52 protein-coding genes, 1 tRNA gene and 1 pseudogene (1 of these 54 only partly in view) are annotated in these 57,201 nt (G+C 67.5%); 26 read left to right on the forward strand and 28 right to left on the reverse strand.

The genetic code is table 11. The features are described 5' to 3' along the window. Positions 1 to 188: 188 nt before the first annotated feature. The 5 genes from ASF06_RS18685 (at position 189) to ASF06_RS18705 (ending at position 6,503) form a co-directional block, all read left to right on the forward strand. Entirely contained in the window at positions 189 to 1,118 is a 930-nt protein-coding gene (locus ASF06_RS18685; protein ID WP_055950703.1) for an ABC transporter permease, read from the forward strand. Beyond that, entirely contained in the window at positions 1,108 to 2,067 is a 960-nt protein-coding gene (locus ASF06_RS18690; protein WP_055950706.1) for an ABC transporter permease, read from the forward strand. Before ASF06_RS18685 ends, ASF06_RS18690 begins: the two co-directional genes overlap by 11 nt. Next, on the forward strand, positions 2,064 to 3,827 hold the full coding sequence (locus ASF06_RS18695; RefSeq protein ID WP_055950707.1) for a dipeptide ABC transporter ATP-binding protein: 1,764 nt from the start codon (positions 2,064 to 2,066) through the stop codon (positions 3,825 to 3,827). Before ASF06_RS18690 ends, ASF06_RS18695 begins: the two co-directional genes overlap by 4 nt. An 86-nt stretch (positions 3,828 to 3,913) precedes the next feature. Beyond that, positions 3,914 to 5,842 (forward strand): translational GTPase TypA, encoded by a 1,929-nt coding sequence (gene typA / locus ASF06_RS18700; RefSeq protein WP_055929940.1) that lies wholly within the window; start codon positions 3,914 to 3,916, stop codon positions 5,840 to 5,842. Positions 5,843 to 6,041: 199 nt separating this feature from the next. Next, on the forward strand, positions 6,042 to 6,503 hold the full coding sequence (locus tag ASF06_RS18705) for a hypothetical protein (protein ID WP_157439262.1): 462 nt from the start codon (positions 6,042 to 6,044) through the stop codon (positions 6,501 to 6,503). Positions 6,504 to 6,511: 8 nt separating this feature from the next. Here ASF06_RS18705 and efeB read toward each other — a convergent pair whose 3' ends face one another. The 4 genes from efeB to ASF06_RS18725 all read right to left on the reverse strand — a co-directional run bounded on the left by efeB (position 6,512) and on the right by ASF06_RS18725 (position 11,331). Beyond that, a complete protein-coding gene (efeB, locus tag ASF06_RS18710) occupies positions 6,512 to 7,819 on the reverse strand; it encodes an iron uptake transporter deferrochelatase/peroxidase subunit (protein ID WP_055950712.1) in 1,308 nt (435 codons plus the stop codon). Between the two features lie 5 nt (positions 7,820 to 7,824). Further along, complete coding sequence (gene efeO, locus ASF06_RS18715; protein ID WP_055950715.1) at positions 7,825 to 9,003, reverse strand: iron uptake system protein EfeO; 1,179 nt, start codon at positions 9,001 to 9,003, stop codon at positions 7,825 to 7,827. Beyond that, a complete protein-coding gene (gene efeU, locus ASF06_RS18720) occupies positions 9,000 to 9,872 on the reverse strand; it encodes an iron uptake transporter permease EfeU (RefSeq protein WP_055950718.1) in 873 nt (290 codons plus the stop codon). Before efeU ends, efeO begins: the two co-directional genes overlap by 4 nt. A gap of 133 nt (positions 9,873 to 10,005) precedes the next feature. Continuing rightward, positions 10,006 to 11,331, reverse strand: a complete 1,326-nt coding sequence (locus ASF06_RS18725) for an acyltransferase family protein (protein WP_055950721.1) — start codon at positions 11,329 to 11,331, stop codon at positions 10,006 to 10,008. An 86-nt stretch (positions 11,332 to 11,417) separates the two neighbouring features. Between ASF06_RS18725 and ASF06_RS18730 the strand changes: the two genes are divergently transcribed. From ASF06_RS18730 to ASF06_RS18745, 4 genes are all read left to right on the forward strand, one after another. Next, complete coding sequence (locus ASF06_RS18730; protein WP_157439263.1) at positions 11,418 to 11,828, forward strand: hypothetical protein; 411 nt, start codon at positions 11,418 to 11,420, stop codon at positions 11,826 to 11,828. 51 nt (positions 11,829 to 11,879) lie between these two features. Next, positions 11,880 to 12,209, forward strand: a complete 330-nt coding sequence (fdxA, locus tag ASF06_RS18735) for a ferredoxin (RefSeq protein WP_055929922.1) — start codon at positions 11,880 to 11,882, stop codon at positions 12,207 to 12,209. Continuing rightward, positions 12,210 to 13,310 (forward strand): succinyldiaminopimelate transaminase, encoded by a 1,101-nt coding sequence (dapC, locus tag ASF06_RS18740; RefSeq protein WP_055950731.1) that lies wholly within the window; start codon positions 12,210 to 12,212, stop codon positions 13,308 to 13,310. A 171-nt stretch (positions 13,311 to 13,481) separates the two neighbouring features. Beyond that, on the forward strand, positions 13,482 to 14,810 hold the full coding sequence (locus ASF06_RS18745) for a citrate synthase (RefSeq protein WP_082501096.1): 1,329 nt from the start codon (positions 13,482 to 13,484) through the stop codon (positions 14,808 to 14,810). A 283-nt stretch (positions 14,811 to 15,093) separates the two neighbouring features. On the opposite strand, the gene deoC is transcribed toward ASF06_RS18745, so the two are convergent. Together deoC and dapD are read right to left on the reverse strand one after the other, a co-directional pair. Beyond that, on the reverse strand, positions 15,094 to 15,798 hold the full coding sequence (gene deoC, locus ASF06_RS18755; protein ID WP_442853940.1) for a deoxyribose-phosphate aldolase: 705 nt from the start codon (positions 15,796 to 15,798) through the stop codon (positions 15,094 to 15,096). A gap of 33 nt (positions 15,799 to 15,831) precedes the next feature. Beyond that, positions 15,832 to 16,812 carry a 2,3,4,5-tetrahydropyridine-2,6-dicarboxylate N-succinyltransferase gene (gene dapD, locus ASF06_RS18760; protein ID WP_055950741.1) on the reverse strand — a complete coding sequence of 327 codons (981 nt, stop codon included), beginning with the start codon at positions 16,810 to 16,812 and terminating at the stop codon, positions 15,832 to 15,834. 66 nt (positions 16,813 to 16,878) lie between these two features. Here dapD and dapE point away from each other — a divergent pair, with 66 nt between their 5' ends. The 3 genes from dapE (at position 16,879) to ASF06_RS19300 (ending at position 19,442) form a co-directional block, all read left to right on the forward strand. Continuing rightward, positions 16,879 to 17,982 (forward strand): succinyl-diaminopimelate desuccinylase, encoded by a 1,104-nt coding sequence (gene dapE, locus ASF06_RS18765; protein ID WP_055950743.1) that lies wholly within the window; start codon positions 16,879 to 16,881, stop codon positions 17,980 to 17,982. Continuing rightward, positions 17,979 to 19,190 (forward strand): mannosyltransferase family protein, encoded by a 1,212-nt coding sequence (locus ASF06_RS18770; protein WP_055950746.1) that lies wholly within the window; start codon positions 17,979 to 17,981, stop codon positions 19,188 to 19,190. Before dapE ends, ASF06_RS18770 begins: the two co-directional genes overlap by 4 nt. A gap of 78 nt (positions 19,191 to 19,268) precedes the next feature. Continuing rightward, entirely contained in the window at positions 19,269 to 19,442 is a 174-nt protein-coding gene (locus ASF06_RS19300) for a DUF3117 domain-containing protein (protein WP_078714890.1), read from the forward strand. Between the two features lie 91 nt (positions 19,443 to 19,533). On the opposite strand, the gene ASF06_RS18775 is transcribed toward ASF06_RS19300, so the two are convergent. Then, positions 19,534 to 20,166 (reverse strand): O-methyltransferase, encoded by a 633-nt coding sequence (locus ASF06_RS18775; protein WP_055950751.1) that lies wholly within the window; start codon positions 20,164 to 20,166, stop codon positions 19,534 to 19,536. A gap of 77 nt (positions 20,167 to 20,243) precedes the next feature. Between ASF06_RS18775 and ASF06_RS18780 the strand changes: the two genes are divergently transcribed. Together ASF06_RS18780 and ASF06_RS18785 are read left to right on the forward strand one after the other, a co-directional pair. Continuing rightward, on the forward strand, positions 20,244 to 20,633 hold the full coding sequence (locus tag ASF06_RS18780) for a twin-arginine translocase TatA/TatE family subunit (RefSeq protein ID WP_055929901.1): 390 nt from the start codon (positions 20,244 to 20,246) through the stop codon (positions 20,631 to 20,633). Between the two features lie 30 nt (positions 20,634 to 20,663). Then, a complete protein-coding gene (locus ASF06_RS18785) occupies positions 20,664 to 20,891 on the forward strand; it encodes a hypothetical protein (RefSeq protein ID WP_055929898.1) in 228 nt (75 codons plus the stop codon). A 25-nt stretch (positions 20,892 to 20,916) separates the two neighbouring features. On the opposite strand, the gene ASF06_RS18790 is transcribed toward ASF06_RS18785, so the two are convergent. The 5 genes from ASF06_RS18790 to ASF06_RS18810 all read right to left on the reverse strand — a co-directional run bounded on the left by ASF06_RS18790 (position 20,917) and on the right by ASF06_RS18810 (position 25,153). Continuing rightward, entirely contained in the window at positions 20,917 to 21,651 is a 735-nt protein-coding gene (locus ASF06_RS18790) for a hypothetical protein (protein ID WP_157439264.1), read from the reverse strand. Positions 21,652 to 21,721: 70 nt separating this feature from the next. Further along, on the reverse strand, positions 21,722 to 21,997 hold the full coding sequence (locus ASF06_RS18795; RefSeq protein WP_055929892.1) for a hypothetical protein: 276 nt from the start codon (positions 21,995 to 21,997) through the stop codon (positions 21,722 to 21,724). Between the two features lie 106 nt (positions 21,998 to 22,103). After that, the gene (locus tag ASF06_RS18800) at positions 22,104 to 23,309 is read right to left on the reverse strand and encodes a P-loop NTPase (protein WP_055950758.1); all 1,206 of its coding nucleotides are present in this window, start codon (positions 23,307 to 23,309) and stop codon (positions 22,104 to 22,106) included. Beyond that, the gene (locus ASF06_RS18805; protein WP_055929885.1) at positions 23,275 to 23,817 is read right to left on the reverse strand and encodes a DUF1003 domain-containing protein; all 543 of its coding nucleotides are present in this window, start codon (positions 23,815 to 23,817) and stop codon (positions 23,275 to 23,277) included. The genes ASF06_RS18800 and ASF06_RS18805 overlap by 35 nt, the downstream gene beginning before the upstream one ends. Then, a complete protein-coding gene (locus tag ASF06_RS18810; protein ID WP_055929882.1) occupies positions 23,804 to 25,153 on the reverse strand; it encodes a magnesium transporter MgtE N-terminal domain-containing protein in 1,350 nt (449 codons plus the stop codon). Before ASF06_RS18810 ends, ASF06_RS18805 begins: the two co-directional genes overlap by 14 nt. Positions 25,154 to 25,200: 47 nt before the next feature. Between ASF06_RS18810 and ASF06_RS18815 the strand changes: the two genes are divergently transcribed. Continuing rightward, the gene (locus ASF06_RS18815; protein ID WP_235497230.1) at positions 25,201 to 25,686 is read left to right on the forward strand and encodes a general stress protein; all 486 of its coding nucleotides are present in this window, start codon (positions 25,201 to 25,203) and stop codon (positions 25,684 to 25,686) included. A gap of 14 nt (positions 25,687 to 25,700) precedes the next feature. Here the strand turns inward: ASF06_RS18815 and ASF06_RS18820 are convergent, their stop codons facing one another. After that, a complete protein-coding gene (locus tag ASF06_RS18820) occupies positions 25,701 to 27,164 on the reverse strand; it encodes an aminopeptidase P family protein (protein WP_055950761.1) in 1,464 nt (487 codons plus the stop codon). A gap of 56 nt (positions 27,165 to 27,220) precedes the next feature. Here ASF06_RS18820 and ASF06_RS18825 point away from each other — a divergent pair, with 56 nt between their 5' ends. Next, positions 27,221 to 27,859 carry a hypothetical protein gene (locus tag ASF06_RS18825; RefSeq protein ID WP_055950764.1) on the forward strand — a complete coding sequence of 213 codons (639 nt, stop codon included), beginning with the start codon at positions 27,221 to 27,223 and terminating at the stop codon, positions 27,857 to 27,859. Further along, positions 27,856 to 28,455, forward strand: coding sequence for a hypothetical protein (locus tag ASF06_RS18830; protein ID WP_055950767.1), 600 nt, complete (start codon positions 27,856 to 27,858; stop codon positions 28,453 to 28,455). The genes ASF06_RS18825 and ASF06_RS18830 overlap by 4 nt, the downstream gene beginning before the upstream one ends. A 553-nt stretch (positions 28,456 to 29,008) precedes the next feature. On the opposite strand, the gene ASF06_RS18840 is transcribed toward ASF06_RS18830, so the two are convergent. Continuing rightward, entirely contained in the window at positions 29,009 to 30,289 is a 1,281-nt protein-coding gene (locus ASF06_RS18840) for a hypothetical protein (protein ID WP_055950772.1), read from the reverse strand. Between the two features lie 51 nt (positions 30,290 to 30,340). Between ASF06_RS18840 and ASF06_RS18845 the strand changes: the two genes are divergently transcribed. Next, positions 30,341 to 31,210, forward strand: a complete 870-nt coding sequence (locus tag ASF06_RS18845; RefSeq protein WP_055950775.1) for a PHP domain-containing protein — start codon at positions 30,341 to 30,343, stop codon at positions 31,208 to 31,210. Between the two features lie 12 nt (positions 31,211 to 31,222). On the opposite strand, the gene ASF06_RS18850 is transcribed toward ASF06_RS18845, so the two are convergent. Further along, positions 31,223 to 32,617 carry a DEAD/DEAH box helicase gene (locus ASF06_RS18850; protein WP_235501078.1) on the reverse strand — a complete coding sequence of 465 codons (1,395 nt, stop codon included), beginning with the start codon at positions 32,615 to 32,617 and terminating at the stop codon, positions 31,223 to 31,225. 267 nt (positions 32,618 to 32,884) lie between these two features. Here ASF06_RS18850 and ASF06_RS18855 point away from each other — a divergent pair, with 267 nt between their 5' ends. Continuing rightward, entirely contained in the window at positions 32,885 to 33,598 is a 714-nt protein-coding gene (locus ASF06_RS18855) for a ferritin-like fold-containing protein (RefSeq protein WP_055950781.1), read from the forward strand. Here the strand turns inward: ASF06_RS18855 and kynU are convergent. The 3 genes from kynU to ASF06_RS18870 are packed head-to-tail and all read right to left on the reverse strand — an operon-like array spanning position 33,588 to position 35,345. Further along, on the reverse strand, positions 33,588 to 34,808 hold the full coding sequence (gene kynU, locus ASF06_RS18860; protein WP_055950784.1) for a kynureninase: 1,221 nt from the start codon (positions 34,806 to 34,808) through the stop codon (positions 33,588 to 33,590). The genes ASF06_RS18855 and kynU overlap by 11 nt on opposite strands. 6 nt (positions 34,809 to 34,814) lie before the next feature. Next, a complete protein-coding gene (locus tag ASF06_RS18865) occupies positions 34,815 to 35,117 on the reverse strand; it encodes a hypothetical protein (protein ID WP_055950787.1) in 303 nt (100 codons plus the stop codon). Between the two features lie 3 nt (positions 35,118 to 35,120). Continuing rightward, positions 35,121 to 35,345: a DUF3107 domain-containing protein gene (locus tag ASF06_RS18870; RefSeq protein ID WP_055929849.1), complete on the reverse strand. Its 225-nt coding sequence runs from the start codon at positions 35,343 to 35,345 to the stop codon at positions 35,121 to 35,123. Between the two features lie 168 nt (positions 35,346 to 35,513). Here ASF06_RS18870 and ASF06_RS18875 point away from each other — a divergent pair, with 168 nt between their 5' ends. Continuing rightward, positions 35,514 to 38,633: an ATP-dependent helicase gene (locus ASF06_RS18875; protein WP_235501079.1), complete on the forward strand. Its 3,120-nt coding sequence runs from the start codon at positions 35,514 to 35,516 to the stop codon at positions 38,631 to 38,633. Next, a complete protein-coding gene (locus tag ASF06_RS18880; protein ID WP_055950792.1) occupies positions 38,630 to 41,869 on the forward strand; it encodes an ATP-dependent DNA helicase in 3,240 nt (1,079 codons plus the stop codon). The genes ASF06_RS18875 and ASF06_RS18880 overlap by 4 nt, the downstream gene beginning before the upstream one ends. Here the strand turns inward: ASF06_RS18880 and ASF06_RS18885 are convergent. Further along, positions 41,866 to 42,915: a phosphotransferase gene (locus tag ASF06_RS18885; RefSeq protein WP_055950795.1), complete on the reverse strand. Its 1,050-nt coding sequence runs from the start codon at positions 42,913 to 42,915 to the stop codon at positions 41,866 to 41,868. The two genes, ASF06_RS18880 and ASF06_RS18885, sit on opposite strands and share 4 nt — an antisense overlap. Positions 42,916 to 42,975: 60 nt before the next feature. Between ASF06_RS18885 and nudC the strand changes: the two genes are divergently transcribed. Both nudC and ASF06_RS18895 read left to right on the forward strand, forming a co-directional pair. Continuing rightward, positions 42,976 to 43,938, forward strand: a complete 963-nt coding sequence (gene nudC, locus ASF06_RS18890) for an NAD(+) diphosphatase (RefSeq protein ID WP_055950798.1) — start codon at positions 42,976 to 42,978, stop codon at positions 43,936 to 43,938. Next, positions 43,935 to 45,662 carry an ATP-dependent helicase gene (locus ASF06_RS18895; protein WP_235501080.1) on the forward strand — a complete coding sequence of 576 codons (1,728 nt, stop codon included), beginning with the start codon at positions 43,935 to 43,937 and terminating at the stop codon, positions 45,660 to 45,662. The genes nudC and ASF06_RS18895 overlap by 4 nt, the downstream gene beginning before the upstream one ends. Here the strand turns inward: ASF06_RS18895 and ASF06_RS20085 are convergent. Both ASF06_RS20085 and ASF06_RS18910 read right to left on the reverse strand, forming a co-directional pair. After that, positions 45,655 to 46,419 (reverse strand): annotated as a pseudogene (locus ASF06_RS20085) (TOMM precursor leader peptide-binding protein); the annotation flags it as partial. The gene ASF06_RS18895 and the pseudogene ASF06_RS20085 overlap by 8 nt on opposite strands. A 60-nt stretch (positions 46,420 to 46,479) precedes the next feature. Continuing rightward, positions 46,480 to 47,796, reverse strand: a complete 1,317-nt coding sequence (locus ASF06_RS18910; protein WP_055950808.1) for a zinc-dependent metalloprotease — start codon at positions 47,794 to 47,796, stop codon at positions 46,480 to 46,482. A 248-nt stretch (positions 47,797 to 48,044) separates the two neighbouring features. Between ASF06_RS18910 and ASF06_RS18915 the strand changes: the two genes are divergently transcribed. The 3 genes from ASF06_RS18915 (at position 48,045) to ASF06_RS18925 (ending at position 52,327) form a co-directional block, all read left to right on the forward strand. Further along, positions 48,045 to 49,154, forward strand: coding sequence for a YlbL family protein (locus tag ASF06_RS18915; RefSeq protein WP_055950846.1), 1,110 nt, complete (start codon positions 48,045 to 48,047; stop codon positions 49,152 to 49,154). Between the two features lie 81 nt (positions 49,155 to 49,235). After that, a complete protein-coding gene (locus ASF06_RS18920; protein ID WP_200920419.1) occupies positions 49,236 to 52,199 on the forward strand; it encodes a UPF0182 family protein in 2,964 nt (987 codons plus the stop codon). Between the two features lie 54 nt (positions 52,200 to 52,253). Continuing rightward, positions 52,254 to 52,327 (forward strand) — tRNA-Met (locus ASF06_RS18925). Positions 52,328 to 52,414: 87 nt separating this feature from the next. Here the strand turns inward: ASF06_RS18925 and ASF06_RS18930 are convergent. From ASF06_RS18930 to ASF06_RS18960, 7 genes are all read right to left on the reverse strand, one after another. Next, the gene (locus ASF06_RS18930; protein WP_055950810.1) at positions 52,415 to 52,702 is read right to left on the reverse strand and encodes a hypothetical protein; all 288 of its coding nucleotides are present in this window, start codon (positions 52,700 to 52,702) and stop codon (positions 52,415 to 52,417) included. Positions 52,703 to 52,728: 26 nt separating this feature from the next. Further along, positions 52,729 to 53,595: a TetR/AcrR family transcriptional regulator gene (locus ASF06_RS18935; RefSeq protein WP_162237731.1), complete on the reverse strand. Its 867-nt coding sequence runs from the start codon at positions 53,593 to 53,595 to the stop codon at positions 52,729 to 52,731. Between the two features lie 90 nt (positions 53,596 to 53,685). Further along, a complete protein-coding gene (locus tag ASF06_RS18940; protein ID WP_235501083.1) occupies positions 53,686 to 54,183 on the reverse strand; it encodes a DUF2017 family protein in 498 nt (165 codons plus the stop codon). 8 nt (positions 54,184 to 54,191) lie between these two features. Then, a complete protein-coding gene (clpS, locus tag ASF06_RS18945) occupies positions 54,192 to 54,437 on the reverse strand; it encodes an ATP-dependent Clp protease adapter ClpS (protein WP_235501085.1) in 246 nt (81 codons plus the stop codon). A 103-nt stretch (positions 54,438 to 54,540) separates the two neighbouring features. Beyond that, positions 54,541 to 54,807: a DUF7218 family protein gene (locus ASF06_RS18950; RefSeq protein WP_055950824.1), complete on the reverse strand. Its 267-nt coding sequence runs from the start codon at positions 54,805 to 54,807 to the stop codon at positions 54,541 to 54,543. A gap of 28 nt (positions 54,808 to 54,835) precedes the next feature. Then, on the reverse strand, positions 54,836 to 56,629 hold the full coding sequence (locus tag ASF06_RS18955) for a hypothetical protein (protein WP_055950827.1): 1,794 nt from the start codon (positions 56,627 to 56,629) through the stop codon (positions 54,836 to 54,838). A gap of 90 nt (positions 56,630 to 56,719) precedes the next feature. Then, positions 56,720 to 57,201, reverse strand: partial view of an NAD(P)/FAD-dependent oxidoreductase gene (locus ASF06_RS18960; RefSeq protein WP_055950830.1) — the end only. 946 nt of this gene lie beyond the right edge of the window; 482 of the gene's 1,428 nt are visible here — the last part of the coding sequence; its start codon lies off the right edge, out of view — the gene reads right to left on this strand; its stop codon occupies positions 56,720 to 56,722.

Consider the following 57,201-nt stretch of genomic DNA (forward strand, 5'->3'; position numbering starts at 1 on the left):
CTCCGTTCCGCTGTTCTATGAGATCACCAAGGGCTAGTCTCTAACCCTTCCCCGTGGGGCGGCAGCGACATCGCTGCCGCCCCACGCACGCGCTGACGTAATCTGTACACCAGCGCGTGCGGCTACGTAACAGTTAGGTGTCTCAACTCGAATGTGCAACCAGCTTGAACCGGTGATGTGAGCAGACCATGGCCGGATATATCTTCAGACGCGTACTTCAGGCGATCCCCGTCTTCTTCGGGACGACCTTCCTCATCTATTTCATGGTGTTCGCCATGCCCGGCGATCCGATCGTGGCGCTCTTCGGCGACAAGACGCCGAACCCCGCGGTGATCGAGCAGCTTCGCCAGCAGTACCACCTCGACCAGCCCTTCATCGTGCAGTACTTCCTGTACATCGGCGGCATCTTCCGTGGCGACTTCGGCACCTCCTTCTCGGGGGAGCCGGTCACGCAGATCCTCGCTCGCACGTTCCCCGTCACGATCCGTCTCGCCGTGCTCGCCCTCATCTTCCAGTCGGTGGCCGGAATCGCCGTCGGTCTGGTCTCGGGCCTGCGCAAGGGCAAGCTGTTCGACTCGAGCGCTCTCGTCGTCAGCCTGATCCTGATCTCGCTGCCGATCTTCGTGATCGCCTACGTCGCTCAGTACGTCTTCGGAGTGCAGCTCGGCTGGGCCCGCACCACCGTCGGTTCGGGTGCTCCGCTGCAAGACCTCATCTTGCCGGCCATCGTGCTCGCCAGTGTCAGCTTCGCCCAGATCGTGCGTCTCACTCGGTCATCGGTGATCGAGACGAGCGGGCTCGACTTCGTGCGCACGGCCTACAGCAAGGGGCTGAGTCGCAAGCGGATCGTGCCCGTGCACATCCTGCGCAACTCGCTGATCCCCGTGGTCACCTACCTGGCGACAGATTTCGGAGTGCTCCTGGTCGGAGCGACCGTCACCGAGGGAATCTTCAACGTTCCCGGTGTGGGTAACACGCTCTATCAGGCCATCATCCGCGGAGAGGGTCCGACCGTGGTCTCCTTCGTCACGGTGATGGTGCTGCTCTACCTCGTCGTCAACCTCGTCGTCGACCTGCTCTACGGTCTGCTCGATCCAAGGATTCGTCTTGTCAAATAACACGCCCTCGCCCCGCACCGGGCACTTCGTCGCGCCGCTGGAGGACACCCCCCTCGTCGCCATCGACGCCGTCAAGGTCGACGAGAAGCCCTCGAACCTCTGGATCGATGCGTGGCGGGATGCTCGCCGCAGGCCGATCTTCTGGATCTCGGGTCTGCTCATCGCGCTGATCATCGTCGTCGCCCTCGTGCCGTCGCTGTTCGCGACCGTCAACCCGTTCACCGAGAAGTGCCAGCTCTCCCTCAGCAACGGCGATCCGACCGCAGGGCACCCGCTGGGGTTCACGAAGCAGGGCTGCGACGTCTACTCCCGCATCATCTTCGGAACGTCGACATCGGTCTCGGTCGGATTCATCGTCATCGTCCTGACGACCGTGCTCGGTCTGCTCTTCGGCGCATTCGCCGGGTTCTACGGCGGATGGATCGATGCTGCGCTCTCTCGCGTGGGCGACATCTTCTTCTCGATCCCGTACATCCTCGCCGCCGTCGTCATCATGTCGGTGCTGTCGCAGTACCGCAGCATCTGGACCATCTCGTTGGCAATCGGCCTCTTCGCCTGGCCCTCCACGGCGCGCGTCCTCCGAGCCGAGATCCTCAGGGTCAAGCAGTCCGACTACATCACGGCCTCCGAGGCCTTGGGCGTCTCCAAGATCAAGATCCTGCTGCGCCACGTTCTGCCCAACTCGATCGCACCCGTCATCGCGATCACTACCATCTCCCTGGCCGCGGCCATCGTCGCCGAGGCGACGCTGTCGTTCCTCGGCGTCGGGCTCGGCGGCAGCATCATGTCGTGGGGCAATGACATCAACCAGGCCCAGCGAGACATCCGCGTGCACCCCCAGACTCTGATCTGGCCGTCACTCGCCCTGTCCATCACGGTCTTCAGCTTCATCCTCATGGGCGAAGTCGTGAGAGACGCACTCGACCCGAAAGCGAGGGCGCTCCGATGACCGCCACCGACGCATCCACTTCACCGATCGGCGGCGACGCCGCGACCACTCCGCTGCTCGAGATCAAGAACCTGCAGGTCGGATTCCGTACGCAGCGCGGCGAGGTCACCGCCGTCGACGGCGTCAACATCACGTTGATGCCGGGCAAGACCCTCGCCATCGTCGGGGAGTCCGGCTCCGGAAAGTCCACCACCGCCCACGCCATCATCAACCTCCTTCCCGGTTCGGGTCGCATCACGGGCGGCGAGGTTCTCTTCGAGGGGCGCAACATCGCTGCGCTCGACGAGAAGCAGATGGAAGACATCCGTGGTCGCATGATCGGCTTCGTGCCCCAGGACCCGATGTCGAACCTCAATCCCGTGTGGAGCGTGGGCTTCCAGGTCGAGGAGGCCATTCGCGCGAACGGTATCGCGACCGGCAAGCAGGAGGTCAAGAAGCGGGCCATCCAGGTGCTGAGCGAGGCCGGCCTGTCGGATGCCGACAAGCGGCTCAAGCAGTTCCCCCACCAGTTCTCGGGCGGTATGCGGCAGCGCGTGCTCATCGGTATGGGACTCAGCTCGGATCCGAAGCTCCTCATCGCCGACGAGCCCACCTCGGCGCTCGACGTCACGGTGCAGCGTCGCATCCTCGACCACCTCGAGAAGCTCACCCGTGAGAGCGGCACCGCCCTTCTCTTCATCACGCACGACCTCGGCCTCGCCGCCGAGCGCGCCGAGCAGCTCGTGGTCATGTACAAGGGCAAGGTCGTCGAGTCCGGTCCCTCGCGGGAGATCCTGCAGAACCCGATCCACCCCTACACTCAGCGGCTCGTCGCCGCCGCACCCAGCCTCGCGTCCCGGCGCATCCAGTCGGCCTCGAAGCCTCTGGAAGACCTCGGCTACGAAGCGACTCGCGTCACCGAGGGCGTCGACCTGATCGCGGCCGCGGAATCACGGGCCGATGTGCACTCCGCCGTCGACTCGGCTCCGATCGCCATCGAGGTCAGAGACCTGACCAAGGTGTACAAGATCCGCGGCGGCAAGGGTTCGGCCTCGACTCTGAAGGCTGTCGACGGCGTCAACTTCCAGATCGCCAAGGGCACGACGATGGCGCTGGTAGGGGAGTCCGGTTCGGGCAAGTCGACCGTCGCCAAGCTGCTGCTGCGTCTCGAAGACGCCACGAGCGGCGAGATCCGCATCGACGGCACCGACACGGCACCGATGAAGGGCAAGAGCCTGCTGGCACTCCGTCGCAAGATGCAGCCGGTCTTCCAGGACCCGTATGGCTCGCTCGACCCGCTGCGCAACATCGGCAACACGATCGCCGAGCCGCTGAGCGTCTTCAACGTGGGAGACAAGAAGTCCAGGCGCGCTCGGGTCGACGAGCTTCTCGATCAGGTGGCCCTTCCCAAGGCCCTGGTGACCCGGTACCCGAACGAGCTCTCCGGTGGCCAGCGCCAGCGCGTCGCCATCGCTCGCGCCCTGGCGCTGAAGCCCGAGATCGTGATCCTCGACGAGGCGGTGTCGGCGCTCGACGTGCTGGTGCAGGCTCAGATTCTGCAGCTGCTCACCGATCTGCAGGCCGAGCTGGGGCTGACCTACCTCTTCATCACGCACGATCTGGCGGTGGTCAGAGTGATCGCCGACAACGTCAGCGTGATGAAGTCGGGGCGCATCGTGGAGGCCGCGACAACCGATGAGGTGTTCGGAAACCCGCGTGAGGAATATACTAAAGAGTTGCTTGATGCCATTCCCGGGGCCAACATACCCCTGGGCGTCTAGCCGTTCAGGGCGTTGTCGCCCGATATCCCACGCTAATAAGAGCCCGTCGACTTTCGGGTTCATCCCGATCCTCAAGGACTTTTTCCATGGCTGAAGCCACCCGCGCCGACCTGCGCAACGTCGCAATCGTCGCCCACGTCGACCACGGCAAGACGACCCTCGTCGACGCCATGCTCAAGCAGACCAACTCGTTCGACGCCCACTTCGAGGGCGACGACCGCATGATGGACTCGAACGACCTCGAGCGCGAGAAGGGCATCACGATCCTCGCGAAGAACACCGCTGTCACGTACAACGGTATTCACGCGCCCGAGCACGGGGCCGGCGGCCCCATCGTCATCAACGTGATCGACACCCCTGGCCACGCCGACTTCGGTGGCGAGGTCGAGCGCGGCCTGTCGATGGTCGACGGCGTCGTTCTGCTCGTCGACGCCAGTGAGGGCCCGCTTCCGCAGACCCGCTTCGTGCTGCGCAAGGCGCTCGAGGCCAAGCTGCCCGTCATCCTGCTGGTCAACAAGACCGACCGACCCGATGCGCGCATCGACGAGGTCGTCGCGGAGAGCCAGGACCTGCTCCTCGGCCTCGCCAGCGACATGGCCGACGACGTTCCCGACCTCGACCTCGACGCCATCCTCGACGTGCCGGTCGTCTACGCATCCGGCCGCAACGGCGCTGCGAGCATCAACAAGCCCGCCAACGGCGAGCTGCCCGACAATGACGACCTCGAGCCCCTGTTCGAGGCCATCCTCACCCACGTGCCCGCTCCGAAGTACGACGACGAGCACCCCCTGCAGGCCCACGTCACCAACCTCGACGCGTCGCCGTTCCTCGGCCGTCTCGCGCTGCTGCGTATCTTCAACGGCAACATCAAGAAGGGTCAGCAGGTCGCCTGGGTTCGTCACGACGGCTCCGTGCAGAACGTCAAGCTCACCGAACTGCTCATGACGAAGGCGCTCACGCGGTACCCCGTCGACAGCGCGGGCCCCGGTGACATCGTCGCGGTCGCCGGCATCGAGGAGATCACCATCGGTGAGACCCTCGCCGACCCGGATGACGTGCGCCCCCTGCCGACCATCACGGTCGACGACCCGGCCATCTCGATGACCATCGGCACCAACACCTCGCCCCTCGTCGGCAAGGTCAAGGGCCACAAGCTTACCGCACGTATGGTGAAGGACCGCCTCGACCGCGAACTCGTGGGTAACGTCTCGCTCAAGATCGTCGACATCGGAAACCCCGCCGCCTGGGAGGTGCAGGGCCGTGGAGAACTCGCCCTGGCCATCCTTGTCGAGCAGATGCGTCGTGAGGGCTACGAACTCACCGTCGGCAAGCCGCAGGTCGTCACGAAGCAGGTCGACGGCAAGACGCACGAGCCGATGGAGCACCTCACCATCGACGCTCCGGAAGAGTACCTCGGCGCGATCACGCAGCTCCTCGCCGCCCGCAAGGGCGTTATGGACGGCATGTCGAACCACGGCACCGGCTGGGTGCGCATGGAGTTCATCGTTCCGTCGCGCGGCCTCATCGGCTTCCGCACCGAGTTCCTCACCACTACCCGCGGCACCGGCATCGCCAACGCGATCTCGCACGGCTACGGCCCCTGGACCGGTCCGATCGTCACCCGCAACAACGGTTCGATCGTGGCCGACCGCTCCGGCGTGGTCACGCCCTTCTCGATCGTCAACCTGCAGGAGCGCATGAGCTTCTTCGTGGAGCCGACGCAGGAGGTCTACGAGGGCATGGTCATCGGCGAGAACTCGCGCGCCGACGACATGGACGTGAACATCACGAAGGAGAAGCAGCTCACGAACATGCGCCAGTCGACGTCTGACACGTTCGAGCGCATGACCCCGTCGCGCAAGCTCACCCTCGAAGAGAGCCTCGAGTTCGCCCGCGAAGACGAGTGCGTCGAGGTGACGCCCGAGTTCGTGCGCATCCGCAAGGTGGAACTCGACTCCAACGCTCGCGCCCGCGCGACGGCCAACCTCAAGCGTGCCAACCAGGGCAAGAACTAGCCTGTCTTGATCGAAGCGGGGCAGCGGAGCACATCCGCTGCCCCGCTTCGTCGTTTCGCGGGCGGCACGGAGCACGACTAGGCAATCACGGCGTCGAAGCTGAGTAGTGAACACTCACGAGTGCCCGTGCGCCGATCTCTACTGTCGGAGATACCAGCAGATCTGCTGGTGACACTTGATTCTGGAGAAAACAATGACCATGTCACGCGCACGAATCGCCATCCCCTTCCTCGCGCTCGCCCTGCTGGCGGGACCCGCTCTGACCGGATGCTCGCCCCAATCACTCACGGAGGGCATCGCCGAAGGAGTCGCCGGCGAGAACGGTCAGAAGATCGACCTGAACACCGACGGCGGACTGCCCGACGGTTTTCCCGAGAACATTCCCGTCCTCGATGGCGAGGTCATCTCTGGCGTCTCCGTCGGCGATGGAGAGACGCAGACCTGGACAGTGCAGATCGCCATCACCGATGCCGAAGCGGCGTACAACGAGGTCAAGAGCGGGCTCGAGAAGGCCGGTTTCACCTCGGACTTCACCGGCATGAACGAGGGACAGGGCTACGGCACCTTCGATGACGGAGCCCACTCGGTGGTCATCTCGACCGGCGACAACGGCACCGACGTGATGGCGGCGACGTACATCGTGTCACAGACGATGCGCTGATCCACGCCTCAGGAGAAGAGCCCGGCGCCGACGTAGGATCCCTGCTTGGCGCCGGGTGGAACGGCGAACAGCCCTGACCCGACATGCCGGATGTATTCGTTCATCAGGTCGTTCTTCGCCAGATTCATCTGAATGCCGATGAACTGCTGCGGAGAGCGCTGGTAGCTGATGAAGAACAGGCCGGCGTCGAGTCGTCCGAGGCTGTCGTTGCCGTCGACGAAGTTGTAGCCGCGGCGCAGGATCTCGCTGCCCGCGTTCGAATCGGGATGCGCGAGCCGCACATGCGAATCCGCGTCGATGAGCGGCTTGTCGGCGCGACCGAGAACGGAGAAGTCAGGGGCCGTGAACTCCTTGCCTCCGGAGAGGGGAGCCCCCTCTCCCTTGGTCCGCCCGATTATCTTCTCCTGCTCGCTGAGGGCCGTCCTGTCCCACGTCTCGATGGTCATGCGGATGCGTCGGGCGACGAGGTAGGAGCCGCCGGTCATCCAGGCGGGCGCGTCGGCCGAGCCCACCCAGACCGACTTCGACACCTTGCCTGGTTCCTCGGCCTTGATGTTCGCGGTGCCGTCCTTGAACCCGAACAGGTTGCGCGGGGTGACCTGCGCCGTGCTCGTCGACGAGGTGCGGCCGAAGCCCAGCTGAGACCAGCGAAGACTCGCCCGGCCGAAGGCGATGCGCGACAGATTGCGGATGGCGTGCACGGCGATCTGCGGGTCGTCGGAGCAAGCCTGGATGCACAGGTCTCCGCCCGTTCGCTGCGCATCGAGATCGTCGGCGGGAAAGTGCGGAAGCTCGGTCAGCTCGGCCGGCTGCTTCGATGCGATGCCGAAGCGGTCGGTGCCGGACGCGTCGACGAAGAGGGTCGGACCGAAGCCGATGGTGATCGTGAGGCCGCCTGTCGGAAGGTCGAGGGCCTCTCCCGTGTCTTGCGGGGGAGCGTCGTATGGACCGTCGACCGCGCCGAACTCGCCCACGGGCTTGCCCTGGCACATGAGTGCGGCGGCGGTGGTCCAGTCCTCGAGCAACTCGATCAGGTCGGCTCTCGTGGCCGTCGACGACATGTCGAACGCTGCGAAGTGGAGGCGGTCCTGGGCGGGCGTGACGATGCCGGATTGGTGTTCGCCGAAGAACGGGTAACTCGTGCCGCCCGTGGTGGATCCGCCGGCCGAGGCGGTCGCGGCGAGGACGCCGCGGTCGCCCGCGACGCCGACGCCGAGGCCCACGACCCCGGCGCCGGCCAGCCCGAGAAGCCCTCTGCGCGAGAGTTTCTGCGGGGCGGCCGGCGCCGTGCCGTCTACGAGAGAGTCGTCTGTCATGTGTCCTAGCCGACGAGGGTGGAGGTGAGCTCGCTGAGCGGCTCGCTCAGCGAGTTGACGCCGTCGGCCAATTCCTTCACCTGGGCGGGGGTGAGCTCGTCGTAGTAGACGAAGCCCTTGTCGAGGCTGCCGTAGGCGGCGAGCTGCTGCTCCAGGTCGCCGAAGCGGGTGTCGAGGGTCTTCACGAGCTCCGGGTCCTTCGTCTCGACGATGTCGCGAACGCCCTCGTAGGCGACTCGTGCGCCCTCGAGGTTGGCCTGGAAGTCCCAGAGGTCGGTGTGCGACCAGATCTCCTCTTCTCCGGTGATCTTGCCGCTGGCGACCTCTTCGAGCAGGCCGATCGCACCGTTCGAGATGGCGTCGATGGTGACCGTGTAGTCGCTCGCGTGCACGGCGTCATAGAGCTGCTGGGTGTTCTCTTTCAGCTTGTCGGCGTAGTAGCTGCGCTCCTCGGGGGTGAGCGCGACGTAGTCCACGCCCCCGTTGTCGGCCGCCGCCGGCGGGAACAGGTCCTTCTCGATGCGGTGCCAGCCGGTCCACTCGTCGTCGGGCGCCACGTCGGCCTCGCGGAAGTCGATCTCCGGGTCGAGGTCGCCGAACGACTCGGCCACGGGCTCGATGCGCTCGTAGTTGGCCCTGGTGGTGGGGTAGGTCGCGCGAGCGGTCTCGTCGTCGCCCGCCAGATAGGCGGCGAGGAAGGTGTCGGTCCCGGTGACGAGCTGCGCCACCTGGTCCTTGATGTAGGCGACGTAGTTCGTGGCGGCCGCGTCGACCTGCTCCTGCTCGTCGCCCGCGAGCTTCACCTTGTCGCCGGTGACCGCGAAGGCGGCGTTTCCGATGCCGTCTCCGATCATTCCCGGCTTGCAGACGGTGAAGTAGTCACCGGGCTGGGCCTGCACGACGAGGTCGCGCGAGATGCCGGGGCCGACGTTCTCGACCTCTCCGACGATGCGCAGGCCGTCATCGGCGAGCAGATAGAACTCGGTCACCTGGTCGCCGGAGTTCGTGACCTCGAAGCGCAACGTTCCGCTGGACGCCGTGTTGGTGCTGACCGTGCAGGAGTCGGCGCTCGAGTCGACCGTAATGGCGGCCGAATCGGATGGCGACGCGTTGGGCACGCATCCGGTGAGTGCCAGCAGGGTCGCTGCGGCGCCGATCGTCGTGAGTACTGCTGTGGCTTTCACCGGGCTCCTTGGGGGGTTGGTCGGGCAGTGCTGCTGCTGTCAGAAGAGGGAACCTGTGCCGCGGGCGCCTTGCGGGCGACGGAGCGGAGGAAGACGATCATCGTGGGAACGACGTAGAGGACCCAGGCGGCGGCCTCGAACCACGTCGTGGCGGGGGAGAAGTTGACGGTTCCCTTGAGCAGGGTTCCGTACCAGCTGTCGGGCGGGATCGCGGCCGAGACGTCGAAGGCCAGACTGTGCAGGCCGGGGAGGATGCCCGCCTCCTGAAGGTCGTGCACGCCGTAGGAGAGCACACCCCCGGCGACCACGATCAGCACGGCACCCGACCAGGCGAAGAACTTCGACAGGTTGATGCGCACCAGCCCGCGGTTGATGAGCCATCCGAGCAGGACCGCGACGACGATGCCGAGGGCGGCTCCGACGAGGGGAAGCGTCGTCGAACCCGTGGCCTGCACGGCGGCCCAGATGAACAGGGCCGTCTCGATGCCTTCACGGCCGACGGCGAGGAAGGCGACGAGAACGAGGCCCCATCCGGCACCCTCGAGGTGCTGGTCGACATCGTGCTGAAGGTGGTGTTTCAGGTTCTTCGAGGTGCGGAGCATCCAGAAGACCATCCACGTCACGAAGATCGTCGCAATGATCGACAGGGAACCGCCGATGGCCTCCTGCGCCTCGAACGAGAGGCCGTAGGTGCCGAAGGTGAGGATCGCGCCGAGCGACAGCGATACCAAGACGGCCAGTGCCACGCCCAGCCAGATGCGCTTCAGCACATCGCGACGTCGGATCTTCACGACGTAGGCGATGAGGATGCCGACGACCAGCGCCGCTTCGAGTCCCTCACGCAGGCCGATGAGAAAGTTCGCGAGCAAGGGCAGGACCTTAGTATGAGGCGGCGCGATCCGCGCCGAGGGGAGGAGGCGGCCCACGCTGGTCGACTCGGAGATTCGGTAAGGCTTGCCTTACCGGATCTGACTGTAACTCTTCAGGTGTCGCCGTGTCCAGTCAGCTGCGCTGGAGATCGGCCGTGACTGCGTGGTCGGTGCTGACGAGCCTCAGGGCGACCGCGATGACCGCCGTCGTCAGGGTGAGCAGGAGAAGGCTGAGACCCCATTGGATCTCCGCCGCGAACACGGCGAACGAGATCAGTGCGGCGATCTGGATGCGCACGGCCCCGGGGGTGCGGGAGCCCGGCGCAGCGGGTGTCGGAGGGCGCTCCCAGCGCGCGACGACGAGGCTGAGTGCGGCGAGGATCGCCCAGACGGCGAGCACGAACAGGGGTCGGGTCGCCCACCAGACGCCGCTGCCCGGCTCGCTGTCGACCCATCCGCTGAGGAAGAGGGCGCCGCTGAGCGCCACGATGATCGGCAGGTGCCACAGGTAGATGGTCATCGCGCGGCTGCCGACGAAGAACGTCGCGATGAGCACGGGCTTGAGGGTCATCGCCACGCGGAGCGCGGGATAGAGGAGGTGGAGGATGCACACTTGGGCGACGCCGAGGAGTATCAGGGGCACGGTCGCGGGATTGAGGTTGGTCAGCATGTCGACCGGATAGAGGTCGAGTCCGTACGTGAGCGCCGCGAGCAGTCCGTAGCTTGCCGCGGCCCCGGCGAGCAGTTGCCAGCGGGCGCGACGCGCGAACCAGCCGTCTGCATACAAGAAGCCGAGCTGCTGCACTGCGAGCCAGACGAAGACCAGGTTGATCAGGCCGATCTCCTGCACGCCGCTCAGGATGCGTGCGGTGTCGACGATCGCGGACAGGCCGACGAGCGCGCCGATCGTCGGGGCAGGGCGCGAGGCGTGCGCGCGATGGACGATCGGCAGGAACGCCTGGCAGGAGATGTACGCCGCGAGAAACCAGAGCGGCATCCCCACGCCGGCCGACACGACATCGACGAGTCCGCGATCGACGCCGGCGATGACGAGCACCCAGAGCACGACCGTGAGGAAGACGAGAAGGGGGAGAGCGGGCCTGAGCAGGCGCACCAGGCGTGCGCGCAGGAATTCGGAGGGCGACGTACCTCGCCGCATGGCGCTTCTCCACGAGACGGCACCGGCGAACCCGCCGACGACGAAGAAGAGGGGCATGATCTGGCCGACCCAGGTGGCGAGGGCGAACCACTCCTTCGTCTGCAGCGGGTTGATCTGCCCGATGGTGTCTCCGTCTCGATGGAGGCCGACCATCAGGGAGTGCATCATCACGACCGCGAAGACGCAGAAGACCCGGGCGAGGTCGACCACGAGGTCACGCTTGCTGCGGGCGGCGAGCTCGACGACGTCGACGGAATCACCCTCGGGATTCGCGGCAGCCTGGCTGGATCGGTTCGACATCGAGCACCCTTTTCCGGTCGTGTCGATCATGATAGCGAGGAGGGCGACCGGCCAAGCTCCCAGCCACGCGCGGATAGTCTTGACGGGTGACCGAAGCACAGCCTGAGCAGCACCGCGTGGCGACCCCCGAGACCGTGTCGTCGCGAATCGTGTCGTGGGTGGTCGGCCTCGGCCTCGGCGTGCTCTTCGGAGTCATGGGCACGGCGGTGAGCCAGTCCACGTGGACGATCGCGCCCGGGTTCAGCCTTCCCATCGGCCTGATCGTGGCCCTCCCTGCCGTCCTCCTTCTGCTCGTCGGCCTCCGTCTCGTTCTGCGCACCAGAACCACGGCCATCGTGGCGGCCTTCGGCATCGTCGTCACGATCTTCCTCCTGTCGCAGCCCAGCGCAGGCGGATCGATTCTGGTGCCGGGCAACGCGCTCGGCGTCGTCTGGACCTTCGCGCCCACGGTCATCGCACTCCTGGTGCTCGCATGGCCGCGGTTCGGGAAGAATTAGACTTATGCAGTCGCACCAACTTCTGTGCGGCATGAAGGGAACGAACGCACTGTGACCTACGTCATCGCCCTGCCCTGTGTCGACGTCAAAGACCGGGCCTGTATCGACGAATGTCCGGTCGACTGCATCTACGAGGGTGAACGCTCGCTCTACATCCACCCCGACGAATGCGTCGACTGCGGTGCGTGCGAGCCCGTCTGCCCCGTCGAGGCCATCTACTACGAAGACGACCTCCCCGAAGAATGGGCCGACTACTACAAGGCCAACGTCGAGTTCTTCGACGACCTCGGCTCCCCGGGTGGCGCGGCCAAGGTCGGAGTCATCGCCAAGGATCATCCGTTGATCGCAGCCCTTCCCGCGCAGTCGCACGGCGAGCAGTAAGTGGCCCTCGGCGCGCTTCCCGACTACCCGTGGGACGCCATGCGGCCGTACGCCGAGACGGCCCGGCGTCATCCCGACGGCATCGTCGACCTGTCGATCGGCTCGCCCGTCGACCCGACGCCCGACAGGGTGCGCGAGGCGCTGGCGTCGGCGACCGACGCGCACTCCTACCCCCAGACGGCGGGCACGCCTGAACTGCGCGCGGTCGTGTCGCGGTGGTTCGCCCGTCGTCGCGGTGTGCCGGGCCTCTCCGACGACGAGGTGCTGCCCACGATCGGATCGAAGGAACTCGTGGCGTGGCTCCCTCTGATGCTCGGCCTCGGCGAGGGCGACGTCGTTGTGCATCCTCGGGCCGCCTATCCGACCTATGCGGTGGGGGCGACGATCGCGGGCGCTCGCGCCGTCGCATCCGACGACCCGGCCGACTGGCCCGCCGAGACACGTCTCGTGTGGCTGAATTCCCCGGGCAATCCCGACGGCGCCGTGCTGGATGTCGACGGCCTGGCACGGGCGGTCGCGCGGGCGCGCGAGCTGGGCGCGGTCGTCGCGAGCGACGAGTGCTACGCCGAGCTGGGCTGGGACGGGCCGTGGCAGAACGACCCGGTTCCGAGCGTGCTCGACCCTCGGGTGACCGCGGGTGACCGCTCTGGGCTGCTCGCGGTGTACTCGCTCAGCAAGCAATCGAACCTCGCCGGATACCGCGCGGCGTTCGTGGCCGGAGACTCCCGCCTGATCGAGCGTCTGCTCACGGTGCGCAAGCATGCGGGCATGATGCCTCCCGCTCCCGTGCAGGCTGCGATGATCGCGGCCCTGTCCGATGACGAGCACGTCTCGGCGCAGAAAGAGCTCTATCGGGCGCGTCGCAGCATTCTGCGGCCCGCGCTGGTCGACTTCGGCATGCGCATCGACCGCAGTGAGGCCGGCCTCTACCTGTGGGGCACGAAGGGCGTCGACGCCTGGCAGACCATCGGCGAGCTGGCCGAGCTCGGCATCCTGGCCGGGCCAGGGCCCTTCTACGGCGAGCATTTCCCCCGGCACGTGAGGCTCTCGCTCACCGCGACAGACGAGAGGATCGCGGCCGCCGCCGCACGCCTCGCCTGAGCTGTGGCCTTGTCGGCATCCTCCAACGACAACCGGCGGTTGCGTGTGGATGTCATGGTTGCCCCCATTTCGCCCTAGGCTGTAGGAGGGTCAACGCGGTCCGGGGTCACACATCCTGCGTCTAGCGTCCCGCCACTTACCATCAGGCAGGAACACTCGTCAGGAGGCGCCGTGACCGACGTCGGGCAGAACAATTCAGCATCACATCCCGAAGCAGCAGAACCCCGCAAGGCGACTCTGTCCTTTCCCGGGGGCACCGCCGATTTCCCCATTCTCGACAGCGTCGACGGAGCGTCCTCCATCGATCTCTCGACGTTCACCAAGCAGACGGGCATGACGACGCTCGACTACGGGTTCGTCAATACGGCTGCGACGAAGTCGAACATCACCTACATCGACGGCGACCAGGGAATCCTGCGCTACCGCGGGTACCCGATCGAGCAGGTGGCCAAGGGGCTCAGCTTCCTCGAGGTCGCCTGGCTGCTCATCTACGGCGACATTCCGACCGAGAGCGAACTCGACGACTTCGACAGGCGCATCCGCCGTCACACCCTGTTGCACGAAGACCTGAAGCGGTTCTTCGACGGGCTGCCCCACCAGGCACACCCCATGTCGGTGCTCTCCAGCGGTGTATCGGCGCTCTCGACGTACTACCAGGACTCCCTCGACCCCACGAACCCCGAGCACGTCGAGATCTCGACGATGCGCCTCCTCGCGAAGATGCCCGTGATGGCCGCTTACGCGCACAAGAAGAGCGTCGGCCAGGCCTTCCTCTACCCCGACAACAGCCTGAGCTTCGTCGACAACTTCCTGCGACTCAACTTCGGCACCATGGCCGAGCCGTACGAGGTGAACCCCGTGGTGTCGAGCGCTCTCGAGCGCCTCCTCATCCTCCACGCCGACCACGAGCAGAACGCGTCGACGTCGACCGTGCGGCTCGTCGGTTCGACCCAGGCCAACATGTTCGCGTCGATCTCGGCCGGCATCAACGCCCTCTTCGGCCCTCTTCACGGTGGCGCGAACGAGGCCGTGCTGAGCATGCTCGGAGACATCCAGGCGTCTGGCGAAGGCGTCGCCAAGTACGTGGAGCGTGTCAAGAACAAAGAGGCCGGGGTGAAGCTCATGGGCTTCGGGCACCGTGTCTACAAGAACTACGACCCGCGCGCCAAGCTCGTGAAGGAGAGCGCCGACGAGGTGCTCGAGGCGCTCGGAGTGCACGACGACCTGCTCGAGATCGCGAAGGAACTCGAACAGATCGCCCTCGCCGACGACTACTTCAGGGAGCGTCGCCTCTACCCGAACGTCGACTTCTACACCGGCGTCATCTACAAGGCGATGGGGTTCCCGACGCGCATGTTCACCGTGCTGTTCGCCATCGGCCGGCTGCCCGGCTGGATCGCCCACTGGCGCGAGATGACTTCTGACCCGCAGACCAAGATCGGCCGCCCGCAGCAGCTCTACTTAGGCCACGCGGCGCGCGACCTGCCCGGCGCTCAGTAGACGCTGTCGGCGAGGCCGCTGCGCGTCCTTCTGCGCTGGTCGAGTAGGCCGCTTGCGGCCGTATCGAGGCCACGACGGGTTTCCTTAGAGACCTCCCGGGCGGAGATTCCTTCATACCGGGAGGCATAGGCGGCCGGTAACTCGAAATCTCCGCCCAACCTTCCGAATGGGAGGAGAATCGCCAAGCCGACGCCGTATTCGGGTCGGATGTGCACATCTCCGCCCGTTCCGCTGGTCGAGTAGGCCGCCTGCGGCCGCATCGAGGCCGCCGAGCGACCGGCGCTCAGTAGCCGCCGTCTCCCGTGGCGGGTGCGCCGGAGAGAACCTGCCTGGAGCTCGACACTCCGAGGCGAGTCGCCCCGGCGGCGATCATCGCGAGCGCGTCGTCGTAGCTGCGGATGCCGCCGGATGCCTTGACGCCCAGTCGTGCGCCGACGGTCTCGGCCATCAGGCTCACGGCGTGCACGGTTGCGCCGCCCGTCGGGTGGAAGCCCGTGGAGGTCTTGACGAAGTCCGCGCCGGCGGCCTCGGCGGCCTTGCAGACGGCCACGATCTCCTCATCGCTGAGCGCGGCCGATTCGATGATGACCTTCAGTACCCGGGGCGCAGGAATCTCGGCGCGCACTGCCGCGATATCGGCCTGCACGCGGTCGAAGGCTCCCGCTTTCGCCGCGCCCACGTCGATGACCATGTCGACCTCGTCGGCGCCCTGGCTCACGGAGAGGCGAGCCTCGGCGGCCTTGATCTCGGAGTGGTGCTTACCCGAGGGGAAACCGCAGACGACGGCGATCTTCAGCGACGACCCGGAGGGCAGCTCCAACGGCAGCATCGACGGGGAGACGCAGACGGAGTAGGCGCCCAGATCGTCGGCCTCGGTGACGAGTGCCGCGACGTCGGCGTCGGTCGCCTCCGGCTTGAGAAGCGTGTGATCGAAGTAGTTCGCCAGGTCGGCGGTGCTGATCGGCTGGGGGTCGAGAGAGGTCACGATGAGTCCTTTGTGAATCGAGGGGGAGTGCTGGGTTCAGGCGTGCAGCATGGCGTTGAGCTGGATGCCGGCGCCGGTGCGAGGCAGCACCTCGACGGCGCCGGTGAGCGAATTGCGACGGAAGAGCAGATTCGGAACGCCGGAGAGCTCCACGGCCTTCACCGAGCGGCGACCTCCATCGACAGTGGGCGCCGAATCGATGAGCACGACCTTCGTGCCGGCGGTCACGTACAGGCCCGCCTCGACCACCGAGTCGTCGCCGATCGAGATGCCGATCCCGGAGTTCGCTCCGAGCAGGGCGCGCTCGCCGATCGACACCCGCTGGGTTCCACCGCCGGAGAGCGTACCCATGATCGAGGCTCCTCCGCCGATGTCGGATCCATCGCCGACCACGACGCCCTGCGAGACCCTGCCCTCGACCATGGAGGTTCCGAGGGTGCCCGCGTTGAAGTTCACGAACCCCTCGTGCATGACGGTCGTACCCGGTGCGAGGTGGGCACCGAGGCGAACGCGCGACGCGTCGGCGATTCGCACTCCCGCCGGGCTCACGTAGTCGAGCAGCCGGGGGAACTTGTCGATGCCGGTGCTCGCGATGCCCTGTCGCTGGAGGGACGGGCGAAGGCGGTCGAAGTCGTCGGGGTGCACAGGGCCGGCATTCGTCCAGACCACGATCGGCAGGTGGCCGAAGATTCCGTCGAGGTTGATGGTGTTCGGGCGCACCAGAAGGTGGGAGAGCATGTGGAGCCGCAGGTAGGCATCCGGTGTCGACGCCGGCGGCTCGCGCAGGTCGATCTCGAGAGTCACGATGTCGAGAGTCACGTTGCGCCGGGCGTCGGGCTGGGCGTGGGCCTCGAGCTCGGCGGGGGCGATGTGCCGGTCATGCCCCTCGGGCAGCCGCCCCAATGAGGGGCTCGGGAACCAGGCGTCGAGAACGACCCCGGCACCGGACGTGGTGGCGAGACCGGACGCCCAGGCGAAATCGGGCGTGGCGGGGCTGGTGGAATGCTCGGAACTCATGCGTCGAGCCTACCGACTCGGCCGCCTCGCCCACCCTCGACGGCGTCGGCATCTAGGCTTGGACGCATGACGGATTCCGCTCCCGCCCCGCTCGTGTTCCTCGATCTCGGCGCCAGCTCGATCGAGTTGACCAGACAGCTCTGCGACATGAGGTCGGTCTCCGGAGACGAGACGGCCATCGCCGACGCCATCGTCGCGAGCCTGAGCGGATCGCGTCACCTCGAGATCCATCGAGACGGAGACACCGTCGTCGCCCGCACGACGCTCGGTCGGCCGTCGCGGGTCGTCATCGCCGGTCACATCGACACCGTTCCCATCAACGACAACCTTCCGACCCGCTACGAGGGCGACTACCTCTGGGGCCGCGGCACGGTCGACATGAAGGGCGGGGTCGCCGTGCAGCTCAAGCTCGCGGCCGAGCTCACCGAGCCAGCCGTCGACATCACCTGGATGTGGTACGACAACGAGGAGGTGTCGAGCGAGCTCAACGGCCTCGGCAGGCTCGCCAGGAACTCACCCGAGCTGTTCAAGGGAGACTTCGCGATCCTCGGCGAACCGACGAACTCCCTGATCGAGGGCGGCTGCAATGGAACGCTGAGGGCGGAGATCCGCACGCGGGGCCTGCGGGCGCACTCGGCACGCAGCTGGGTCGGCGAGAACGCCATCCACGCCCTCGCGCCCGTTCTCGCGACGCTGGCGGCCTACGAGCCGCGCCAGGTCGAGGTCGAGGGACTCGTCTACCGCGAAGGTCTGAACGCCGTGGGCATCTCCGGCGGCGTCGCGGGCAACGTGATTCCGGATGCGGCGGTCGTGGAGGTCAACTACAGATTCGCGCCGTCGCGCTCCGGAGCGGAGGCCGAGGCCCACATCAGGCAGGTCTTCACCGGCCTCGATGTGACGATCGTCGACGTCGCAGAGGGCGCGCGTCCCGGACTCGACGCGCCCGTCGCCCGCCGGTTCATCGACGCCGTCGGCGGGGAGCCGCTGCCCAAGTACGGATGGACGGATGTCGCCCGCTTCTCGGCCCTCGGCGTTCCCGCCGTCAACTACGGGCCGGGCGACCCCCTGAAGGCGCACGCCGACGACGAGCGCGTGCTGCTCAGCCAGATCACCGACTGCGAGAACGGTCTGCGGCGCTGGCTCGCCGGAACAGCGTCCGCCGCCGAATGATCACCCGCAGGCGCGCGGCGCTCGTGCGCTACCGGGTTCTGCCCTGGTGGGCGCGGGTCTCGCTGATCTACATCGCGGCGCGCATCGTCAGCACCGTCATCATCCTGGCGATCGCCGCCGGGCAGGGCGCGAATCCGTGGACGGGCGCGCATCCGGGGTATTTCGATTTCGCGACCATCTGGGATGGCCACTGGTACTTCATCGTGGCCGTGACGGGATACCCCGACCAGCTTCCGATGACCGCCGACGGCCACGTCGGTGAGAACGCGTGGGCCTTCATGCCGGTGTACCCGTTCCTGGTGCGCGGCCTCATGATCGTCACAACGCTCTCCTGGCCCGTGGTGTCGGTCGCGGTCTCGGTGATCGCGGGACTCGGTGCGGCGCTCGTCTTCTTCAAACTGATGGCGCATGTGCTGTCGGATGCGCGGACCGCGATGTTCTCGGTGGTGCTGTTCTGCGTCGCCCCGGTGTCGGCACTCTTCCAGCTGTCGTACGCCGAATCGCTCCACACGTTCCTGCTCGTTCTGGGCCTCTACCTCGTCGTTCGGCGCCGGTACGGCTGGCTGGTTCCGGTCATCGCTGTCATGGCATTCACCCGGCCGTCGGGCCTCGCGTTCGCGCTCTTCCTCGGTCTGCACGTGATCGTGCGATTCGCCACGCGCACCCGCGAGCCGTTCCCGTGGCGCGAGAGGGTCGTGGTGAGCCTCATCGCCGTCTTCAGCGCGGTCATGGGCTTGGCCTGGCCGGCGATCGCGGCCCTCGTCACGGGAGACGTGACGGCCTATACGGACACCGAACTGGCCTGGCGTTCGGCCTACATCGGCTATCAGCACCTGGTTCCTTTCGCGCCCTGGTTCCAATCGGCGAACTGGTGGCTCAACTCGCAGTCCGGGTTCCCGGTCGGAGGACTGGTCGTGGTGCTTCTGATCGCCGCCTTCGCGCTGAGCCTCCTGATCGCCCCGGTGAGACGACTCGGCGCAGATCTGCGCATCTGGGTGCTCAGCTATGGCGTGTACCTGCTCGCCGTCTTCTTCCCGCAGTCGAGCACCTTCCGCCTGCTGATGCCGATGTTCCCGCTTCTCGGAGCGGTCGCGCAGCCGAAGTCCCTGATCTACCGGGTGGCGATGGTGTGTGTCTTCATCGCCGCGCAGGCCGGCTGGCTGCTGCTCTGCTGGGGCGTCGACGGGGCGGACTGGACACCCCCGTAAGCGATCCGCACCGGCACGGGTGCGGCGGAAGCGTCGCGAAATAGCGGATAATAGAAGTTCACGACGAAAGGGAGCCGCATGGCCGCCATGAAGCCCAGGACCGGAGACGGACCAATGGAGGCTGTCAAAGAAGGACGCCTCATTATCGTGCGAGTGCCACTCGAAGGAGGGGGTCGCCTCGTGGTTTCGGTGAATGATGCCGAGGCGAAGGAGCTGCACGATGCTCTCGCGGGAGTTGTAACTCCCGCCTGATCCTGGCCGCGTCGAACCAGGCGCACCACGAATCGAAGCTCGGCGGCTGGTCCGACGGGAGAACGGGTTCTGAACCCGCTCTCCTCGAAGGTCAGTCGCCGACTTTTGTTATCTGGAGCAGACCGTCGCCCGCAGGAGACAGGGCGACGAGGACGGCGCTCGACTTCGACAGCTCGGTGATGAGCGTGCGGAAATCGGTGGCCGTGTCGTCGCGCTGCGCGGGGTCGGCGACCCGATCCCGCCACAGGGCGTGAGGAACCGCGACCGTTCCACCCTTGCGCACGAGTCGAAGGCCGTGCTCGACATACTCGATGACCGAATCGGTGTCGGCGTCGATGAGAACGAGGTCGTAGGAGTTCTCGTTCATGCGCGGCAGTACGTCGACCGCCCGTCCGGCGATGAGGCGGATCCTGTTCGAGGGGATGCCCTCCGCGAGGAAGGCGGCACGTGCGGCCTGCTGGTACTCGACCTCGGTGTCGATCGACGTGATGGACGCCTCGGGCGCACCCCGCAGCATCCAGAGCCCCGACACGCCCGCGCCCGTGCCGACCTCGATGATCGACATGGCGCCGGATGCCGCGGCGAGCACGCCGAGTTGCGCCCCGACGGCGGGCGACACCGGATCTATGCCCAGTTCGAGCGAGTGCGCGCGGGCCTGCGCAAGCCCAGCCGGCTCCAGGACGACGTCCTCGGAGTACTTCCAGTTCATTTCTTTACCTGACACGTCACTCTCCTCCGGGCAAGCATAGGTACTGGGGGCCCTGTCAGCCGCGAGCCACGCGGCGGAGGTAGTCTGTCAGGGTGTTCAACGGGTTGTCGTTCGAGAAGCTGCTGCTCGTCGGCGTCATCGCCGTGTTCCTTCTCGGTCCCGACAAGCTCCCGAGCTACGCCGCCAAGCTGGGCCGCCTCGTTCGCACATTGCGCGACTACGCCGATGGGGCGAAGGTGCGCATGAAAGAGGAGATGGGCCCCGAGTTCGACGAGGTCGACTGGAAGAAGCTCGATCCGCGGCAGTACGATCCGCGGCGCATCATCCGTGAGGCCCTGCTCGACGACGCGCCCGCCGCTGCCGCACCCGTGGTGAAACCGGTCTCCCGGCCCGAGCCCGCGTACATCTCGCGCAAGAAAGACGCCGTGCAGTCGGATGTGCCGCAGGACCAGTCCACGCCGTACGACTCCGAATCCACCTGATCAGTCGTCTCGCCGCGTTAGATTGGTGTTATGACAAGCGACGTCGACGGCACCGATACGGTCACCGCACTGTTCTCCGGCGACGACGATCTGGTCGTGACGCAGGACACGGTGACGGCGGACTGGACCTCGTCGCCCTGGACGCTTGCGCTGCTCGTGCTCGTCGGTTGCGTCGCCGTGACCGCGCTCTTCGGCGTGGTGATTCCCGTTCTGGCGGACCTCGTGCTCGGGTGGATCCCCTTGGTCTTCGTGCTTTGACCCGCTGAACCGGCGGGGAGCGGCCTCAGCGAGGCCCTCCGCCCAGATCGAGCGAGCCGTCCGGCCTCCAGATGGCCCTCATGGCCGACGGAACGACGCCGGTCGAGCCGTCTGCTGAGATGCTGGGCATCTCGCCCGACCATTCCAGCCTCACGCCGGTCGAGGGGAACTCGTCGATCGTGACGCACGACATGGCGAAGGAGCTGCGCGGCTGCACGGCGAAGAGGCACACCATGTTGGCGGCGTTGCGACCGATGAAGAGCTCGAAGAACGGGTCGCCGATCGCCCGGATCGACTCACCGATGACTGTTCCCGGCAACGCCTGGTCTGGCAGGTCTGCGGCGGCCTGCGGGCGGTCGAAGAGAGCCAGCGCGCCGCTGCTGTCGACGAGGGGGCGCGACGTCGTCGGCTCGCTCACGACGTCGGCGGGGGTGCCCGCGTACAGGCCGACGGCGACTCCGACGGCCAGCGCGAGAATGACGGCCGTGACGAGGCGCGCGATCGCCCGGCGGGGTGCGTGCTCGGCGTGCTCGGGCAGGTCGTCGGATGCCTCGGGTGCGGTTGCGGGGGCCGGCGGTGCGGGACCGATGTCGGCGGCCTGGCCGGCGGGCGTGTCGGATGCCTCGCGAAGACGACGCGAATCGAGCAGCTGCAGCTGGCGAGCGGCGGCGCGGGCGTCGGACGACTCGCTCGAGGCGGAGAAGACGCGCCGCTGGAGCTCGCGCCTCTGCGCGTCGATCGAGGCCTGGTCGTCGTTCACCTCTGCCCCTCTCGCAAACGGGAATGCGACCATACTCGCACGCCCGCGTGAACCTCGGGCGGGCGCCCGATCAGAACGTGATGCGCCATAGATATTCCGAGCCGTCGGGACGGAACCACCGCACGACGACGATGCCGCGACGAGGCAGCTCCTGGCCCGCAACGGTGAGCCTGACCTGCTGGCCCGGATCGAGCACGAGCGGGGCGGTCGTGCGCAGGAGACCGGCGCCGAGAAGACTGAACGACAGGGCCGTGAGGCGTTCGGGGCTGCGATTGGTGAGCACAAGGGAGTGCCGGGCGCTGCGCCTGGAGATGGCGAAGGGAACGGGATACGCGACGTCGATCATGCGGGCAGGCTAGGTGCAGCGACCGACGCCGGAGTCCACTGCGGGCCCTCGGCGCGGCGTGCTGTGGACGGATCGCTCGACCGAGGTGCGGGGGAGGAGGAGCCGCTCAGCGCGGCGAGACTCCCAATCGTCGTCCCGCCAGCTGTCGGCCTCGGGTGGCGATCACCTCGGCGACCGAGATGATCGCTGCGCTGGCCGGGTCGGACGGGTTCGCAAGGACCAGGGGTTCTCCCGTGTCGCCGCCCCGGCGGAGTTCGAGGCTCAGGGGCACGGACACGAGCAGGGGCACCGGCGACTCCTGGCCCTGCGACAGGCGTCGGGCGACCTCGGCTCCTCCGCCGGATCCGAAGAGGTCGAGCACCGATCCGTCGGGCTGCGTGAGGGGCCCCATGTTCTCGATGACGCCGAAGATCCGCTGGCCGGTCTGCCTGGCGACGATGCCGGATCGCTCCGCGACGTCCGCTGCTGCGGGCTGAGGTGTCGTCACGACGATGACCTCGGCGTTCGGAAGAAGCTGACCGATGGAGATGGCGATGTCGCCGGTGCCCGGCGGGAGATCGAGGAGCAGAACGTCGAGGTCGCCGAAGAACACGTCGGTGAGGAACTGCTGGATCGTGCGATGAAGCATGGGCCCGCGCCATGCGACGGCTCCGCCCGACGCGCCCGACCCGGGGGCCGAGTCGATGAACATGCCGATCGAGATGACCTTCACGTCGCGGCCCACGGGCGGGAGGATCATGTCGCCCACGCGCGTGGGCTTCACCGCGAGACCGGTATCGTCGACGAGGCCGAGGATGGCCGGGATCGAGAACCCGTAGACGTCGGCGTCGACGATGCCCACCCGCAGCCCGCGGGCGGCGAGAGCGACCGCGAGGTTCGCGGTGATGGTCGACTTGCCGACACCGCCCTTGCCGCTCGTCACGGCGTAGATGCGGGTCAGGGAATCGGGTCCGAATTGCACGGTGCGCTGAGCGCCAGGCCCCCGCAGCTTCTCGACGAGCGCGCGTCGCTGGTCCGACGACATGATCGAGACGTCGACGTCGACCGTCGTGACGCCCTGAACGCCGGACACGGCGTCTCGCACGTCGCGCTCGATCGTGTCGGCAGCAGGGCATCCGACGATGGTCAGTCTCAGGTCGACCGATGCGTGTCCCGTGTCGTCGACCGAGACGGCCCCCACCATGTCGAGCTCCGTGATGGGCTTGCGGATCTCGGGATCGATCACGCGCGTCAGCGCCTGCCTGACGGCGAGGTCGAGCTGCGGCGCGTCGACCGTCTCAGGCACCGGGCGATCCGGCGGCACGGCGACCATCGACATCCGATTCGGCGTCTCGGTCGAGTTCGTCGAGGAACGCGCGCAACTCGGTGCGGATGAAGTCCTTGCTGGCGAGGTCCTTCATCGCGAGTCGCAGGGCCACCACCTCCCGCGCCAGGTACTCGGTGTCGGCGAGGTTGCGCTCGGCGCGCTGTCTGTCCTGCTCGATCTGCACCCGGTCGCGGTCGTCCTGCCTGTTCTGCGCGAGCAGGATCAGCGGCGCGGCGTAGGAGGCCTGCAGAGAGAGGATGAGGGTGAGCGCCGTGAATCCGATCGCGGCATCGTCGAAGCGCAGGCCCTCGGGCGCGGTGGTGTTGTAGAACATCCAGGCAACCACGAACAGGGTGAGGATGACGAGGAACCACGGAGTTCCCATGCCGCGGGCGATGGCCTCGGTTCCCCGGCCGAAGCGGTCGCGACTCTGCCGGTTGCGACGGGGGATGACGTTGCTGCGGAGGCCCTTGGGCGCGTCGAGACGGACGTCTGAGCGGTTATTGCGTGCCATTGCCGGCCCTCCTTCGTGCGCCTATGCGTACTGGTCTCTTCGTGGGAACGGGAACTGTTCCGAGGCGTTCGGGAAAACGCGTCGGGGTGCGTTTCTGGTCGTCGCCGTCGTGACTTCGCCAGTCATCGGGCAGCAGGTAGTCGAGGACATCGTCAATGGTCACCACCCCGACGAGTCGGTGGTTGTCGTCGACGACCGGAACGGACACCAGGTTGTAGCTGGCCAGGATGCGCGACACCTCGGCGGCAGAGGTGTCGGCCGTGACGGGGTCGAGGCTCGAGTCGAGCAGCGTGCCCAGTCGCTCGTGCGGAGGATAGCGGAGCATGCGCTGGAAGTGGACCATGCCGAGGAATCTGCCCGTCGGCGGTTCGTAGGGCGGAAGGGTGACGCAGATGGCGGCTCCCAGCGCCGGGGCCATCTCCTGGCGGCGGATGAGGGCGAGGCCCTCGGCCACGGTGGCGTCGGCCGACACGATGATGGGCTCGGTCGTCATCAGACCACCGGCCGTGTCGGGCTCGTACGACAGCAGCATTCTCACGTCGTCGGCCTCTTCGGGCTGCATGAGGCTGAGCAGCGCTTCTCCGCGCTCGCCCGACAGCTGCGCGATGAGGTCGGCCGCGTCGTCGGGCTGCATCTGATCGAGCACGTCGGCCGCGCGGTCGTCGTCGAGCTGGCCGAGGATCTCGACCTGCTCGCTCTCGGGCATCTCTTCGAGCACGTCTGCGAGGCGCGCGTCGGGAAGCTCTTCGGCCACCTCGAGCATGCGGGCCTGCGGCAGATCCATGAGGGTCGATGCGAGGTCGGCCGGCTTGAGATCGGAGTAGGTGGCGATCAGCTGTTCGGCGGACTGCGCCTCGCCGCCCTTGGTCTGCTCGACCACCTCGCGCCACTGCACGAACGACGTGGCGCCCTTCGCGAACGGCGAACCGCCCGTCTTGGGGCGACGCACGAAGAGCTGCGCCACCTGCCATTCGCCGGGACCGACCTCCTCGATCGCCACGTCTTCGACGGTGGCTTCGCCGCTGCCGTCGTTGAAGTCGAGTTTGCGGCCGAGCATCTCGGCGATCACCCGCACCTCGCCGCCGCGCTGCTCGAAGCGGCGTACGTTGATGAGCCCTGTCGTGATGATCTGACCGCTGCCGATCGACGTCACACGCCCGATCGACAGGAAGACCCGACGCTTTCCCGGGATCTCGACGATGAGGCCGACGACACGAGGGGACTCGGTTCTGCGGTAGACCACGAGCACGTCACGGACCTTGCCGAGGCGGTCGCCGGCGGGGTCGAAGACGGTGCACCCGGCCAATCTGGCGACGAAGACTCTGGTGGCACTCACCTCTCTAACTTAGACCTTCATCAGGGCAGCCATGGGAGGATGGGCGGGTGAGCAATCAGAAGCCCTTCGGCGGCCGTGCCCCCAGCGATTCCGCCACGATCCCCCGGGGAGAGATCGTCGCGAGCTACGAGTCCTACGGCGAGGCCCAGGCAGCCGTCGATACGCTCGCGCACGCCGACTTCCCGGTGGCGGAGGTGTCGATCGTGGGCAACGACCTCAAGAGCGTCGAACGGGTGATCGGCAAGCAGAGCTACGCCCGGGCGGCGATCTCCGGCGCGCTGAGCGGCCTGTGGCTCGGCCTGTTCTTCGGCTTCTTCCTGGTGATCTTGTCGCCGACCGCAACGTCGCTTCCGTTCATCGCCGCCGCGAGCCTCATCGGCGCCGGATTCGGGCTGCTGTTCCGCATCGTCACCTACTCGATCTCGAGGCGTCGCCGCGACTTCACCTCGACGATGCAGGTGATCGCGACCAGCTACTCCCTCGTGGTGAGCCCCGATGTCGCCAACAAGGCCCGCAACGTGCTCGAGCGCTGACGCGCCCGCCTCCCCTACGAGAGCGACGCCATCCACGCCTCGACGTCGTCTGCCGTGCGGGGGATGCCCGCGGACAGGTTCTCGGCTCCGTCGGCGGTCACGAGGATGTCGTCCTCGATGCGCACGCCGATGCCCCTGAACGACTCGGGCACCGTCAGGTCATCCGGCTGGAAGTAGAGACCCGGCTCGATCGTGAAGACCATGCCGGCCTCGACGACGCCGTCGAGGTACATGTCGCGGCGCGCCTGGGCGCAGTCGTGCACGTCGATGCCGAGGTGATGGCTCGTTCCGTGCACCATGTAGCGGCGGTGCTGTTGGTTGTCGGCCTCGAGCGCCTCCTCCGCGGTGACCGGCAGGAGTCCCCACTCGGCCGTGCGACGGGCGATCACGCCCATCGCCGTGGCGTGGATCTCGCGGAACCGGATGCCGGGCCTGACGATCGCGAAGGCCGCATCGGCGGCCTCTCGAACGGCCTCGTAGATGTCGCGCTGCACGGGGGAGAAGGTTCCGGAGATGGGCAGGGTGCGGGTGATGTCGGCCGTGTAGAGGCTGTCGAGCTCGACACCCGCGTCGAGCAGCATGAGGTCGCCCGGCAGCACGGGGCCGTCGTTCCTCGTCCAGTGCAGCACGCAGGCATGCGGTCCGGATGCGGCGATCGTGTCGTACCCCACCGCGTTGCCGTCGGCCCGGGCGCGGGTGTTGAACACACCCTCGACGAGGCGTTCGCCGCGCTCGTGCGACGAGATGCGCGGCAGGTCGCGGATGACGTCGTCGAAGCCGCGTGCGGTCGCGGCGACCGCCTGGCGCATCTGCTCGATCTCGAACTCGTCCTTCACCAGGCGCAGCTCGGACAGGTCGCGGGCGAGGGCGGCGTCGAGATCGTCGTCTGTTCCCTGCACCAGATCGCCGGCCGCCTCACGAACGAGGAGGGTCGACGAACCCGTGGCCTCGCGCACGGCCTCGAAGTCGGCGATGCCCCTGGTGTCGATGCCGAGGTCTCCGGCTACCTGGGCCAGCGACGGGCGCGGACCGATCCAGAACTCGCCGATCTCGGAGTTCGCGTAGAACTCGTCGGAGTCGCGGCCCGCCCGTTCGCGGAAGTACAGGGTCGCCGCGTGCCCGCCATCGGGGGCGGGTTCGAGCACGAGCACGGCGCCCGGCTCGCTGTCGGAGCCCCAGGCCGTGAGCCACGAGAACGCCGAGTGCGCGCGGAACGGGTAGTCGGTGTCGTTGGAGCGCTGTTTGCGGTCTCCCGCGGGGATGATCAGGGTCTCGCCGGGGTGGAGGGCGGAGATCGCGGCCCGACGCGCGGCGGCGAAGGATGCCTCGGGCCGGGCCGGCGGGATGACGTCGGTGCGATCGGCCCAGCCGCTGGCGATGTAGTCCCGGAACGTCGTCGATCCCGGGGTCGTGCTCCTGTTGCTCGCTGCGGGGGTCTCGGGTGCGTCTGTCGTGTCAGTGTTCTGTGCGTCGGCCATCCATCCATTCTGCGCCCTTCTCCACCCCGAATTCGTGCGCCGACTATGTTGGAGCCATGCCCGAGGCCCGCGATCGCATTCCGTCGCGCCTTCTCGACCTCGCGGAGCGACTGACGCCGGCCGTCTACGTGGTCTCGGCGGCGGTCGTGGTGGTCGGCGCCGTGGCCGGATTCGGCGGGCTGGACACCGTGGCGAAGGCACCCGTGGCCCGGGCGGACGCCGGTCAGGTCGTCGCCGGAAAGCAGCTCGACGTGTCGGTCGAGGACGCCTGGCTCGCCGACGGCTTCGACCCCTATTTCGAACCCGAGCCCGGCAACCGCTTTCTCGCCGTGCGGGCCGTCGTCACCAACGTGTCGGACACTCCCGTGAGCACGGTCGACGACAACGTGCTGGTCGACGGTCTCAAGGGCACGGCGGGCGAGCCACAGGCCGATCAGGTGATCAGGCTCGGAGAGTCGTCGTCGAGCCCCGTGCTTCAGCCGTTCGTCGAGCAGGAGGTCGTGCTGCTCTGGGAGATTCCGGCGTCGGAACGCCAGGAGGGCGCACGCATCACGGTGCGGGTGCTCGACAAGACGCTCAGGGAGGGATTCCTCTTCGACGCCTCCTGGTCGGATCCCGTGGTCACGGCCGAGGTTCCGCTGACGCTCGGCGATCGCGGACTCCAGTACGTGACACGCGACGAGGTGACACCGTGAGCCGCCGGATCCGCGTGACGCGGAGGGCGATCCTGTCGACCCTGACGGTCGTCGTCGCCCTGGCGGCGACGGTGGTGGTCTACGGGATCACACCCCACGGCGACGACATCAACGCCCCCTTCAACGAACGGGGCACCCTGGGCGACGTGCTGACGGGGCGAACGCTCACCGGTTCCGTGACCTCTGTGCGCCTGGCGTCGAGCTTCGATGCGACAGGGGCCGGCGACGAGTGGACGGGACCGACGACGGGCACCTGGGTCGTCGTCGAGGCCGAATTCGCAGCCACGGTCGAGCCCTCGTCGCTCTACAGACCCACCCTCACCATCGGCGACGCGACCTATTACGCCACCGAGCGCCTGTCGCTCCTCACCCTCGACAACTCCCTGATGCGACCCGGCATCGCCTCGCGGGGCCTGATCCTCTTCGAGGTCGCCGACTCCGCGCTCGCGTCCGAGGCGGCCGGCCGAGCCGAGATCGGCATCAACGCCTCGTACGAATCCATCCTGGACTCGCGGCTGGCTTTCGATGTCGACCTGCGCGGTCTCCCCGTCGAATCGGATGTCGTCGTGTCGCGTCCCGTGGACGTGGTGCTGTGAACGGCGTCGAGACCGAACCCGTCGCATTTGATCGGTCGTGGTGGCGTCGCAACCGGTGGCCCGTGCTGGCTGTCGCGGTGCTCCTTCCGGGAACCGTGATCCTCACGACGTCGAGCGAGTGGTTCGACTACCAGAACGGCCTCTATTCGCATGCGATCGTGGTTGCCGAAGGGGAGAGCGCCGAGTACGGAGGAACCGACTTCCAGGTCACGGACACCGCGATCGTCCGCGGCGGAACAGACGGGGGAGAGGAGCTCGAACTCGATCCGGACCTCGACCTCATCGTCGCGGTGCTCGATGTGACCCCCGGAGACGAACCGGTCGACTCCTGCGACCTGCAGATCTCGGCGACGAGCCCCGAGCATCCGGAACCTCGCAGGTGGAACGCCAACGTCGATCTTCCGCGGCAGTTCCCCTCGACGGGCGATTCCCAGACGACGTGCTCCGACACGGAGGGCGAGCCGTATCGTCTGGTCGTCGCAGCCACGATCCCGAGCGGAGCCGCAGAGACGGGCTCGTGGGTCGTGATCGAGAAGCTCGGGCTGTCGCCGGACTATCTCGAACTCGAGCTGTCTCCGTCCGAGGTCTCCAGCGCATCGACGTCGGTCGACAGCTCGTCGAGCGCCGCGTCGGCCGCGCGCGGCGACCTGCGCAGGCAGAAGTCGAACGCCACCGCGAGCAGACTGATGCGAACGGGCTCGACGAGAAGATCGATGAGAAAGCCGATCGGCTGATCCGTCGCCATCCACCATCGATACGGATGGGGGCCGATCGCCGCGTAGATGCCAGCCAGAACCCAGTCACCGACGCTGACCCACAGGGCGTAGGCGAACACGTAGACGGCCAGGAACACGATGCCGCCGCGCCAGATGACCCTGGCGCTGAGAAGCAGAGGTTTCGCGATCTCGATGGCATCGTCGAACAGCGGCCGGGCCCGGCGGGCCAATGCGACGGGCGCCGACGCCCACCGCGCGCCGAGCACCTGACTGCGGGGACGCTCACGGCGGCGCACCTCGACCAGCGAGGTCGCCAGGGAGCGCACGTAGACGACCCCGGCGACGAGCAGCCATGAAAGGGCCAGGAAGACGATCTCGCTGCTCGAATTCCAGACCCAGGATGCGCCGTCCCAGGCGATCTTGAGGGTCAGGGAGTTCTCGACGAGCGTCTGCCTCAGCTCGTCGAGAGACCGGATGAACTGACGGCTGTCGATCCAGTCGGGCACCACGCTGAAGATGTTCGACAGCACGTTCACGGCGATGAAGACCCAGACCGCCTCGAGGTACACCGTGATGATCGAGGTCCAGGCCGGCAGTCTCGACCGCAGGCGTTTGAGCGCGAAGCGACCGACGAAGGCGATGATCGCCACCGCGATCGATGCGGGAGTGGCCGTGACGGCGAGCACCGTATTTCCCGAATCGGCGTAGGTGAAGAAGTTGTCGGATTCGATGGCGAGACCGGCGTACTTCAGCAGATCCTGCCGCATGAGGTCCATCGCCGAGTACAGGGCGAAGAAGACGAGCACGCTCGAGAGAAGAATGTCGCGGAAGCCGAGGGCGCTCTCCTCGACGGAGCCGTCGGTGACATTGCCACGCGCGAGCCGGGTGAAGGTCGGCATGGAGTCGCGGAGCACGAGGAACATGCCGATGTACGACACCAGCCTCGCGAGGACGGCGATCGGCAGAACGATGAGTCCCAGCGTCGCGTCGATCGCGCCGAGCTCGGCGGCGATGCGGATGACGACCCAGCGAACGATCCACCCGCCGAGGAACCAGAGGAGCAGCAGCGGCCACGAGCGCCCGGCGAGCCTGAGCACCTCTCGCACCGTCGACCTCATGGGCTCATCGTAGCGGCGGGACCGGTTCACTCGAACTCGTACGATGGGCAGATGGCTTCCGCATTCCCCTCAGGGCCGATCGACCTGCACGCCCACTCCAGCGCATCGGACGGCACGGAGACGCCCGCGAATCTGGTGCGCGCCGCCGCGGCCGCCGGCCTCGGCACCGTTGCGCTCACCGATCACGATTCGACGGCGGGCTGGGAGTCGGCCTCAGCCGAGGCCCGACGTTCTGGAATCGCCCTGATTCCCGGCATGGAGCTGTCGACCAGGCGGGGCTACGCGAGCATCCACATGCTCGCCTATCTGTTCGATCCCAACAGTGCCGGCCTCGTCGCCGAGACCGCACGCATCCGCTCTGCCCGGCTCACCCGGGCGGAGGACATGGTGCAGGCCATCGGCGCGGACTACGACCTCAGCTGGGATGACGTGCTCGCCCAGACGCAGGACGGCGCGACGGTGGGCAGGCCGCACATCGCGGATGCGCTCGTGGCCAAGGGCCACTCGCTGACTCGCAGTGACGCGTTCGCCGGCATCCTGCATTGGCGAGCGGGCTACTACCTGCCGCACTACGCACCCGATCCGCTGACGGGCGTGGAGCTGATCGTCGCCGCGGGCGGCGTGCCGGTGATCGCGCATCCCGCTACCCGGGGACGCGACGGCGTGGTGACCGAAGACGAGCTCGCCCGGCTCGTCGACGCGGGGCTGTTCGGCCTCGAGATCGACCACCGGGAGAACACTACCGACGGCAAGGAGCGGTTGCGCGAGCTCGCGGCCAAGTTCGACCTCGCGATCACCGGGTCGAGCGACTACCACGGAGCGGGAAAGCCGAACCTGCTGGGCGAGAACCAGACTGCGCCCGAGGTGCTCGAGCGCCTCGTCGAGCGCAGCACCGGCTGGAAACCGGTGCTGCCCGACTGAGGTCGAACGCGACTACTCCGCAGCGCGGGGAGTGCGACGACGCGTGCGGCGACGAGGCGCGCTGTTGCCGTCGTGGTGCTCGGGACCGGTTCCCGTGTGCGTGCCGGCTCCGTCTGCAGACGAGGTGCGCGGCGCGTTCGCCGTTCCCGACTCGTGCCCGGTCGACCGCGGCGCGCGGGAGCGGGTGCGGGGCGGACGCGAGTCGCCCGTGCCACGCGGCGACCGGTCTGCGGCGGGCGCATCCGTCTTGGGCGTCGCGGGACGCAGGCGGCCCTTCGTGCCGGCCGGGATGTTGAGGTCGGAGAAGAGGTGGGGACTCGACGAGTAGGTCTCGGTCGGCTCGGGCTGGCCGAACTCGAGGGCGCGATTGATCAGGGCCCACTTGTGCAGGTCGTCCCAGTCGACGAAGGTCACGGCGATGCCCGTCTTGCCGGCACGGCCCGTGCGGCCGACGCGGTGAAGGTACGCCTTCTCGTCTTCGGGGATGGTGTGGTTGATGACGTGGGTCACGTCGAGCACGTCGATGCCACGGGCGGCCACATCGGTCGCGATGAGGATGTCTTTCTTGCCCGCCTTGAACGCGGCCATGGCGCGCTCGCGCTGCTCCTGGTTCAGGTCGCCGTGCACGGCCGCCGCGTTGAAGCCGCGATCGTTCAACTCCTCGACCAGCTTCGCGGCTGCACGCTTCGTGCGGGTGAAGATCACGGTCTTGCCGCGACCCTCGGCCTGCAGGATGCGAGCGATGACCTCGTCCTTGTCCATGTTGTGGGCACGGTAGATGAGGTGGTTGATCTGGGCCTGCACCTGACCCTCGTCGGGGTCGGTGGCCCGGATGTGGATGGGCTTCGACATAAAGCGACGCGCGAGGGCCACGATCGGGCCCGGCATGGTCGCGGAGAAGAGCATCGTGTGCCGCGTCGCGGGGGTCTGGGCGAACAGCTTCTCGATGTCGGCGAGGAAGCCGAGGTCGAGCATCTTGTCGGCCTCATCGAGAACCATCTCGCGCACGTTGGCGAGGTTCAGCAGGCGCTGGCCGGCGAGGTCGAGCAGACGGCCCGGGGTTCCGACGACGATCTGCGCGCCGGCCTTCAGCTGCTCGATCTGGCCTTCGTAGGCCTTTCCGCCGTAAATCGACACGATCGTCGTGGGGCGGTTCGATGTGGCGAGCATGAGGTCTTCGGTCACCTGCACGGCGAGTTCGCGGGTCGGAACGACCACAAGGGCCTGCACGCCGGCCTCGGGGGTGAGCCCGAGACGCTGGATGAGCGGGAGCCCGAATCCGAAGGTCTTGCCCGTGCCCGTCTTGGCCTGGCCGATGATGTCCTGGCCGTCGAGGGCCAACGGAATCGTCTGGGTCTGAATGGGGAAGGGCTCGAGGATGCCCTTGCTTGCGAGTGCGTCGGCCATGTCCTGGTCGACGCCTAGATCGGTGAAAGTCACTGTGTGATGCCCTGTCATGAATTATCGGGCTACGCCGCTTGGGGAGAATGGTCGCGGCAGGAGTTCGGACACTGAGGTGGTCTGTCCCCTGCGCGTCGGAGGCCGGCGATGGCGCCTGGCGGGCGGCGTAGACGCCCCGATTTGTGTCAGGGCTTCCCCGAGTTTACTGGATCCGCACCGATAAGGGTGCGTTGGGGCCATGGGCGGGTGCGGCGCGCCGCTAGGCTTACGAGGGTGTTCACGTTTCGCCGGCCCAAGGTGCGCCTCGAGGTGCCCCGCCTGAAGCCTCGCGGCGAGGCGGTTCAACTGCCGCGCGTGAACCTCGCCGAGCTCACCCCGGCCCTCCTTCCCTACCTGGGCCAGGCGGCGTACATCCAGCTCTCGCTCTTCGAGTCCCTGTCGCGCATCGTGACGCAGGCGCCCACCGTGGCGCACAAGGAATCGCTCGGCCCCGCGGCAGGGCAGGCCCTCGACAAGCATGAGCGGCTCGTCGCGGAGATCCGTCGTCACGTCGACGACCCGGCCGTGATCATGCAGCCGTTCGCCGCGGCCATCGACGACTACCGCGAGGTCGTGGCCGGCGGCACCTGGTCGGAGGCGCTGACGAGTCTCTACGTGAGCGCGGGCATCCTCGACGACTTCTTCATCCACTTGGCTGCGGGCCTCGAGAACGGGTCCGGTCCGCGCATGGTGCAGATTCTCGATGCCGAGAGCGGTCGCCAGGCCATCGCCACCATCCTGGCCGACAACATCGCCGCAGACCCGAAGCTCGCCTCGCAGTTGGCCATGTGGGGTCGCCGCGTCGTCGGAGACACCCTCCTCGTCGCGCGGTCCGCGATCCACCACACCGACAACCGCAACTCCGACGAGCAGCGCATCGAACCGGTCTTCACCGAGGTCATCGCATCGCACACCCGCCGCATGGACGGGCTCGGGCTCACCGCCTGACGAGCAGCTCGCGCACGGCCTCGAGGCCGTTCCACAGCTCGACGTGACTCGTCGACAGCGGCGACAGGCCCAGCCGCATGCCCTGCGGCGCGCGGAAGTCGGGGATGACGCCGCGACGCCACAGCTCGGCGGTCATCTCTCTGAACGCCGGATGCTCGATGGTCACGTGACTGCCGCGGCTGCCCGCAAGGCGCGGGGTCGCGACCTCGACACCCCACGATGCGGGCCAGTCGTCGACGACCTCGATGGCGAACCCGGTGAGCGTCTCGGATTTGCGGCGGATGGCGGGCATGCCCACCTGGTCGATGAGGTCGACCATGTCGCGGAGGGCCTGCATGCCGACGATCGAGGGCGTTCCGCTCAGGAACCTCCGCATGCCGGGCGCGGGGGAGTAGCCGGGACCCATGTCGAAGGGTGCGGCGTGGCCCATCCATCCCTGGATCGGTTGATCGAGGTTCTCCTGCAGCTCGCGTCTCACATAGACGAATGCGGGAGATCCCGGGCCGCCGTTGAGGTACTTGTACGTACACCCCACCGCGATGTCGACACCCCAGCCGTCGAGGTCGGTCGGCACGCTGGCGACCGAGTGGCAGACATCCCACAGCACGAGTGCACCCGCCGCGTGCGCGAGGCGCGTCAGCGCCGGAACATCGGCGAGGAAGCCGGAACGATAGGCGACGTGCGAGAGCAGAACGAGAGCGGTGTCGTCGCTGAGAACGGCCTCGAGCTCGGGCGCCGTGACCCCGCCGCGGGTGTCTGACTCGATCCAGCGCACGACGAGGTCGCGTTCCGCCGCGATCGCCTCGACGAGGTAGCGATCCGTCGGAAAGTTGTCGGTGTCGACGACGATCTCGCGACGACCGGGCCGGGCGTCGACGGCTGCGCGGATGAGCTTGTACAGCAGCACGGTCGTCGAGTCGCCTACCGCCACCTGGCCGGGCGCCGCCCCGAGGGTGACGGCTCCGATGCGATCGCCGAGCGTGAGGGGCAGGTCGAACCACTCCTCGTCCCAGCCCCTGATGAGGCGGGCGCCCCAGGCCTCGGGCACGAACTCGGCGAGTCGAGTCGCGCTGGCCCGGAGCGGGCGCCCCAGTGAGTTGCCGTCGAGATAGGCGACGATGCCCGGGTCGTCCGAACCGACGAACAGATCGCGCCTCGACCTCAGGGGGTCGTGCGCATCGAGCTCCTCGGCTCGGGCGAGCGATGTCATCGAAAGCTAGTTCGTGGCGGTCGACGAGCGGAGAGCGACGAAACGCGCGATGTCGGCGCGTTCGCGGTAGATGCCGATCATCGGATCAGCGATGCCGACCACTGCGGCGGTCACGACGAGGCTGATCACCCAGATCCAGCCGCCGTCCCACGGAAGGCCGGCCCAGGTGAGGCCCACCCAGACGACGGCGGCGACCGCGGCTCCGATGGCGGGAACAAGGGCGACGCCGTGGTTCTCACGGTGAGCGAGGCTGTACCTGGCGATGAGGCCGAGGATCGCGCCGCCCAGCGTGATGAAGAGCAGCTCCATGGGCTAGAGAACGAAGCCGACGCGACGTGCCTCTTCGGCGCCGATCTCGACGTAGCTCAGCGTCGCGGCCGGAACGAGGTACACGGTTCCCTTGCTGTCGGTGAGCGACAGGTGCCCCGATGCTCCGGAGAGGACGTCGGCGACGGCCTTCTCGATGTCGGCCGGCGACTGGCTCGACTCGAAGCTGATTTCGCGGGGGGAGTGTGCAATGCCGATTCGAATATCCACCAGGACTACCTTTCACAAATGCTGCGGCCCGCTCTGGGGCCATGCGTCCAGATTAGGACAGAATCCCGGGCGGGCTTGCCGTTCGGCCCGGCCGGCCACTCGCCGAGAGCGAACAGCGCCTACGGGGGATGCACGCGGGTGTCGGCGGCACACGTTAGCTTTGCTGTCGTGGAAATTGATCGGCCCGAGAGCCTCGACCCCGGCCAGTCGAGCGTGCTGGCTCTCGGCGATTCGGTCAGCTGCGCGGTCATCGGCGCGCCGGGCACGGGCAAGACCACCGCCCTGGTCGAGCTGCTGTGCGATCGCGTGCACAACCGCGGGTTCTCGCCCGACGAGGTCTTGGTGATCACGCCGACGCGTGCTTCGGCGACCGCCCTCCGCGACCGCTTGGCCTTGCGCATGGGCGTTCCGTCGAACGGGCCTCTCGCCCGCACGGCGAACTCGATCGCGTTCCAGATCGTTCGGGGCGTGGCCGCCGTCCGCGGCCAGGAGCCGCCCGTTCTGCTCACCGGCGCCGAACAAGACCAGATCATCTCCGAGCTGCTCGCAGGAGACATTGCCGATGCGACCGGCCCCGTATGGCCCGACCACCTCTCAGAAGAGGTGCGGCGCCTCCGAGGTTTCCGCACCGAGTTGCGCGATCTCATGATGCGCGCGGTCGAGACGGGCACGGCGCCCGAGCGGCTGGCCGAGCTCGCTGTCGCGGCCAGTCGTCCGGAGTGGGCGGCGGCGGCGCGATTCATCGAGGGCTACGACCGCGTCAAGGGCAGCTATCGCGATCGCAGCTTCGACTCGGCAGAACTCGCCCGCGAGGCCGCCGTGCTTCTTCGAGAGGGCGAGTCGGCGCCCGACGAGCTCGAGGCCGCGGTCGGTTCGCTCGCCAGGCTCAGGCTCCTCGTGCTCGACGATGCGCAGGAATCGACGCTGGCCACGCTCACCCTCGTCAGGGAGTTCGCGCGGCGCGGTGTCTCGGTGATCGCTTTCGGCGATCCCGACATCAGCACGGGCACGTTCCGTGGAGCTCATCCCGACACTCTCGGCCGACTCGACGACTACCTCCGGGTTCCCACGCAGCCGCCCGTCGTGCTCGATGTCGTGCATCGTCATGGCCCTGCCCTTCGTTCGCTGGTCGCCGACGTCACGGCGAGAATCGGCACGGCACGGGCGGGCAGCCAGCGACGTGCCCTGCCCGCCGGCACTCCGGCCCACTCACGAGCAAGGCCGGGCGTGTCCACCGTGCTCGCCACGAGCCCCTCAGACGAGATCGGAGTCATCGCGCGCAGGCTCCGCGAGGCGCACGTGTTCGAGAACATCGCGTGGGACGACATGGCCGTCATCGTTCGCAGCGGGGCGCAGATAGCGCCGCTCGAACGCGGCCTCGCCTCCTTCGACGTGCCGACACGGGTCTCGCGTGCGAGGGTCGCGCTTCGCGACGAACCCGTCGTTCGGGCCTTCACCTCCATCCTCGAGGTCGCCCTCGGTCGTCGTGAGCTCACCGGCGACCTTGCGGAGACGCTGCTGCTGAGTCCTCTTGCCGGGGCCGACGCCGTGCTGCTCCGCCGGCTCAAGCGGGCGCTGCGGCAGCTCGAGTTCTCCTCCGGCGGGCAGCGCACGGGCTCCGAGCTCCTCGTCGACGCCCTGCAGATGCCCCTTGTTCTCGCGCGCATCGAGCCGAGGGTCGCGCGCAAGGCCCGCATGCTCGCGACGATGCTCGCAGAGACGCGCGAGGCGGTGGCGACAGAGGCGAGCGTCGAGGAGCTTCTGTGGCAGATCTGGCAGACAAGCGGACTCGCCGAGCCCTGGCGCGCACAGTCGCTCGGCACGGGGCTCGTAGCCGACGAGGTCGGACACGACCTCGACGCCGTGGTCTCGCTGTTCTCTTCGGCGAAGAGATTCGTCGAGCGCTCGCCGGAGGCACCCGCCACCGTCTTCCTCGAACAGCTTCTCGACGTCGACGTTCCCGAAGACACGCTGGCCAGGGGGGCCACGGGCCGTGCGGTCACCGTGACCTCTCCGGCCGGTGCGATCGGCACGCAGTTCGTGCTCGTCGTCGTCGCCGGTGTGCAGGAGAACGTGTGGCCCAACCTGCGTATTCGAGGAACCCTGCTGGGTGCGGATGCCCTCGAGGGGGCCCGTCGCGGCGAGTCCTCTCCGGTGTCCGATCAGCGCACGGCTGTCCTCCACGACGAGTTGCGCATGTTCGCGCAGGCGGTCTCCCGGGCATCGACCGAGCTTCTCGTCACCGCGGTCGACGACGACGACCTGACCCCGTCGCCCCTGTTCCGGCTGCTGCCCGAGCCCGTTCCGGGAGCAGTGTCGCGAACCCCGCTCTCGTTGCGCGGACTCGTCGGCGTGCTCAGAAGAACGGTGTCGGCACGCGGCGATTCCCAGGCGGCGTCCGCCCTCGCGACGCTCGCGAGCGAGGGTGTTCCCGGTGCACACCCGGCCGAGTGGTACGGCCTGGCCGGAGCCAGTTCGTCGCAGCCCCTCGTCGATCTCACCGATGAGCTCGCTCGAGTGACGGTTTCTCCGTCGCGCATGGAGTCATTCGAGACCTGCCCGCTGAACTGGCTCATAGATCACCTCGGCGGCGGATCGTCGAACACGTCCTCCCAGGTCGGCACCCTGATCCACGAGGCCATGGAGACCACGACGACCTCGCCCGACCTCGACAGCAGCGAAGAGTCGCTCATCGAGCTGGTCGAGTCGCGCTGGGGCGAGCTGTACTTCGAATCGTCCTGGCTCAGCGAGATCAAACGCAGGGAGGCGAGACAGCTCGTCGCCCGACTCTCGAGTTACCTCTCCGACTTCGACCACAGCAAGGGCGCCCTCCTCGGCGCCGAGTCGGGCTTCGAGCTCGAGGTCGACCGTGCGCTTCTGCGGGGAACGATCGACCGGGTCGAGCTCTATCCCGACGGCTCGGTCGTCATCGTCGACCTGAAGACAGGCAAACGGGCGTACACGGCCGGCGAGATCGGTGAGAACGCGCAGTTGGGGGCCTATCAGCTCGCCTTCGATGCGGGCCTGATCGCAGGCGTTCCCGACGATTCGACCCCCGGGGGCGCCCGCCTGCTGATCGTCTCCAAGACGAGCAGGGGCAAGAACTACGTCGATCACACGCAGGCTCCGCGCTCCGAGTCGGAGCTCGAGGCGTTTCGGCAGCGTGTCATCGCCGATGCTGCGGGCATGGCCGGCGCCCACGTCGATGCCAAGATCGGTTCGCACTGCCTCGACCCGTGGTCCCACGGCGCGTGCCGTATCCACGTGATCCGGGCGGTGAGCGCATGATCGGCGCCTTCGAACTCGCCGATGCGCTCGGCATGCCGCGGCCGACCGACGAGCAGCGCGCCGTCATCGAGGCCCCGCTCGTTCCGTCGCTCGTCATCGCAGGGGCCGGCAGCGGCAAGACGGCCACCATGGCGAACAGGGTGGTCTGGCTTCTCGCGAACGGACTCGTGCAGGTCAACGAGGTTCTCGGCCTCACCTTCACGCGCAAGGCGGCCGGCGAGCTGGATGCGCGCATTTCCGGACACATCGATGCTCTTCGGCGCGCCGGGCTCCTTCCGGCCTCGGCCGCCCGCGAGACAGGGCTCGACGGTGCCGCCGACTCGCGCGACCTGTTCGACCGACCAACCGTCTCCACCTACAACTCGTTCGGCAATTCGATCTTTCGTGACAACGCCCTCCTGGTGGGAAGGGAGCCCGAATCCGTGCTGCTCGGCGAGAACGCGGCCTGGGGCCTCGCCCGCCGTGTGCTGCGGGCCGAGGGCGACGACAGGCTGGTGCCACTCGCCAAGAGCCTCGATCAGCTGGTCGACGCCGTGTTGAGTCTCAGCTCGGAACTCAGCGAGAACGTGGTCGATTCCGCCGGCGTGGCCGGGCTGGCCGAACAGTTCGGCTACCTCGTAGATCTTCCCTACACAGAGGGCAAGGCGAAGTCGTCGCCCTACGCGTCGGTGGCCTCCGCCGTCGAGCCCATCAGCGCGCTTCCCCTCCTGATCGATCTCGCGGGCGCCTACGCCCGTCAGAAGCAGGCCAAGGGGCTCGTCGAGTTCTCTGATCAGGTCGCCCTCGCCCTCGAGATCTGCATGCGCCATCCGCAGGTGATCGAGCAGTACCGCTCCCGGTTCGCGGTGGTGCTGCTCGACGAGTATCAAGACACGTCGGTCGTGCAGACGCGACTGCTCGCCAGCCTGTTCGCGGGCCACGGAGTCATGGCCGTGGGCGATCCCCATCAGTCCATCTACGGGTGGCGTGGCGCCAGCGCCAGCAACCTCGGCTGGTTCGGCAAGGATTTCGGCTCCGGCACCGTTCCGACCTATTCGCTGTCCACGAGCTGGCGCAACTCCCGGGCGGTGCTCGACGCGGCCAACACCCTCGTCGAGCCTCTTCGGGCCGAATCCCCGGTCGACGTGCACCGCCTCGAACCGAGACCCCAGGCCCCGGCAGGCTCGGTCGAATACCGGTTCCTCGACACGCGCGACGAGGAGGCCGATGCGGTCGCCGACTGGCTGGCGCAACGGTTCGTCGATCATGCTGCGGCCCATCCCGATGGCACGGTCGAACCCTTGTCGGCGGCCATGCTGTTCCGCGTTCGAAGCCACATGGACTTCTTCGCCGCCGCCCTCGATCGACGGGGCATCCCGTTCCATATTCTCGGCGTCGGCGGACTGTTGAGCGCCCCTGAGGTCGTCGACGTCATCAGCGCACTCCGGGCCACGCATGACCCGTCGGCCGGATCGTCGCTCATCAGGCTGCTCTCGGGTGCCCGCTGGAACATCGGAGTGCGCGACCTCAAGGCGCTCGCCGAGCTCGCCGGCTGGCTGGCGACGCGAGATTCGTTCACCAGGCCTGTCTCGCCCGACGTCACGCGAAGCATGCGCGAGTCGGTCGCGCCTGACGACTCCGCGTCGATCGTCGATGCGCTCGACTTCGTCGCCGAGCACCCCTCCTCGCATCCGCAGCTCGAGCGCTTCTCCGAGAACGGGCTCGAACGGCTGAGGCACGCCGGCAGCACGCTGGCCACGTTCCGTTCACGCGGAAACCTGCCCCTCCTCGACTTCGTGCGTTTCGTCGAGCAGCAACTCCTGCTCGATGTCGAACTCGCCGCCAACGAGCGGGTGAATTCGCGGGGTGGCAGTTCGCGGGGGGCGCTCGACGCACTGCACGACGAGATCGCGTCGTTCCTCGCGGGCGACGACGACGGAACCCTCGGCAGCTTTCTCGCCTGGCTCGACCGGGCAGAGAAGCGCGACGACCTGAGTCCGCGCACCGACGAACCGGAGCCCGGAACGGTACAGCTGCTGACGATCCACGGCTCGAAAGGGCTGGAGTGGGACGTCGTGGCCGTGCCGCGCCTGGTCGCCGACGAGATCCCGGCCCAGAGCAAGGAGGGAAAGGGATGGCTGCGATTCGGAGTGCTGCCGTACGAGTTCCGAGGCGACGCCTCGTCTCTTCCTGTTCTCGACTGGCGCGGTCTCGGCTCGCAGCAGGTGTTCGACGGCGCTGTCAAGACGTTCCAGGCAGAGCTGGCGGCGAAGCATCTCGCCGAGGAGCGTCGTCTCATCTACGTGGCCGTCACCCGTGCCCGCACCTCGTTGCTGCTCACGGGTTCGTTCTGGGCGACCCAGTCGAAGCCTCGCCGTGCCTCGACGTTCCTCGCCGAACTCTCACGCGCCGACGTGATCGGCGATCTCCCCGAATACTCGGCTCATGAGACCAACCCCCTCGACACCGACGGCGTCACGGAGCGCTGGCCGCTCGACCCGTTGGGCGCGCGTCGGGGCCGCGTCGAACAGGCCGCCGACCTCGTGAGCGCGCGCATCCAGAGCCCCCAGCCGCTCTCGGCGGGTCGCTGGCAGCGCGATCTCGATCTACTGCTCGCGGAGCGCGATCGCGAGGCCGAGGCGGCCGGCGTGGCCCCCGTTCCCGACCGCATCGCCGCCTCCCGATTCAAGGACTACGTCACCGACCCTCAGGCTGTCGCCCGTGCGCTTCGTCGCCCGATGCCGGAACGACCGTTCCGACAGACCAGGCTGGGCACGCGTTTTCACGCGTGGGTCGAACACCGCTACGGCATGGCGGGCGGCGCCGAACTCATCGATGCCACGACCGACGAGAGCGACTCCGCTACCGACGAGCTGCCCCTCGAGCAGTCCCGGCTCGAAGCCCTGCAGGCGACGTTCGAGGCGTCGGAATGGGCGAACAAGCGGCCGCTCGAGGTCGAACTCGAGATCCATCTCGTTCTCGGCAGGCAGGTGGTGGTCTGCAAGATCGACGCGATCTTCACCGACGGCGACCGGTACCAGGTCGTCGACTGGAAGACCGGCAAGGCGCCGACCACTCCAGACGACCTCGAGGTCAAGCAGCTGCAGCTGGCTCTCTATCGTCTGGCCTACGCCCAGTGGAAGGGCATCGATCCACAGTTGATCGACGCCGTCTTCTACTTCGTCGCCGACGATACGGTCATCGCACCGGAGCGGCTGTTCTCCGAGCAGGAGCTGCTTGAACTGTGGCCGTTCTAGTCTTCGGAGATACCGCTCACCCGTGCGCTGTCGCGCGACGACGACGGATCGGTCCGAGGGGTTCGGCGCAGCATCTCCTCGACCTCCTCGACGGCCATGATCTGCCCGGTGTCGGTCGACAGCGGGTTGAGCAGGTCGGACTCGACGCTGACCGACAGGCCCGCGAGCATCGTCTTGGCGTCGGCGACGATCGTCTCGTCGTGCTTCTCGGTGCCGTGCAGCAGCCACTTCGCGATCTCGAGCTCGGCGTAGAGCCGCGCCCTCTTGCGCAGCTGGCGGTCGACCGGGGTGCTGCGGCCGAGGTTGTACGAGCCGAAGACACGGGTCGCCAGCTGCTCGCTCGGCGCCGAGCTGAGCCAGAACAGGTCGGCCGCGGGGTCGCCGACCTGCAGCTGGGACCAGCCCAGAACACCCGTCACCCGGTCTCCCGCGATGAGGAACGATTCGGGAGAGAGCGACCCGTGAACGACTGTGGGCTGGAACTGCCACAGAGCGCTGTCTTCCAGCGCCGTCGACCAGCGGGCCAGCAGGTCGGAGGGGACGGCGCCTGTCGCGGCCGCCCTGTCTTTCGTGATGCGGGCCACGCGTGCCGCATCGGCAGCGGTCTGCACGGTGAGGCCGGAGTCGGTGACCAGCGAGGTGGGCAGCGAATGAATGGATGCGATGGCGCGGCCGATCGATTCCGCCACGGGATCGGCGGCATCGAGTTCCGCCAGTACGGCGGGGTCTCCGGGGATGTAGCCGTAGACGATGGCTCGGGTGTTGGCCACCGGCGTCTGGCCCTCGATCTCGGGCACGGCGAACGGCAGGCGCCCGCGGAATCCTGCGGTGAGGGCGTTCAGCGCGACGAGGTCGCGCGACTGTTCGGTCTCGGCATCTTGGGAGGTGGGCACGCGCACGATGAGCTCGCTGCGGTCGCGAAGCGTGACGACGGCGGAGTCGTATCGGCCGCCCGTTCCCGTTCCGATCGGCCTGGTCGACACGATGTCCGCCCCGGGAACGGCCGCGGTCGAGAGCGCGGCTAGAGTGAAGTGGGATCTGGCCATACCAACAGGGTAGGGCTGGCGTCTTCTTAGCGGGGTGTTCGCCACGCACGATTGGTTCACATGTCTTCGACCTTCCTCTCGCACCTGCCTCTGTCTCGGCAGGAGATCGACCGCGACCACGAGGCGCGAGTGCGTCCGCAGCTCTTCGATGAGCTGTGGGCGGATCCCGCGACCCGTCTGCTTCCCCTGTGGAGGGGGAGGGCGCTCGCCTCGCACGACTTCAGTTCGCGCCCGGGCCTGGCGCTCCTCGCCACAGACCAGGTGGCGGACTTCGATCTCCGCGTCTATCTCGGCATCTCGCTGTCGACGTCATCGCCCGAGCCGGCCGGAACACGCATCGTGCTGGTCGTCGTCGACGACGACGAGGCCGAGCGGCTGGAGGCCGATGAGGCGCGCTGGCTCAACCTGCGCGACGTGGCCACCATGCTGAGCGACCGCGATGCCGGCGCATTCGTCGAGGCGCTGGCCATCGCCGGATGGCATGCCTCTCACAGTCACTCGCCTCGAAGCGGTGCCGAGACCGTCGTCGAGAAGGGCGGCTGGGTGCGGCGCGACCCCGACCTCGGCGTCGAACTCTTTCCGCGCACGGACGCCGCGGTCATCGTCGGCATAGTCGACGCCGAGGACAGGATCCTCCTCGGCTCGAATGCCATGTGGAAGCAGAACCGCTACTCGCTGCTCGCCGGCTTCGTCGAGCCGGGCGAGTCGTTCGAGGCGGCCGCCCAACGCGAGGTCTTCGAGGAGTCGGGTGTGCGCATCCTCACGCCCGAATATCTCGGATCGCAGCCGTGGCCGTTCCCCGCATCGCTGATGGTCGGGTTCTACGCGCACGTCGATCCTGCCTTCGCCGACGACGCCCTCCGGCCCGACGGCGAGGAGATCCTCGATCTGCGCTGGTTCACCCGCGCCGAGATCGCCGATCCGGCGACGGGCATTGCGCTGCCCGGCCCGTCATCGATCGCTCACGCCATCCTCGAGCACTGGTACGGGGGCCCGCTTCCTGCCGAGGCGCTCGCCTGGTGACCAACGGTTCAGTCGCCGACGGCGTGCAGTCGGAGAGCATCCTCGCCGCGCTCGACGACGATCAGCAGATCGCGGCGAGAGCGCTCATCGGTCCGGTCTGCATTCTGGCCGGGGCCGGCACAGGAAAGACCCGGGCGATCACCCATCGCATCGCCTACGGTGTCGCGACGGGCGTCTATTCGCCCAATCGCGTGATGGCGCTCACGTTCACCGCCCGATCCGCCGCTGAGCTGCGCACCCGTCTGCGCCCGCTGGGTGCCGGGGGAGTCTCGGCCCGCACGTTCCATGCCGCCGCCCTGTCGCAGCTGAACTACTTCTGGCCGACAGTCGTCGGGGGCGACATGCCGCGCGTGCTCGAGGGAAAGGCCCGCCTGCTCGGTCAGGCTGCCGAAACCCTTCGGCTCAAGGTCGATACCGCCACCCTTCGAGACCTCGCCGCCGAGATCGAGTGGCGCAAGGTGTCGAGCATGGGTCTGGATGCCTACGAACTGGCCCTGCGCACGTCGCGTTCCCTTCCGGGCAGCCTGTCGGTCGACCAGGTGCTCTCTCTGCACCAGAAGTACGAGGACATCAAGGACGAGCGACGCCAGCTCGACTTCGAGGACGTGCTGCTCGCCACGGCCGGCATGATCGAGCAGGAACCCGCCGTGGCGATGCAGGTGCACGAGCAGTACAAGTTCTTCGTCGTCGACGAGTACCAGGACGTCTCGCCGCTGCAGCATCATCTGCTGTCGCTCTGGGTCGGCGGGCGCAGCGATCTCTGCGTTGTCGGGGATGCCAGCCAGACCATCTACTCCTTCGCCGGCGCCCGGTCCGACTACCTGCTCTCGTTCGCCGGGGAGTACGACAACGCCACGACCGTGCGGCTGGAGCAGAACTATCGCAGCACGCCCGCGATCGTCGACGTCGCCAACCGCCTGATGAAGGGCCGCGCCGGCGCCCTGTCGCTGCACGCCCTCGGAGATGAGGGCGTCACCCCGGAGATCACCGCGTACCCGTCAGACGTGGCCGAGGCCAGGGGCATAGCCGCGCGCATCTCCCGACTCATCGACGAGGGCACCAGGGCCGAGGACATCGCCGTGCTCTACAGGGTGAACGTGCAGGCCGCCGCGCTCGAGACGGCGCTGGCCGACGCGGGTGTCAGCTATCAGATCCGCGGATCGAAGAGGTTCTTCGATCTTCCCGAGATCAAACAGGCCGTCATGTCTCTCCGCGCGGCCTCGGTGTCGATCTCGGGGGAGCCCCTGTTCAAGTCGGTGAGCGACGTTCTGCGATCGCTCGGCTGGAGTCAGGACGCGCCGGAGGCGAGAGGCGCGGTGCGCGACAAGTGGGAAGCCCTCAACGCCCTGATGGCGCTCGCCGAGAGCCAGCCGACGTCGACGACCTTCCGCCAGTTCACCGACGAGCTCATGGAGCGACAGGGATCGGGTCACGAGCCCACCATCCAGGCGGTCACCCTGGCGACCCTCCACTCCGCCAAGGGGCTCGAGTGGCCGGTCGTCTTCCTCGCCGGCCTGTCGGAGGGCCTCGTGCCGATCAGCTACGCGTCGACGTTCGATCAGATCGACGAGGAGAGACGCCTTCTCTACGTCGGGATCACTCGGGCGCGCCGCCTGCTGCACCTGTCGTACTCGGAATCGGGAATGGGTCGATCGCAGCAGCGGATGCCGTCTCGCTTTCTGCAGGAGGCACTCCCCGGCACGCGCAGTCGGGATGCGGGCTGAAGGTTCTCTCGGAGACCTCGCCCGTTGCGCCGTCGACGATGCGGGCACGGGCCCTCAGCCGGTGCCGACGAGACCGTGGAGCGTCGACCGCGAACCGGTCGAGCACGGCCCGAGCCACGAGGGGTGTGACCGTCGACACGGTGAGGGGATCCTCCGTGTGGGCTCCCCGGGCGAGCAGCTGACCGAGCAGGGCCGGCCAGTGCGGCTCGGCATCGATGCGTGCGCGGTCGAGGCAGTGCAGGCACGGGCCGTTTCCGGGCTCGACGAGCGGGCCCACCCTCACTTCGGAGTCGCCGAACACCACAGCGAGGTGCGGGATGTCGCGTCGTAGCCAGGCACCGGATGCCCGGGGATCGGTGCTGAACGTCGACACGATGATCGCCAGCTCGGCCGGCTCGGCCTCGTCGACCAGTCGGGCGCCGAGGCCCGCCAGGACCGTGCGAATGGCGGTCGATCCGACGACGGAACCCGTGACCACCACGCCGAGGTTCTCGAGCCGTCGCCCCGTCGCGTGGCTGCGCTTGAGCGCCGGAGCGACCCGCGCCAGCAGATCGGCGACGGCATCGGGCGTCGCTCCCACGGTCTCGCCGACCATGTCGAGCCCTGACTTGCTGATTCCCTTGCGCAGCACGGCGATGAGGTGCTCCTCGGCCAGCGTCACGTCGAACAGGGTGACGATCGGGCTATCCGCACCGATCTGCATGCTGGTCGGCGTGCGCCAGAGAACCGGGTAGCGAGGATCGATCTGCAGTGCCATGCAGAGATGATGCCGGATCGCCCGCCCGCGCCGTCTCAGTTATGCACAGGGCGCGTCGGGCTACTCGCCTTCGCCCCGGAGCAGGTCTTCGAGAGCCTGGTCCATCTCGTCGGGCGCGGGCGCACCGGCCTGAAGCCGAGCGACCAGCGCCGCGGGGTCGTCGATGTCCTCCGGAGTCGGCACGAGGTCGGGGTGAGACCAGAGTTCATCTCGCACATCGGATCCGACGGCGTCGGTGACGGCCTGCCACATGGCCGCGGCTTCACGCAGACGGCGAGGACGAAGTTCGAGCCCGATGAGGGTGGAGAACGCACTCTCGGCGGGGCCTCCCGTGGCCCGTCGACGGCGCACCGTCTCGGCGACGGCGTCTCTCGACGGCAGCCGCGTCGTCGCCTGGGCGGTGACGACGTCGACCCAGCCCTCGATCAGGGCGAGCATAGTCTCGAGCCGGGTCAGGGCATGCTGCTGTATCTCGGTCTTCGGCGGGATGAGGGCCCCCGACACGACCGCCTGGCGGAGCTCCTCCGGGTTCGACGGATCGAATCCCTCGGCCAGCTCCTCGAGCCGCTCGGTGTCGATGCGGATGCCGCGCGCGAACTCGGTGATCGACGTGATGAGATGCAGCCGCAGCCACTTCGCGTGGCGGAACAGCCGGGCGTGCGCGAGTTCGCGCACGGCCAGGTAGAGCTGCACCTGGTCGAGGGGGATGTCGAGACCGTCGCTGAACGACGCGATGTTCTGGGGGAGGAGTGCCGCCGTCTGGTCTTCGAAGAGCGGGATGCCGACATCGCCGCCCGAGACGACCTCGGTCGAGAGCTGGCCCACCACCTGGCCGAGCTGCACGGCGAAGAGGGCTCCGCCCAGATTGCGCATGAGCTTGGATGCGCCGGCCAGCATGCCGGCCATCTCCTCTGGCGCCTGGTCTTTGAGAACCGCCGTGAGGGCATCCGCGATGCTCAGAGCGACGGGTTCGGCCAGCTGGCTCCACACGGGCATCGTGGCCGTCGTCCACTGCTGGCGGGTGAGGTAGGCCGGGGTCGAGGCCAGCTCGGTGACGCTCGTGACCTCATCGAGCCAGAGCGCGGCGATGCGCAGGGCTCCGTCGAGTTCTGTGCGCTGTGCGTCGGTGACGCTCAACGACGACTGCCCGGCGAATTCGTTCGCCTGCTTCGTGGCGACCTTCCAGTCGATGCCGTCGCCCGTAGTACTCATCGCGTTCTGCAGCTGCTGCATGAGCTGCTGCACCGCGGCCGGGTCAGACGGGAGCCCCGCCGCCGAGGCAAGCTTGGCCGGATCCATCTCGGAATTGCCCTCGAGGAAGCTCCGCAGCATGTCGCGGAAGTCGTCCTCCGGCTCCTTGGATGTGTCGTCGCTCATTTCGGGAAACCTCTTTCGCCCGGCAGTCGGCGAGGATCCGGTGTGCTCCATGCCCGCTGTCAGAATTGATCTCTACGCTAGCCCGTGGCCGATCGGCCTGGCTGGGATTTCCCATAGGCTGGGCGCTTCGGCCGTGCGCCCGTGGCGAACAGTGCCCACCCGCAACCGCCCCCATCTTTTCTGCCCCTAGGAGACACGTGAGCCTGTTCGGTCCTGATGATGCGGATCGCGTCGGCTCGCCGTTCGTCCTGCGCTCTCCCGAGGAGATCGCGGCGGAGCGCCGCACTGCCCGCCGCCGCACGACGGGGTGGACGGTGCTCGTCGTGGCGCTTGTCCTGGGCCTCGTCATGAGTTTCCTTCCCACTCCCTACGTCATCGAGCAGCCCGGGCCCGTGTTCGACACTCTGGGCTCGCAGGAGGTCGATGGCACCGAGACCCCGCTCATCTCCATCGACGGCGAGACGACCTACCCGACCGCGGGAACCCTCGACATGCTCACCGTCTCGGTGGTCGGCTCGCCAGAGCAGACCCCGTCGTGGGCCGAGGTCGTGCAGGCCTATTTCGACAGCAGCAAAGCGGTCGTGCCGCTCGAGTCCGTGTATCCGCCCGATGTCACCACCCAAGAGCGCGACGAGCAGAACGCCGCCCTGATGGTCGACAGCCAGCAGGAGGCGATCGCCGCGGCCCTCAGCAGCCTCGGCTACGACTTCACGACCAGCGTCAGCGTCGGAAGCGTGTCGAAGGACTCTCCGGCCGAAGGCGAGCTCGAGGCGGGCGACGTCGTGACGAGCGTCAACGGCCAGGCCGTCGACTCGATCGACGAGCTCCGGGCGGCCGTCGCGGAGAACGGCACCGGCAAGCCGGCCGTCGTCGACGTGACGCGCGACGGAGCGCCGGTCGAGGCATCCATCACCCCGGTCACCAGCGGTGACACCTCGGTGCTGGGAATCGGCGTGCAGGCCAGCTTCGAGTTCCCGTTCGACGTGAAGATCCAGCTCGACAACGTGGGCGGGCCCAGCGCCGGCATGATGTTCGCGCTCGGCATCATCGACAAGCTCAGCGACGGCGAACTCAACGGCGGCGAGAAGGTGGCCGGCACGGGCACCATCTCGGCCGACGGCACGGTCGGGCCCATCGGCGGAATCCGCCAGAAGCTGTTCGGTGCGCGTGACGCCGGTGCCGACTACTTCTTGGCGCCCGCATCGAACTGCGATGAGGTCACAGGTCACGTGCCCGACGGCATACGGGTCTTCGCCGTGGCGACGCTCGACGATTCGCTGGCCGCGCTTACGGCGATCTCGAGCGGCGACGGCATGGATGCCCTGCCGAGCTGCGACACGACCACCGCAGCGGGGTAGCCGCATCGGGGCCGCACGAGCGGCCGTGTTCTCCCGAGGCGCAACGCTCGACGGGGGAGTTCTCAGCCTGCCTTGTCTAGGATGGACGGACACCGCACCGCTGTAAAGAGGCCCCCACACGTGACTTCCCAAACCGCCGAGAAGCCCATCAGAAGATCCCGCGCACCCTTGGCGATCACCATCGCCATCGTCGTTGCCCTCGCAATCGCGTTCTTCGCTTTCTCCAATCTCTACACCGAAATCCTCTGGTACGACCAGGTCGGCTTCGTCGACGTGCTCACCACCCAGTGGGCCGCAGGCGGGGTGATGTTCTTCGTCGGCTTCCTCGCCATGGCCATCCCGGTCTGGGCGTCGATCGAGATCGCCTTCCGCTGGCGACCGGTCTACGCGAAGCTCAACTCGCAGCTCGACCGCTACCAGCAGGTCGTCGAGCCCCTGCGTCGTCTCGCATCCATCGGCATCCCGGTCGTGCTGGGCATCTTCGCGGGTGTCGCCACGGCCTCGCGGTGGCAGCTCACCCTGATGTACCTGAACCGCACTCCGACGGGCGAGACCGACCCGCAGTTCGGGCTCGACATCTCGTTCTTCCTCTACGACCTGCCGTTCTTCCGGGGCGTCGTCGGCTTCGCGTCGGCCGTCATCCTCGTCGCAGGCATCGCTGCGCTCGCCACCAGCTACCTGTACGGCGCCATCCGTGTCGCGGGTCGCGAGGTGCGCATCTCGAAGACGGCCCGCATCCAGATCGCCATTCTCGCCGCCCTCTATCTCGCGGTGCAGGCGGCCAGCATCTGGCTCGACCAGTACTCCACGGTCACCAACGGCACGGGCAAGCTCATCACCGGTGCCACCTATGCCGACGTCAACGGAACCATTCCCGGACTGTCGATCCTCGCGGGCATCGCGGGCATCGTCGCGCTGCTCTTCATCGTCGCGGCCGTCATCGGCCGCTGGCGCCTGCCCATCATCGGCACGGTGCTGCTCATCGTGTCGAGCCTCATCCTCGGATCGCTGTATCCGTGGGTCGTGCAGCGCTTCCAGGTCGACCCCTCGGAGCGTTCGCTCGAGTCCGAGTACATCCAACGCAACATCGACTCGACGCGTGACGCCTACGGCGTGTCCGACGTCGAGGAGACCGAGTACGACGCCACGACCGATGCCACCGCGGGTGCACTGAGGCAGGACGCGGTCACGACCGCGAACATCCGCATCATCGACCCGGCTCTCATCTCCGACACCTACAAGCAGCTCGAGCAGTTCCGCCAGTACTACCAGTTCCCGCAGTACCTCGACGTCGACCGCTACAACATCGACGGCACCGTGCAAGACGCGGTCACGACGGTGCGCGACCTGAACCTCGACGGCCTGGGCACCTCGAACACCTGGTACAACCAGCACATCGTCTACACCCACGGCTACGGTCTGGTCGCCGCGTTCGGCAACCAGCGCTCTGTCGACGGGCAGCCCGTGTTCCTCGAGTCGGGCATCCCCTCGACGGGTGACCTCGGCGACTACGAGCCGCGCGTCTACTTCGGAGAGTCGAGCCCCGACTACTCGATCGTGGGCGGCCCCGAGGGCGGGCCCAAGAACGAGCTCGACTACCCGTCGGGTGAAGAGGGCGAGCAGCAGACCTACACGACGTTCGCCGGCGACGGGGGACCGAAGCTCGACAACGTCTTCAACCGCCTCGTCTACGCGCTCAAGTTCCAGTCCGAGCAGATCTTCCTCTCAGACGGTGTCACCGATCAGTCGCAGATCCTCTACGACCGCGACCCGGCTCAGCGCGTGTCGAAGGTCGCTCCGTACCTCACCATCGACTCCGACCCCTATGCCTCGGTCGTCGACGGCAAGGTCGTCTGGATCGTCGACGGCTACACGACGAGCGCGAACTACCCGTATTCGCGCACCGAGAGCCTCTCCGACGTGATCGCCGACACCTACACGCCGCGGCCTGCCTTCGCGGTCGACGACATCAACTACATCCGCAACTCGGTGAAGGCCACCGTCGACGCCTACGACGGCAAGGTCACGCTCTACGCGTGGGACGAGACAGACCCCCTGCTCAAGACCTGGCAGAAGATCTTCCCGTCGACCCTCAAGCCCATGAGCGACATGAGCGGCGACCTGCTGAGCCACGTGCGCTACCCGGCCGATCTCTTCAAGGTGCAGCGCGCCATCCTCGGCGAGTACCACGTCACCGACGCGGGATCGTTCTACTCCAAGCAAGACGCGTGGACCACGCCGAACGACCCGACGGCGCCGTCCGCGAGTCCCACGCTCCAGCCGCCGTACTACCTGACCCTGCAGATGCCGGGCCAGGAGGCCCCGTCGTACTCGCTCTACTCCACGTTCATTCCGGTGAACACGGGCGAGGGCAGTCGAAACGTGTTGAACGGCTATCTCGCGGTCGACTCGAACGCGGGCTCCGAAGACGGCAAGGTCTCCGACGACTACGGCAAGCTGAGGCTGCTGACGCTGCCGAAGGACGACACCGTGCCGGGCCCCGGACAGGTGCAGAACAACTTCACGACCGACCCGACGGTGTCTCAGGCGCTCAACCTGCTGCGGCAGGGTGAGACCGAGGTCAAGAGTGGAAACCTGCTGACCCTCCCGGTCGGTGGCGGACTCCTCTACGTGCAGCCGGTCTACGTGCAGTCGACGGGTGGCACGAGCTACCCGCTGCTGCAGAAGATCCTGGTGGCGTTCGGAGACAAGATCGCCTTCGAGGACACGCTCGACGCAGCGCTCGACGAACTGTTCGGAGGCGACTCCGGTGCCGTCGCGGGCGACGAGTCCGTTCCCGTGGTCGACGATGGCAACACGGCGACACCCGACAACTCGGCGGGCACGACACCGGATGCCGGCACGCCGTCCACCGATACGCCGTCGACCGACACCGGAGGTCTCACACAGGCGCTGCTCGATGCGAAGGCCGCCCTCGCAGACCGCGACGCCGCGATGAAGGCCGGCGACTGGACTGCCTACGGCGAGGCCGACGCCAAGCTGCAGGCCGCTCTCAACCGGGCTCTGGCGGCTCAGGGACAGTAAGAGCCGGCACCGTGGTCTGAACCCCCCGAACCCTGTGTTAGTCTTAACAGGTAGCGCGGGGTGGAGCAGTTCGGTAGCTCGCTGGGCTCATAACCCAGAGGTCGCAGGTTCAAATCCTGTCCCCGCAACAAAAGAAAGGCCCTCCGGCTTCGAAGAAATTCGAAGCCGGAGGGCCTTTTGCTTTGCCCAGTGGTGTCGGCCCGTCTGGTGGATCGTCACTCCTGCGAGATGACCGTCCACCCCGTCGACCGGGCGATGAGCGGCTGAAGCTCCGACACGGCGATTCGGGCGTCTGCCTGGCTCTTCCAGTGCCAGAGGGTGAGCACGAGCGGGTAGTGCGGGTCGACCTCGTCGACGTGAACGTCGAGCGTGGTGTCGGATGTCGGCCGCAGGTACTCGGCACCGTCGTCATCGACCTCGAGAGGGAATCGCAGGATCGTCCCCAGCGCGTGGATCGCCTCGCGTTGCGTCATCCGTGTGTCCGCGCGCATCAGGGCGGTCATGGACCCTCCGTGGGCGCGATGCGTGGTCACGTGCCGGCAGGGGGCGCGGAACCGGCCCCGGTCGCAGTCGCGAGTTCTTTCAGGTAGGCGTCGATCGTTCGGGGATCGAAGTCCGGGTCGGCGACGATGAAGGTGTCATAGATGGCGAGGAAGCCGATCGCCGACGGCGCCCACTCGGTGGGCTCATCGGTGAGCGTCGGCGGACCGAGGTAGAAGTTGTCGGTGACGGCGGGGTTCGAGAGGTGCCGCACGGCGAGCCCCTCTACGATCGCCGAACCGAGAACGGTGTAGAGCGTGAAACCGCCCGCGAAGTTGTCGCGCAGCTTGAACCCCAGCAGGCGTGCCATCGCCTCGTGGAACGAAGCCATCGCCTCGACGAAGCGTTCGCTTCCGCGACGGAGGGTCTCCGCGACCCTGCGCAGGTTTTCACTGCCGTCGTCGGCGAGAAGAGCTGCCGAGGTGGCGAGGAACGACTGCCACGCGGCCGAGTCGATCGTGCTGTAATAGTTCTGCTCGAGCACCACCCGGATGAGTTCGAGCAGGAGCCGCCTCCGCCCCTCTGCCGTCCCGTGAAGATCGGGGCGTGAGGCGACGAGTTCGATGGCCGTGCGCAGGGCGCGGTCGTCGCTGAGCTGATCGGCGAACGTGGCCGCCGCCTCGTTGAGCAGTTCCCCGACGAAGGCGTCTCTCGATTTCCACAGCCGGTAGACCGAACTCTTCGACACGCCGGCCGCAGCGATCACGTCGTCCATCTGCAGACCGGGGAACCCCAGGGTCATGCCGCGCGTGCCCGTCGTGGCGAGGGCGGCATCGAACATACGACGCCGGATCTGCTCCGACGTCATCCGGCCTTGCCGGGGTCGTTCGGTCGAGATGCCGTGATCGTCTGCCATGCGCATGCTCCCCGTGGATCGTCCATCCTCCAGTCTCGCGGTCGCGAGGTCACGCCCGAAATGCTGGATGGGACGTCGGGTCCCAACCGCTCAGGAGAAGTCGGGATCGAGGGCGCGCAGCAGCGACTCCTGAACGAAGCCGACCCAGCCGTATACCTCGAGCACGAAGCGATCGTCGGCGTCGATGAGCCGTTCGTCTCCGTCGTGTTCGATGCCCAGACCGGCCGCGATGGTGAGCCGGATGTCGGTGAGACTGCGCAACCACGCGCTCGAGGCCGCCGCATCCAGAGTCACCTGCACGGTGCCCGCCCACTCGTCGCGCTCTCCGAAGGCCTCGACGAGAAGCTCGGCGTTGCGCACCTTGCGCTCGACGAGGCCCTCAGAGGTGAATCGACGGAACTCCGCGTCGTTCTCGGCCCCGTCGCCGTAAGCCGCGGGCAGAAGCCTGTCGAGAGCGCGGGAGCTCGGCGAGTCGGGATCGAGCCGGTCGGCGTCGGCGAGAAGCGAATGAACGTCGGTGGCGAGCGTCACGAGGATCTCGACCTCGGCTCGCTCGAACGATGCGACCATGGCCTCTTCCTGCCGCACGAACGGAGTCAATCGTCGACCTTCTGCAGCGTCGCCCACAGGCCGAATCCGTGCATGGCCTCGACGTGCCGCTCCATCTCTTCCCGAGTGCCCGTCGCCACGACCGCACGCCCCTCGGTGTGCACCTGCATCATCCGCCGCTCGGCCTCGGGCTTCGAGAATCCGAAGTAGCTGCGGAACACGAACGACACATATGACATGAGGTTCACCGGATCGTTCCATACGAGGGTGATCCACAGGGAGCCGAGCTGCAGCTGCTGATCGAGCTGCGCGTCGAGTTCGGTCTGGTCGAGGGTCTGTGCCACGGCATCAAGCCTGTCATATGCGGGTCGCCGGATGCGCCGCGCCGACGGATGATCAGCTGTTGCGGAGCGACGAGATGAGCTGGGCCTTGGTCTTCTTCGAGTAACCCGTCTGGCCGAGCTCTTTGGCCCGTTTCTTCAACCCGGCAACGGTCCAGCCGTCGTACGATCCTGACTCCCCGCCCGATCGTCCCACCTCGGCGCGGCCCTTCTTCGCTGCTGCATTCGAGATGCGTGCCGCCTTCTGTTTCGACGCGCCCTCGTCACGCAGTTCTTCGTACAGATCCGGATCCTTCAGCGAGGGATTCGATTTGCCCGGCATGATGACCTCCTGACTGGTGTGGCTCTGACTACGGAGCGTCGACGGTCTCATCCGACTCGACGTCGTCGAGGGCGTTCAGCACGCGCACGGCTGCGTCGTTCGCGCCGATCGCATATTCGTTGGTCTCGGTCTCGTCGACCAGCTCTTCGGTCGCGATCTGCTCGATGCGGCTGATCTTCTGCTCGAGTGCCGAGGTGGTCGACTGCACGAACTGCACCAGTCGCTGCTCGGGAGCGTTGTCCTCGGTCCAGTCGCCGACGACCTCGTCGCCGGCGAGAGCGGCCACGGTGAGCCGGAGCCGGTTCTCCCACTCGCCGCGCTGGGCGGTGACGCCGTCGAGTTCTTCGATGGCGGCGTCGCGCTGGGCGTCGCTGCGGTCGCGTTCCTCGCGCAGCGCTTCGATCTGCGCGCGGCTGGCCTCGAGTTCGGATGTCGCCTGCTCGGCTCGAGCGACGGCCGCAGCCAGATCGTCTCGCACGTCGGGCAGGCCGCTGTCGGCGTGGGTGGAGTCGCCCTGCAGCTGAGTCGCCAGGGCCTCCTTCTCGGAGATCAGCTCGGCGGTCTGGCGCTCGTGGCTCGCGCCCAGCTCACCGATCTGCTGTTCGTGGGCGGAGGCCAGCTCGGCGAGCTGAGCATCGTGGGCCGCCTTCAGCTCGTCGATCTGCTGCTGGTGCGCCTCGTCGATCGTGCGGAGCTGCGTGTCATGCTCGGCGGCGAGCGCGGTGACATCGGTGGTGCGGGTGCCCTCGAGCTCCGCCACCTGGGATTCGAGTCGCGCGGTGAGTTCGGCCACCTGGGCGTCGCGCTGGGCACGGAGCTCGGCGAGTTCTGCGGTGAGCGACGCGACCTCGGTCTCGCGCTGGGCGTGCAGCCCCGCGATCGTCGCGTCTCGCTCGCTGCGCAGGGCGGCGACGTCGTTCTCGCGCTGGCTGGTGAGGGCGGCGACCTCGGCGGCGAGTCGCGAGTTCAGTTCGGCGACCTCGGAGTCGCGCTGCTGCTGCAACGCGGCGAGGTCGGCATCGCGCTGGGTCGATAGCGAGACGAGTTCGTTCTCGCGCTGCTGGTGCAGGGCCGCCACGTGCACGTCGCGCTCGTTCGACAGGGCGGCCAGCTCGGCCTCGCGCTGCTGGTGGGCGGCGCTGACGTCTGCATCGCGCTGGGCGGTGAGGGCGGCCACTTCGGCAGCCAGTCGAGCCGACAGCTCGCCGACCTCGGCCTCGCGCTGCTGGTGAAGACCCGCGACCTCGGCCTCGCGCTGCTGGTGCAGAGCACCGACCTCGGACTCGCGCTGGGCCGTGAGGGAGGCAACCTGGTTCTGGAGCTCTGCCCGCAGCCTGTCGACCTCGGCCTCTGCGGCCTCGGCCCGCGCGGTCTGGTCGATGAGCTGCTGCTGCAGATCGGCCGCGTGCGCCTGCGATTCGGCCAGCTGCCCCGACACATCTGTCAGGTGGGCCTCGGCATTGATGCGGGCCTCGTCGCGGGCCTGGCGGTCTTCGATGACGCTGTCGAGGTGCAACCGGATGATCTCGAGCGGGTCTTCGGTGGTCTCGAGGTTGACGATCGGCTCGAGCTCGGGCTGCACGTAGGCAGGCTTGGCCGTGGGGTCGATGAGGTGGTGGCTGAAGAGCTCGTCGGTGACCGGACGGTAGCGCGCCTGGAAGTCCTCGGATCCCACCTTGACCGCGGCATCGATGAGCCTGATGGCGAAGCGGTCGCGCCCCGAGAGCACGAGGGGCGAGTCGGGCTGCGTCGATGCGGGCGCGCGGTTCGAGTCGTTCTGGGGCGGGTTCTCGGGTTCGGGGGAGAGGGCGTCGAAAGTCATGGAACTCCTTCGGTGTCCGCGTCGAGCGGAAACCGTCGCGGGGTCGGGTAGGCCGTTTTTCAGGATACCGGGCCTCGGCCCGGCGTGGGGTCAGGAATCGAAACCCAGCCCCACGGCATCCAGAGCCTTGAGGATGCCGTTTCGGCGCCCACCGTGATGATCGGCCCGGTCGAGCGACCATCTCGTCGTCTGGATTCCCAGGGACGCCACGGGCTCCGGCGGGAATGGGAGCGGGCGGCGACGGACCATCTCGAGACTCGTGCGCTCCGTCGCCTCGCCGTCGAGCAGGTCGAGCATCACGTTCGCCGCGAAGTGGGTGGCGGCGACGCCGAGGCCGGTGTAGCCCGCCGCGTACGCCACGCGACCCTGCCGTGCAGCGCCGTAGAACGCGCAGAAGCGGGTGCAGGTGTCGATGGCGCCCGCCCATCGGTGCGAGAAGCGCAGGCCCTCGAGTTGGGGAAACGTGGTGAAGAAGTGCTCCGCGAGTCGGCGGAATGTTTCGGGACGGTCCTCGTAGGAGGGGCGGACTCGACCTCCGTAGTGATAGATCGCGTCGTAGCCGCCGAACAGGA

This window comes from Agreia sp. Leaf244, from assembly GCF_001422695.1.
Lineage (GTDB): Bacteria > Actinomycetota > Actinomycetes > Actinomycetales > Microbacteriaceae > Agreia.

What these genes read in the sequence shown, in the direction of transcription:
- ASF06_RS18685 (WP_055950703.1), top strand. Translation starts at nt 189, where the DNA reads ATGGCCGGATATATCTTCAGACGCGTACTTCAGGCGATCCCCGTCTTC.
- ASF06_RS18910 (WP_055950808.1), bottom strand. Translation starts at nt 47,796, where the DNA reads ATGAGCGACGACACATCCAAGGAGCCGGAGGACGACTTCCGCGACATG.
- ASF06_RS18850 (WP_235501078.1), bottom strand. Translation starts at nt 32,617, where the DNA reads ATGGCCGACGCACTCGCAAGCAAGGGCATCCTCGAGCCCTTCCCCATT.
- ASF06_RS18865 (WP_055950787.1), bottom strand. Translation starts at nt 35,117, where the DNA reads ATGGAGCTGCTCTTCATCACGCTGGGCGGCGCGATCCTCGGCCTCATC.
- ASF06_RS18880 (WP_055950792.1), top strand. Translation starts at nt 38,630, where the DNA reads ATGATCGGCGCCTTCGAACTCGCCGATGCGCTCGGCATGCCGCGGCCG.
- ASF06_RS18805 (WP_055929885.1), bottom strand. Translation starts at nt 23,817, where the DNA reads ATGGCACGCAATAACCGCTCAGACGTCCGTCTCGACGCGCCCAAGGGC.
- ASF06_RS18845 (WP_055950775.1), top strand. Translation starts at nt 30,341, where the DNA reads ATGGCTTCCGCATTCCCCTCAGGGCCGATCGACCTGCACGCCCACTCC.
- ASF06_RS18820 (WP_055950761.1), bottom strand. Translation starts at nt 27,164, where the DNA reads ATGGCCGACGCACAGAACACTGACACGACAGACGCACCCGAGACCCCC.
- ASF06_RS19300 (WP_078714890.1), top strand. Translation starts at nt 19,269, where the DNA reads ATGGCCGCCATGAAGCCCAGGACCGGAGACGGACCAATGGAGGCTGTC.
- ASF06_RS18885 (WP_055950795.1), bottom strand. Translation starts at nt 42,915, where the DNA reads ATGGCCAGATCCCACTTCACTCTAGCCGCGCTCTCGACCGCGGCCGTT.
- ASF06_RS18840 (WP_055950772.1), bottom strand. Translation starts at nt 30,289, where the DNA reads ATGAGGTCGACGGTGCGAGAGGTGCTCAGGCTCGCCGGGCGCTCGTGG.
- nudC (WP_055950798.1), top strand. Translation starts at nt 42,976, where the DNA reads ATGTCTTCGACCTTCCTCTCGCACCTGCCTCTGTCTCGGCAGGAGATC.
- ASF06_RS18825 (WP_055950764.1), top strand. Translation starts at nt 27,221, where the DNA reads ATGCCCGAGGCCCGCGATCGCATTCCGTCGCGCCTTCTCGACCTCGCG.
- ASF06_RS18950 (WP_055950824.1), bottom strand. Translation starts at nt 54,807, where the DNA reads ATGCCGGGCAAATCGAATCCCTCGCTGAAGGATCCGGATCTGTACGAA.
- ASF06_RS18800 (WP_055950758.1), bottom strand. Translation starts at nt 23,309, where the DNA reads ATGGTCGCCGTGCCGCCGGATCGCCCGGTGCCTGAGACGGTCGACGCG.
- ASF06_RS18935 (WP_162237731.1), bottom strand. Translation starts at nt 53,595, where the DNA reads ATGGCAGACGATCACGGCATCTCGACCGAACGACCCCGGCAAGGCCGG.
- ASF06_RS18785 (WP_055929898.1), top strand. Translation starts at nt 20,664, where the DNA reads ATGACAAGCGACGTCGACGGCACCGATACGGTCACCGCACTGTTCTCC.
- ASF06_RS18930 (WP_055950810.1), bottom strand. Translation starts at nt 52,702, where the DNA reads ATGACCGCCCTGATGCGCGCGGACACACGGATGACGCAACGCGAGGCG.
- dapD (WP_055950741.1), bottom strand. Translation starts at nt 16,812, where the DNA reads ATGAGTTCCGAGCATTCCACCAGCCCCGCCACGCCCGATTTCGCCTGG.
- ASF06_RS18725 (WP_055950721.1), bottom strand. Translation starts at nt 11,331, where the DNA reads ATGTCGAACCGATCCAGCCAGGCTGCCGCGAATCCCGAGGGTGATTCC.
- ASF06_RS18920 (WP_200920419.1), top strand. Translation starts at nt 49,236, where the DNA reads ATGGACGGACACCGCACCGCTGTAAAGAGGCCCCCACACGTGACTTCC.
- ASF06_RS18705 (WP_157439262.1), top strand. Translation starts at nt 6,042, where the DNA reads ATGTCACGCGCACGAATCGCCATCCCCTTCCTCGCGCTCGCCCTGCTG.
- dapE (WP_055950743.1), top strand. Translation starts at nt 16,879, where the DNA reads ATGACGGATTCCGCTCCCGCCCCGCTCGTGTTCCTCGATCTCGGCGCC.
- efeB (WP_055950712.1), bottom strand. Translation starts at nt 7,819, where the DNA reads ATGACAGACGACTCTCTCGTAGACGGCACGGCGCCGGCCGCCCCGCAG.
- typA (WP_055929940.1), top strand. Translation starts at nt 3,914, where the DNA reads ATGGCTGAAGCCACCCGCGCCGACCTGCGCAACGTCGCAATCGTCGCC.
- kynU (WP_055950784.1), bottom strand. Translation starts at nt 34,808, where the DNA reads ATGACATCGCTCGCCCGAGCCGAGGAGCTCGATGCGCACGACCCCCTG.
- ASF06_RS18795 (WP_055929892.1), bottom strand. Translation starts at nt 21,997, where the DNA reads ATGATCGACGTCGCGTATCCCGTTCCCTTCGCCATCTCCAGGCGCAGC.
- ASF06_RS18955 (WP_055950827.1), bottom strand. Translation starts at nt 56,629, where the DNA reads ATGACTTTCGACGCCCTCTCCCCCGAACCCGAGAACCCGCCCCAGAAC.
- ASF06_RS18695 (WP_055950707.1), top strand. Translation starts at nt 2,064, where the DNA reads ATGACCGCCACCGACGCATCCACTTCACCGATCGGCGGCGACGCCGCG.
- ASF06_RS18770 (WP_055950746.1), top strand. Translation starts at nt 17,979, where the DNA reads ATGATCACCCGCAGGCGCGCGGCGCTCGTGCGCTACCGGGTTCTGCCC.